51 protein-coding genes, 1 tRNA gene, 1 other RNA gene and 1 pseudogene (2 of these 54 only partly in view) are annotated in these 57,671 nt (G+C 42.3%); 20 read left to right on the top strand and 34 right to left on the bottom strand.

The window, feature by feature from the left end; genetic code table 11:
• The 8 genes from rseP to I2432_RS09345 form a co-directional block, all read right to left on the bottom strand.
• Nucleotides 1-45 carry the start of an RIP metalloprotease RseP gene (gene rseP, locus I2432_RS09310; protein ID WP_206158750.1) on the bottom strand. The gene continues 1,215 nt to the left of window position 1, outside the view, so only the first 45 of its 1,260 coding nucleotides appear in the window; the start codon lies at nt 43-45; its stop codon lies beyond the left edge, outside the window.
• Between the two features lie 31 nt (nt 46-76).
• Entirely contained in the window at nt 77-871 is a 795-nt protein-coding gene (locus tag I2432_RS09315; protein WP_043026658.1) for a phosphatidate cytidylyltransferase, read from the bottom strand.
• 9 nt (nt 872-880) lie between these two features.
• Complete coding sequence (uppS, locus tag I2432_RS09320) at nt 881-1,630, bottom strand: undecaprenyl pyrophosphate synthase (protein ID WP_206158751.1); 750 nt, start codon at nt 1,628-1,630, stop codon at nt 881-883.
• Between the two features lie 173 nt (nt 1,631-1,803).
• Nucleotides 1,804-2,163 carry a preprotein translocase subunit YajC gene (gene yajC, locus I2432_RS09325; protein ID WP_111678641.1) on the bottom strand — a complete coding sequence of 120 codons (360 nt, stop codon included), beginning with the start codon at nt 2,161-2,163 and terminating at the stop codon, nt 1,804-1,806.
• Between the two features lie 113 nt (nt 2,164-2,276).
• Nucleotides 2,277-2,639, bottom strand: a complete 363-nt coding sequence (locus tag I2432_RS09330; protein ID WP_014623564.1) for a DUF6568 family protein — start codon at nt 2,637-2,639, stop codon at nt 2,277-2,279.
• A gap of 108 nt (nt 2,640-2,747) precedes the next feature.
• Nucleotides 2,748-4,367 carry a glucan 1,6-alpha-glucosidase DexB gene (gene dexB / locus I2432_RS09335; RefSeq protein ID WP_206159091.1) on the bottom strand — a complete coding sequence of 540 codons (1,620 nt, stop codon included), beginning with the start codon at nt 4,365-4,367 and terminating at the stop codon, nt 2,748-2,750.
• Between the two features lie 181 nt (nt 4,368-4,548).
• Nucleotides 4,549-5,682, bottom strand: coding sequence for an ABC transporter ATP-binding protein (locus I2432_RS09340; protein ID WP_012516349.1), 1,134 nt, complete (start codon nt 5,680-5,682; stop codon nt 4,549-4,551).
• A 149-nt stretch (nt 5,683-5,831) separates the two neighbouring features.
• A complete protein-coding gene (locus I2432_RS09345) occupies nt 5,832-6,680 on the bottom strand; it encodes a helix-turn-helix domain-containing protein (protein ID WP_206158752.1) in 849 nt (282 codons plus the stop codon).
• A 754-nt stretch (nt 6,681-7,434) separates the two neighbouring features.
• On the opposite strand from I2432_RS09345, the gene I2432_RS09350 reads away from it, so the two are divergent.
• Nucleotides 7,435-8,700, top strand: coding sequence for a kinase (locus I2432_RS09350; protein ID WP_206158753.1), 1,266 nt, complete (start codon nt 7,435-7,437; stop codon nt 8,698-8,700).
• 145 nt (nt 8,701-8,845) lie between these two features.
• On the opposite strand, the gene dtd is transcribed toward I2432_RS09350, so the two are convergent.
• From dtd to I2432_RS09365, 3 genes are all read right to left on the bottom strand, one after another.
• Nucleotides 8,846-9,289 (bottom strand): D-aminoacyl-tRNA deacylase, encoded by a 444-nt coding sequence (gene dtd, locus I2432_RS09355; RefSeq protein ID WP_206158754.1) that lies wholly within the window; start codon nt 9,287-9,289, stop codon nt 8,846-8,848.
• 14 nt (nt 9,290-9,303) lie between these two features.
• The gene (locus I2432_RS09360) at nt 9,304-11,523 is read right to left on the bottom strand and encodes a RelA/SpoT family protein (protein WP_206158755.1); all 2,220 of its coding nucleotides are present in this window, start codon (nt 11,521-11,523) and stop codon (nt 9,304-9,306) included.
• 221 nt (nt 11,524-11,744) lie between these two features.
• Entirely contained in the window at nt 11,745-13,418 is a 1,674-nt protein-coding gene (locus tag I2432_RS09365; protein WP_206158756.1) for a YSIRK-type signal peptide-containing protein, read from the bottom strand.
• Nucleotides 13,419-13,667: 249 nt separating this feature from the next.
• On the opposite strand from I2432_RS09365, the gene sezV reads away from it, so the two are divergent.
• The 3 genes from sezV (at nt 13,668) to I2432_RS09380 (ending at nt 16,143) form a co-directional block, all read left to right on the top strand.
• On the top strand, nt 13,668-14,852 hold the full coding sequence (gene sezV, locus I2432_RS09370; RefSeq protein WP_206158757.1) for a YSIRK-targeted surface antigen transcriptional regulator: 1,185 nt from the start codon (nt 13,668-13,670) through the stop codon (nt 14,850-14,852).
• Between the two features lie 209 nt (nt 14,853-15,061).
• Nucleotides 15,062-15,520: a class Ib ribonucleoside-diphosphate reductase assembly flavoprotein NrdI gene (gene nrdI / locus I2432_RS09375; protein WP_043031512.1), complete on the top strand. Its 459-nt coding sequence runs from the start codon at nt 15,062-15,064 to the stop codon at nt 15,518-15,520.
• Between the two features lie 113 nt (nt 15,521-15,633).
• Complete coding sequence (locus I2432_RS09380) at nt 15,634-16,143, top strand: kinase (protein ID WP_206158758.1); 510 nt, start codon at nt 15,634-15,636, stop codon at nt 16,141-16,143.
• 395 nt (nt 16,144-16,538) lie between these two features.
• Here the strand turns inward: I2432_RS09380 and I2432_RS09385 are convergent, their stop codons facing one another.
• The 5 genes from I2432_RS09385 to prmA form a co-directional block, all read right to left on the bottom strand.
• Nucleotides 16,539-17,360, bottom strand: a complete 822-nt coding sequence (locus I2432_RS09385; protein WP_206158759.1) for an endonuclease/exonuclease/phosphatase family protein — start codon at nt 17,358-17,360, stop codon at nt 16,539-16,541.
• Nucleotides 17,361-17,436: 76 nt separating this feature from the next.
• The gene (locus I2432_RS09390; protein ID WP_206158760.1) at nt 17,437-19,614 is read right to left on the bottom strand and encodes a PTS transporter subunit IIBC; all 2,178 of its coding nucleotides are present in this window, start codon (nt 19,612-19,614) and stop codon (nt 17,437-17,439) included.
• Between the two features lie 296 nt (nt 19,615-19,910).
• On the bottom strand, nt 19,911-20,915 hold the full coding sequence (locus I2432_RS09395) for a LacI family DNA-binding transcriptional regulator (protein WP_206158761.1): 1,005 nt from the start codon (nt 20,913-20,915) through the stop codon (nt 19,911-19,913).
• Nucleotides 20,916-21,164: 249 nt separating this feature from the next.
• Complete coding sequence (locus tag I2432_RS09400; protein WP_206158762.1) at nt 21,165-21,911, bottom strand: 16S rRNA (uracil(1498)-N(3))-methyltransferase; 747 nt, start codon at nt 21,909-21,911, stop codon at nt 21,165-21,167.
• The gene (gene prmA, locus I2432_RS09405; RefSeq protein ID WP_206158763.1) at nt 21,911-22,864 is read right to left on the bottom strand and encodes a 50S ribosomal protein L11 methyltransferase; all 954 of its coding nucleotides are present in this window, start codon (nt 22,862-22,864) and stop codon (nt 21,911-21,913) included. The genes I2432_RS09400 and prmA overlap by 1 nt, the downstream gene beginning before the upstream one ends.
• Nucleotides 22,865-23,425: 561 nt before the next feature.
• Between prmA and I2432_RS09410 the strand changes: the two genes are divergently transcribed.
• Nucleotides 23,426-25,969 carry a pneumococcal-type histidine triad protein gene (locus I2432_RS09410; protein ID WP_206158764.1) on the top strand — a complete coding sequence of 848 codons (2,544 nt, stop codon included), beginning with the start codon at nt 23,426-23,428 and terminating at the stop codon, nt 25,967-25,969.
• A 197-nt stretch (nt 25,970-26,166) separates the two neighbouring features.
• On the opposite strand, the gene I2432_RS09415 is transcribed toward I2432_RS09410, so the two are convergent.
• The 3 genes from I2432_RS09415 to I2432_RS09425 are packed head-to-tail and all read right to left on the bottom strand — an operon-like array spanning nt 26,167 to nt 27,431.
• Nucleotides 26,167-26,595, bottom strand: coding sequence for an NUDIX hydrolase (locus I2432_RS09415; RefSeq protein ID WP_196819686.1), 429 nt, complete (start codon nt 26,593-26,595; stop codon nt 26,167-26,169).
• Between the two features lie 19 nt (nt 26,596-26,614).
• Nucleotides 26,615-26,959, bottom strand: a complete 345-nt coding sequence (locus tag I2432_RS09420) for an ASCH domain-containing protein (protein WP_196819687.1) — start codon at nt 26,957-26,959, stop codon at nt 26,615-26,617.
• Between the two features lies 1 nt (nt 26,960).
• Nucleotides 26,961-27,431: a DUF3013 family protein gene (locus I2432_RS09425; RefSeq protein ID WP_012516370.1), complete on the bottom strand. Its 471-nt coding sequence runs from the start codon at nt 27,429-27,431 to the stop codon at nt 26,961-26,963.
• A gap of 150 nt (nt 27,432-27,581) precedes the next feature.
• Here I2432_RS09425 and pabB point away from each other — a divergent pair, with 150 nt between their 5' ends.
• From pabB to I2432_RS09460, 7 genes and pseudogenes are all read left to right on the top strand, one after another.
• Nucleotides 27,582-29,318: an aminodeoxychorismate synthase component I gene (pabB, locus tag I2432_RS09430; RefSeq protein ID WP_196819688.1), complete on the top strand. Its 1,737-nt coding sequence runs from the start codon at nt 27,582-27,584 to the stop codon at nt 29,316-29,318.
• Nucleotides 29,319-29,358: 40 nt separating this feature from the next.
• Nucleotides 29,359-29,967 (top strand): aminodeoxychorismate/anthranilate synthase component II, encoded by a 609-nt coding sequence (locus I2432_RS09435; RefSeq protein ID WP_196819689.1) that lies wholly within the window; start codon nt 29,359-29,361, stop codon nt 29,965-29,967.
• Nucleotides 29,960-31,231 (top strand): replication-associated recombination protein A, encoded by a 1,272-nt coding sequence (locus I2432_RS09440; RefSeq protein ID WP_043039480.1) that lies wholly within the window; start codon nt 29,960-29,962, stop codon nt 31,229-31,231. The genes I2432_RS09435 and I2432_RS09440 overlap by 8 nt, the downstream gene beginning before the upstream one ends.
• A gap of 86 nt (nt 31,232-31,317) precedes the next feature.
• Nucleotides 31,318-31,511: non-coding RNA, 6S RNA (gene ssrS, locus I2432_RS09445), on the top strand.
• A 1-nt stretch (nt 31,512) separates the two neighbouring features.
• Nucleotides 31,513-31,585, top strand: a tRNA-Lys gene (locus tag I2432_RS09450).
• 224 nt (nt 31,586-31,809) lie between these two features.
• Nucleotides 31,810-32,379, top strand: a pseudogene (locus I2432_RS10480) (helix-turn-helix domain-containing protein).
• Nucleotides 32,380-32,487: 108 nt separating this feature from the next.
• Entirely contained in the window at nt 32,488-32,913 is a 426-nt protein-coding gene (locus I2432_RS09460) for a helix-turn-helix domain-containing protein (protein WP_229297461.1), read from the top strand.
• Between the two features lie 73 nt (nt 32,914-32,986).
• Here the strand turns inward: I2432_RS09460 and tnpA are convergent, their stop codons facing one another.
• Together tnpA and I2432_RS09470 are read right to left on the bottom strand one after the other, a co-directional pair.
• Entirely contained in the window at nt 32,987-33,451 is a 465-nt protein-coding gene (gene tnpA / locus I2432_RS09465; RefSeq protein WP_196819690.1) for an IS200/IS605 family transposase, read from the bottom strand.
• Between the two features lie 329 nt (nt 33,452-33,780).
• On the bottom strand, nt 33,781-35,013 hold the full coding sequence (locus I2432_RS09470) for a peptidoglycan bridge formation glycyltransferase FemA/FemB family protein (protein WP_043039483.1): 1,233 nt from the start codon (nt 35,011-35,013) through the stop codon (nt 33,781-33,783).
• 246 nt (nt 35,014-35,259) lie between these two features.
• On the opposite strand from I2432_RS09470, the gene I2432_RS09475 reads away from it, so the two are divergent.
• A complete protein-coding gene (locus tag I2432_RS09475) occupies nt 35,260-36,117 on the top strand; it encodes a lytic exoenzyme target recognition domain-containing protein (RefSeq protein ID WP_206158765.1) in 858 nt (285 codons plus the stop codon).
• An 87-nt stretch (nt 36,118-36,204) separates the two neighbouring features.
• Here I2432_RS09475 and I2432_RS09480 read toward each other — a convergent pair whose 3' ends face one another.
• Nucleotides 36,205-37,464, bottom strand: a complete 1,260-nt coding sequence (locus I2432_RS09480) for an ISL3-like element ISSeq1 family transposase (RefSeq protein WP_014622390.1) — start codon at nt 37,462-37,464, stop codon at nt 36,205-36,207.
• Nucleotides 37,465-37,639: 175 nt separating this feature from the next.
• Here I2432_RS09480 and I2432_RS09485 point away from each other — a divergent pair, with 175 nt between their 5' ends.
• The 4 genes from I2432_RS09485 to I2432_RS09500 all read left to right on the top strand — a co-directional run bounded on the left by I2432_RS09485 (nt 37,640) and on the right by I2432_RS09500 (nt 41,027).
• Nucleotides 37,640-38,155, top strand: coding sequence for a DNA topology modulation protein (locus tag I2432_RS09485; RefSeq protein ID WP_154804316.1), 516 nt, complete (start codon nt 37,640-37,642; stop codon nt 38,153-38,155).
• 396 nt (nt 38,156-38,551) lie between these two features.
• Complete coding sequence (locus tag I2432_RS09490) at nt 38,552-38,641, top strand: putative holin-like toxin (RefSeq protein ID WP_228294482.1); 90 nt, start codon at nt 38,552-38,554, stop codon at nt 38,639-38,641.
• 317 nt (nt 38,642-38,958) lie between these two features.
• On the top strand, nt 38,959-39,048 hold the full coding sequence (locus I2432_RS09495; protein ID WP_228269178.1) for a putative holin-like toxin: 90 nt from the start codon (nt 38,959-38,961) through the stop codon (nt 39,046-39,048).
• Nucleotides 39,049-39,680: 632 nt separating this feature from the next.
• Entirely contained in the window at nt 39,681-41,027 is a 1,347-nt protein-coding gene (locus I2432_RS09500) for an LPXTG cell wall anchor domain-containing protein (protein WP_196819692.1), read from the top strand.
• 233 nt (nt 41,028-41,260) lie between these two features.
• Here I2432_RS09500 and I2432_RS09505 read toward each other — a convergent pair whose 3' ends face one another.
• From I2432_RS09505 to I2432_RS09555, 11 genes are all read right to left on the bottom strand, one after another.
• Entirely contained in the window at nt 41,261-42,154 is an 894-nt protein-coding gene (locus I2432_RS09505) for an LPXTG cell wall anchor domain-containing protein (RefSeq protein WP_196819693.1), read from the bottom strand.
• 200 nt (nt 42,155-42,354) lie between these two features.
• Complete coding sequence (locus I2432_RS09510; RefSeq protein ID WP_138083084.1) at nt 42,355-42,933, bottom strand: histidine phosphatase family protein; 579 nt, start codon at nt 42,931-42,933, stop codon at nt 42,355-42,357.
• 28 nt (nt 42,934-42,961) lie between these two features.
• Nucleotides 42,962-44,014: a S66 family peptidase gene (locus I2432_RS09515; protein WP_043030210.1), complete on the bottom strand. Its 1,053-nt coding sequence runs from the start codon at nt 44,012-44,014 to the stop codon at nt 42,962-42,964.
• A 505-nt stretch (nt 44,015-44,519) separates the two neighbouring features.
• The gene (locus I2432_RS09520; protein ID WP_043041183.1) at nt 44,520-45,611 is read right to left on the bottom strand and encodes a glycerol dehydrogenase; all 1,092 of its coding nucleotides are present in this window, start codon (nt 45,609-45,611) and stop codon (nt 44,520-44,522) included.
• A gap of 124 nt (nt 45,612-45,735) precedes the next feature.
• Entirely contained in the window at nt 45,736-46,404 is a 669-nt protein-coding gene (locus tag I2432_RS09525; RefSeq protein WP_111690472.1) for a fructose-6-phosphate aldolase, read from the bottom strand.
• A 14-nt stretch (nt 46,405-46,418) separates the two neighbouring features.
• Nucleotides 46,419-48,836, bottom strand: coding sequence for a glycyl radical protein (locus I2432_RS09530; protein ID WP_196819694.1), 2,418 nt, complete (start codon nt 48,834-48,836; stop codon nt 46,419-46,421).
• Between the two features lie 280 nt (nt 48,837-49,116).
• Entirely contained in the window at nt 49,117-50,421 is a 1,305-nt protein-coding gene (locus tag I2432_RS09535; protein ID WP_196819695.1) for a PTS sugar transporter subunit IIC, read from the bottom strand.
• Nucleotides 50,422-50,431: 10 nt separating this feature from the next.
• Entirely contained in the window at nt 50,432-50,740 is a 309-nt protein-coding gene (locus tag I2432_RS09540) for a PTS sugar transporter subunit IIB (protein ID WP_014623600.1), read from the bottom strand.
• Between the two features lie 24 nt (nt 50,741-50,764).
• Complete coding sequence (locus I2432_RS09545; protein ID WP_012516388.1) at nt 50,765-51,085, bottom strand: PTS lactose/cellobiose transporter subunit IIA; 321 nt, start codon at nt 51,083-51,085, stop codon at nt 50,765-50,767.
• 238 nt (nt 51,086-51,323) lie between these two features.
• Nucleotides 51,324-52,304, bottom strand: coding sequence for a sugar-binding transcriptional regulator (locus I2432_RS09550; protein ID WP_196819696.1), 981 nt, complete (start codon nt 52,302-52,304; stop codon nt 51,324-51,326).
• 14 nt (nt 52,305-52,318) lie between these two features.
• Nucleotides 52,319-53,065, bottom strand: a complete 747-nt coding sequence (locus I2432_RS09555) for a DeoR/GlpR family DNA-binding transcription regulator (protein ID WP_012516391.1) — start codon at nt 53,063-53,065, stop codon at nt 52,319-52,321.
• A gap of 124 nt (nt 53,066-53,189) precedes the next feature.
• Here I2432_RS09555 and I2432_RS09560 point away from each other — a divergent pair, with 124 nt between their 5' ends.
• Nucleotides 53,190-53,963 carry a glycyl-radical enzyme activating protein gene (locus tag I2432_RS09560; RefSeq protein ID WP_206158766.1) on the top strand — a complete coding sequence of 258 codons (774 nt, stop codon included), beginning with the start codon at nt 53,190-53,192 and terminating at the stop codon, nt 53,961-53,963.
• Between the two features lie 112 nt (nt 53,964-54,075).
• On the opposite strand, the gene I2432_RS09565 is transcribed toward I2432_RS09560, so the two are convergent.
• Complete coding sequence (locus tag I2432_RS09565) at nt 54,076-55,368, bottom strand: adenylosuccinate synthase (RefSeq protein ID WP_042671390.1); 1,293 nt, start codon at nt 55,366-55,368, stop codon at nt 54,076-54,078.
• Between the two features lie 342 nt (nt 55,369-55,710).
• Between I2432_RS09565 and I2432_RS09570 the strand changes: the two genes are divergently transcribed.
• Together I2432_RS09570 and I2432_RS09575 are read left to right on the top strand one after the other, a co-directional pair.
• Nucleotides 55,711-56,568, top strand: a complete 858-nt coding sequence (locus tag I2432_RS09570; protein ID WP_206158767.1) for a hypothetical protein — start codon at nt 55,711-55,713, stop codon at nt 56,566-56,568.
• Between the two features lie 14 nt (nt 56,569-56,582).
• A protein-coding gene (locus I2432_RS09575; protein WP_111678696.1) for a toxic anion resistance protein crosses the window boundary here: on the top strand, nt 56,583-57,671 show its 5' portion. The gene runs 177 nt beyond the window's last position; 1,089 of the gene's 1,266 nt are visible here — the first part of the coding sequence; the start codon lies at nt 56,583-56,585; its stop codon lies beyond the right edge, outside the window.

Below are 57,671 nucleotides of genomic sequence, written 5' to 3' on the forward strand. Positions count from 1 at the left end.
CACAAGAATACCAAAAATAATAATAAAGGTAATTATTCCTAACATAGATTTCCTTTCAGTCTATTGATAACGAGCTTTAAAATAACCCAAATAGATGCATTATGGGAAAAACAAAGATCATCGAATCAAAACGATCTAAAACACCACCATGACCTGGAATCAATTTGCCTGAGTCCTTAACCCCAAAGTGCCTTTTGACAGCACTTTCAACCAAATCTCCAAACTGAGCAAAAATAGAAAAAAGAGCTACCAAAATCAACATTGTCCCAAAATGATGAGGAGCATAGACAGCCTTATCAAAGAGCATAAACACAAAAGAAACAAGCACTGCACTGACCATACCGCCAAGACTGCCTTCAATTGTTTTGTTTGGTGATATTTTTGGTAAAAGCTTTCGCTTACCAAATTGGCGCCCAATCAAATAAGCTCCAATATCAGTAGCCCAAACAATAAAAAGAGCTAGAAAAACCTTGTCTATCCCTGTCATGCGTGCATTAACCAGATTATGAAAGCCAATGCCAACGTATAAGCTTGCTGCAATCGGAAAGCTTGCGTCCTCAAAGCTATAGGAATCACTGCTAATCACTGTTCCTGCTAAGAGGAAAAACACCAACAGCCCATAACAAGCAAAGCTGGCGTCCATCGGCAAAAAGGTCAGGTAATGATCCATCGGCACTGTCAGAACAAAGGCTGCCAGCATGGCAAAAACACCCTCAAAGGAAAAGACCTCAAGTCTCTTCATCTTTAGCAGCTCTGACACACCAATCATAGCAAGCACACCTACAAACAATTGAAAGGGTAAGCTGCCAATGAGTAAAAAGGGTAGGAAAATAGCAGCTGCAACACCACCCCAAATGAAACGTTCTCTCATACTCTCTCCTTAAATAGCACCGAAACGGCGATGTCGATGATTATAATCCTCTATGGCCTTTAGCAGCTCAGCCCTCTTAAAATCAGGCCACAGCACTGGCGTAAAGTAAAGCTCACTATAGGCTGACTGCCAAGGCATAAAATTACTCAAGCGCAATTCACCACTCGTTCTGATAATGAGGTCAGGATCGCGATAGAGATAGGGCAAATGATCCGTCATCAAATAGTTGGCAATCAAGTCCTCGGTAATGTCTCCGGGATTTAGCTTAGCGTCTAGGACATCTTGGGCAATGAGACCAACAGCATTAGTGATTTCCGCACGCCCCCCATAATTAAGAGCAAAGTTTAGAATCAAGCCAGTATTTTGCCTTGTTTTGGCAATAGCTGCCTCTAAGGCCTTTAAAGTATCCTTTGGTAGGCGGTTGGTCTCACCAATCATCTGAACCTTGACATTATTTTTGTGCAGCTCAGGCACGTACTTATCAAAAAACTCAACAGGCAGGTTCATAATGAATCTCACCTCATCTTGTGGTCTTGACCAATTTTCTGTCGAAAAGGCATAAACCGTTAACACCTTAACCCCTAAGTCTGACGCTGCAATCGTTACCTCCTGCAAAGCGTCCATACCCGCCTTATGTCCAAAGACACGCGGCTTTAAGCGTTTTTTAGCCCAGCGTCCATTACCATCCATGATGATCCCAATGTGCTTTGGAATCTTATCCAAAACGATTTTTTTTGACTTCGCTTTTAATCCAAACATGTTTTTTCCTTATTTACAAGCATACTTACCTCATATTCTACCATATTTCATGCGGTTTGGCTCGCTTTTTCTCCTTGGAGACGATATTTCCATAGCACATGACAGTTCTGTCTGGCTACCTGCTATTATCACCTAAAAAAGTCTGAAACACTAATGCTTCAGACTTCACCTTCTTAATTTGTCTCAATAGCTGATTCAGCTTCATCTGAAGCCTCAACCGCTGTGTCTTCAACTACAGTCTCTGTCATATTCACATCAGCTGATGTAACTGCGCTTCCTTTTTCAACCACACGCTTGATCGCTGATAGCTCAAATGGCAGATAAACACCATCAACATCTAAGACAATTCGCTTTGCTGCTAGATCAACCTCATCGACCACTGCAAACATGCCACCAATCGTCACAATCTCATCGCCCTTTTCAATAGCATTGAGCTGATTTTGGCGCTCCTGCGCCTGCTTTTTTTGCTGACGCTGCATAAACCAAATCAAACCAATCATGACAACAAACATTAAAATTGTTGGTAAGCCCATAATATCTCCTTATTTCGTCTAAAAGTCATGTCCTACTATAGCAGATTTGGACTCACATAGCAAGACATGACTGATTACATTTCTATTACTTGCACCAGATAATTAGCTGTCTGTCACTGCTCTAGGAAAGCCAAAATGGCTTTTTCAGTCAAGCTAGAATCACAGACTGACTTGACCTTCTGATGACGACTAATGAGCAGGGCAGGCACAGTAGCAAGCCCATAGCGCTCACGAAAGGCCTGCAGATCTGCAAGCTCTGTTGAGTTTTCACTATCTATAAAGAAAATATCCTTGTGCTCCTGCCTTGCTACTCTTGCTAGCTTAGGTGCAAAGCGACGACAATAAGGACAGGTCGCTCTGCCTAAAAAGACGGTGATGTCCTCACCTGCTGCTAGCCGATTAATTACCTCACTAATCTCTACCTGTTTAAATGCTGCAATGCTTTTGGCAAAGGTCATGGTTTCTTCAACTGTCATCTCAGCCTCCCTTTTTACATCTAATACTATTACTAATCATACAACAGTTTGTCAAAATTCTCAAAGAATCGCTACGACTGCACCACAAAACAGCAGCAAATAATTAGCCTACAAGACCTCATCAAGCTTGACACAAAAGGCGTCCCAAGGCTCCAGCTGTTGACTTTCTACAACTGCCTGCACATCGGTATTGCTGATAACCACTTGAGCCTTATGAAGGCTTTCTTCAAAAAATTGCTCTTGATTAGATAGGTTGACAACGACAAGGTAAATCTCTCTACCAAGCTGACGCTTATAGGCGAAAACCTTATCTGATGTTTGCAGCAGCTGATAATCTGCTTCCACCAGCCAATCCTGTGTCTGACGCAGCTGAATAAGCTTTTGATAGGTGTAAAAAACAGAATCAGGATTAGCTAAGGCACTAGCCACATTAATCTCTTGGTGATTTGGGTTGACAGGCAACCAGGTCTGATCAGCAGTTGAAAAGCCGGCGTTCTTTTGGCTGCTCCACTGCATTGGTGTTCGTGCATTGTCTCGACCCACCCTACAAATACAATCAAGAACAGCCTCCTCTGACATGCCATTAGCCATAGCCTCCTTGGCATAATTCAGTGATTCAATATCATTCACATCACTCAAGCGCTCAAAGGGGTAATTGGTCATGCCAATCTCTTCACCCTGATAAATATAAGGTGTCCCACGCATTAAATGCAGCAAAATAGCCATAGCCTTGGCAGACTTCTCTCTATATACCGTATCATTTCCCCAAATGGAGACGACACGAGGCAAGTCATGATTGTTCCAAAAAAGGGAGTTCCAGCCTTCACCTAGCTTTAGCTCTGTCTGCCACTTGCTAAAAATCTCCTTGAGAGCCGGAACATTCAACTCAGCTGCGTAATCCCATTTAGAAGCATTTGGCTTATGCTGCAAGCCGATATGCTCAAATTGAAAGACCATTGACAGCTCCTTATTTTCAGGACGTGAATACTGACGAGCAATTTCTGGTGTAGCGCCCCATGTTTCGCCAACAGTCATCAGGTCATGATTGCCAAAGCTTGCCTGGTTCATTTCCTTGAGGTATTCATGCAGCCTTGGGCCATTGCCTGTAATTTCAGAATCCGGGATCTTACCAATCAGGTCAATGACGTCCATGCGAAAGCCACCAATCCCCTTATCAATCCAAAAGTTCATCATGTCATAAATACTTTGACGCAATTCAGCATTTTCCCAATTCAAGTCGGGCTGTTTTTTACTAAAGAGGTGCAGATAATACTGCCCAGAGGCATCATCATATTCCCAAGCAGAGCCAGAAAAGATCGACATGAGATTATTGGGCTGATCACGCCAAATGTAATAATCTCGTTTAGGACTGTCAGGATTTTCTCTTGCCTCAACAAACCAAGCGTGCTCATCAGAGGTGTGATTGACAACCAAATCCATGATGATTTTGATCCCCCGCTGCTTGGCCTCATCAAGCAGCTCATCCATATCAGCCATATCACCAAAAATATCTGCAATGGCCTGATAATCTGAAATATCATAGCCATTGTCGTCCATTGGTGATTGATAAACCGGAGACAGCCAAATAGCTGTAATCCCTAGCTTCTGTAGATAATCTAGCTTACCTGTGATTCCTTTTAAATCACCAATACCATTCCCGCTTGTATCCATAAAGGACCTTGGGTAAATTTGATAAATTGTCGCTTTATGCCACCAGTGTTTTTCCATCATATCTCCTTATTACTAAACAGTCTCCTGCTATTTATATCATCGTTGTGATCACCTAGCACTACGGAAAATCTGTTGTCTTTATGATAAATCCCTTTTCTTTTTGGCAACGCAATCGTTTGCACTTTCTTTTGTTAAAAAATCCTCAAGCAAGATGAGGATTTTATTCTAGGAGGTGTTATTAGCGAATAGCTTGCTCTGTTTCTAGATCAAAGAAATGCCCCTTAGCAACATTGAAGGTCAAGCTAACCTTTTCACCTGGATTGTGGAAGTCACGCGCATCAACTCGTGAAGCAAACTCTGTTTGACCAAGCTTAACATAAAGCATGGTTTCAGATCCAAGCAGTTCAGAAACCAAGACCTCTGCTGTGACATTGGCATTTGGATAGGTGTCATGCACGATTTGGTTGCTTGAAATATCCTCTGGACGGATACCAAAAATAACCTTCTTGCCCTTATAACCAGCTGCTTCAAGCATTTTAGCCTGACCTTCTGGAATAGCAATATCAAGCCCGTCCTCACTGATGATCTGACCGTCCTTCACAACCACCTCAAAGAAGTTCATCGCAGGGCTTCCGATAAAGCCTGCAACAAATTTGTTGGCCGGTAGGTTATACAGCTCCTGTGGTGAGCCAACCTGCTCAATCTTTCCGATTGTACCATTGCCTTGAGGGTTTTTAGTGGCACTCATGATAACGATACGGTCTGCCAAGGTCATCGCTTCGGTCTGGTCGTGTGTCACGTAGATTGTTGTTGAGCCGATACGGCGGTGAATTTTCGCAATTTCAGCACGCATTGACACCCGCAGCTTAGCGTCCAAGTTTGACAAAGGCTCGTCCATCAAGAATACCTTAGCGTCACGAACAATGGCACGCCCCATAGCCACACGCTGGCGCTGACCACCTGATAGATCAGCTGGCTTACGTTCTAAAAATTCTGTCAAGCCAAGGATTTCTGCGGCTTCCTTGACACGTCTATCAATATCATCTTTTTTGTATTTACGTAGCTTGAGACCAAAAGCCATGTTGTCATAAACGGTCATATGCGGGTAAAGGGCATAGTTTTGGAAAACCATAGCGATATCGCGGTCCTTTGGTGATTTGTCATTCACAACCTCACCGTCAATTTTCAATTCACCCTCTGAAATGTCCTCAAGGCCCGCAATCATGCGAAGGGTTGTTGACTTACCACAGCCTGAAGGCCCTACAAAAACGATAAATTCCTTGTCCTTAATGTCTAAATCGAAATCCTCAACAGCATAGTGTGTTGTATTGGGATATTTTTTGTAGATGTGCTTTAAGTTTAATTCAACCATGCGTTACTCCTAATGGGTCAGATAGGCTACTAGCTGACTGCAGTGCTAGCAGCCCTGACACTTTTTATTTGATGGTTTTATTATAGCAAAGACAGCGTTTTCATCATATAGACAAAGCGCCCAAATTTCTTTGGGCACCCTGCACAAATCTAATGCTTCAGTATAAATAGATAAGCAAAGGCTAAGTCATCTAGCCGCTTTAAATGGAGACCTGACTGTTGAGCAAACTTATCCAGCTTATATTGCAGCGAATTACGATGAATATACAAGCGCTGGGCTGTCTGTACCAGGTTGCCATGCTCCTGCCACATGGCAAGCACCAGATCCATGATCTCTTTATCAGCCAAAAGCAGCTGACTAAAATGCTTTGATAGTGCTGGCAAACCACTATTAGCTAAGAGTGACCAGAGCATGACCTCTGAAAAGGTCAGCAAGCGACCAGCAGAGTGCTCAGCAAGATAAGCTGTAAACACAGCATTTTCCTCTTTAAAATAGTCTCTCAAGGCATTTCCTGATACCTGATACCAGCCATTACCGATAAAAATCGTCAAGGCCAAAGCAAAATCGCTCTCAATCGTGGGCAATAAATCCGCCAAGAGCCGAAACAGGTCTGAACGGCTATGGTGACAGACCAAAAAGGCTGTCCTGGTCTGGCTAATGGGCAAAACAGCCTCAACTCCCTCTATGATCCCCTTTAGAAGCTCAATCAAATCACCTGCTAAAGGACTTTGATGGTTGATATAGATAAACTGACAGCCCTTAAGACCCTCCGGCTGCTCCCCTTGGCCCTGAATTAAATAGTGATACCAAGGAGATTCTTGGTCCTTGGATTGCTCTTTGTGCTGCCGCCCCAAGCCAAGCAAGAGCTGCTCCCTCTCTGACAAGCTGGATTTTGGAAAATGGAGGTACTGCTCCCCAACCTCAACGCTAATCCAATCTTGGTCAGCCAGAGGAAACGCACCCTCTTGCATATCAGGAAAATAGTCTTTTAATGCCATAAGCAGTCCTTTCAGGTTTCTTAGTCACATTATATCATAAAAACAAGCTTTCTTTTTTTAGCACAGATACAGCACAAAGCGGCCTATTTCCCCATACGACAACACTTCACACCTTGCTTTAATGCTAAGCAATAACTACAAGGCAGCACTTTCAAGTTTGAAAACGCTGTCACAAAAGTTTAAAAATTTTATTTTTTTAATGATATTAGCATTCATGTTATGAAGATGCAAGGGTATTTTTATACATTAGACTTCTATGAGCCTGTATTTACTTAAACATTTTGTTAAAAAACCTCAATTTGACTTCGTTCTTATCTGGTACAAGACCCAAGTCATTTTCGTAGAAATACCATAGCTAAAGCCCAAAGCCAGAGCTTCAAAGCCTTTAAGAACACTAGGTTTTCCGATAGCATGGTCACACTTATCATAGCTGACATAGCCTTTGAAGAGCAATAGGGAGATACGAGTCACTTATCAACAATACTATTAAGCTTCTCTAAAAATGGCTGTTAAACTAGTTGGATAGCTTATTCACCTGCTATTATACCATTTTAAGATGAGTAACTCTTATAGTGAAAAACGCTTCTGCTATTATGTAACTCTCATTGAAACCAGATGATCTAATCTCTATCTTCTTGTATCGGCACCAATCTTTTGTTACACTCATCTTGCCGGCATGAAACATTAATTCTTCTAACAATTCTCTGTATTTTTATAACTACAGAGACTAACAGGATTTAGGGAGGTTTGAAATATGTTGACTTCAAAAAGACTGTATCACCTAGGTAAAGCACCTTTAGAAATAGGATCTGTAGTCATTGGACTACTTGCCATGACCTTGGGAGCCCCTACCGTTAAAGCTAACCATTACAAAGTTGGGTGGGCATGGCCAAGCACTAGTAAAGTAGCAAATCACTATAAGTACGAAGACGCCACTAAGCCAATCCATGCAAAAGACTATCAAGAAACCACAGGACTGTACCTCATGGTTAATATCACTGGGGTAGATCACAATAAGCACACCATCGTATCTCCACATTATCAGGATATTAGACTAGAATATGGTAAAACCTACACCACAAATGATATGATAAATCTAGTTCAAGGCGTCATAGATCCTTCAGCAGAAAGCTTTAAGGTCATTAGCTTGAGTAATGCTAAATTAACCAAAGCCTCTACAAATCAAGGGCTTAGCACAGACCATTTTACAACACCAATCAAAGGACAATATCATCAAAAAGACCAAACGTACGCCTTGACGGGTCAGGTCCTTGTGGAAAAAGTTAACAAGGTAGCTCTCAAGGACATTAAGGTAATAGATAAGGCAGGAAATCCAATCCAAGATTCAGATGCCGTAGCTGTGACACAGTATGTCAAATTCCTCAAAAAAGACAATGGGCAGCTCGTTAATGTTGATGTAACTGACAGCCTTGGTAAAGAAGGACTTACCGGGTTAAGATACTATGGCAGCAGGGTCTCTTCTGAGGAGCTCTTTGAAGCTGCTAAAAAGGCTTTTGAAACCACTCAAGCCTTTAAAGACGGGTATCAGCTCATCAAGCGCATCAGTACAACAGTCACGCAGGATCTTAACATTGCTAATGGAGCTAGTGAACGTATGGTCTATCACGTTGATCACGATGAAGACTTTAACTATATCATAGACGCTAACAGAATAGCTCAAGCATATAATCCAAGCTATGATGTAACTGATCCGTTAACTTATGCTAGTCATCAAGACATAGTTACAGAAACCTATTTTATTTCTAAGGATATTAACGATGACTATAGCACAACCTATCGTCCAGTTACTATTTACCAACAGGACAAACAGCAGCAGCTTATTAATGAGTACACCTTTAAAACACACGAAGCGATTACCACTGAGACTATCGAAAAATACCTTAAAGGTTTGCCTAATACTTTCCAAGCTAAAAATGGTACTACCTACCAATTCACTGGCAGCTTAACCCCAATTTCTGAGACAGAATTCATCGCAGTCTACAAAAACCTGCAAAAATAAGACTAGTAGCCCTAGCTAGCTTCAACACAGCAGCATAGACGACAAAGACGAGTGATATGAGAACCACTCGTCTTTTACGATCTTTTGGTTGTATTGCCTATATTGCCGCATGATCCCCTAGGAAAACTGACCATCAGCTGCTTAGTTATCGATGTTTCGTATCTAGGATAATCGTGACTGGGCCATCATTGATCAGACTGACCTGCATGTCCGCACCAAAGACACCTCGCTGCACAGGCACTAGCTCCTCCAGATGATCATTAAAGCTGTTATAAAGCTGGCTAGCCTTATCAGGCTTAGCAGCTCCGGTGAAGGCAGGCCGGTTGCCCTTTTTGGTATCAGCGTATAGCGTAAACTGCGAGATAGACAAGACACTGCCCTCAATGTCCTGAATGGATCGGTTCATTTTGCCCTCGGGGTCTGAGAAAATCCGCATATGACTGATTTTACGCACTGCATAGTCTATATCCTCTGCCTGATCATCTGGACCTATGCCAACAAGCAGCAGCAAGCCCTGATCAATCGCGCCAGCTATTTTCCCATCAATCGACACTGAGGCCTCCTTAACACGCTGAATCACAATTTTCATGGTTGTCTCCCTTTTTATCCGTTGGTTCGTTTGACGCTGTAAACATCTGGAACTGCCTTGACCTTTTCAACAACAGCTGTCAGCTGAGCCAGATTAGGAATGCCAAAGCTCACATGAATATTGGCAAACTTCATGTCCTTGGTCGGCTGAGCATTGACAGTTGAAATGCTCTTGGTAGCGTTAGACAGAATTTGCAGCACATCATTAAGTAGGCCTATGCGATTGAGACCATAAATATCAATCTCAGCCTGATAGTCCTTGCTGGAATGCTCTAGATCCCACTCCACCTCAATGAGACGCTCCTGATAGCCGTCCTGACTCTTGATATTATGACAGTCCGCGCGGTGAATAGCGATACCGCGGCCCTTGGTAATATAGCCTTCAATCACATCTCCTGGTACGGGATTGCAGCATTTGGCGATACGCATGAGGAGTCCAGAAGCCCCTTGGATAATCACGCCATTTTCACTGCGAACCTTGAGAATCTCTTTGTTTTCATGCTTGACCTCACCGCCCTTAACCAGCTCCTCAGCTTCGGCCTTGGCCTTGGCACGCTCTTCCTCACGCCTTTCCTTTTCGGTTAACTTATTAAAGACACTGACTGGGCTAATATCGCCAAAGCCAACAGCGGCATAGAGAGACTCCTCACTTTTGACACTGACCTTTGGTAAAATCTCCTCAATACGCTTACGCTCAAGGTACTTGTTGGCAACATAGCCCTGCTCTTGAAAATAGCTAACCAGAAGCTCACGTCCTTTATTGATCGACAGCTCCTTGTCCTGATTTTTAAAGAATTGGCGAATCTTGTTGCGAGCCTTATTGGTTTTGACCAGCTTGATCCAGTCACGACTAGGACCAAAGGAATTCGGATTGGTGACAATTTCCACCACATCACCGGTTTTTAGCTTGGCTGTCAAGGGCACCATGCGGCCATTGACCTTGGCTCCTGTCGCCTTCTCACCGACCTGAGTGTGAATGGCATAGGCAAAGTCTATAGGGCCTGAATCCTTGGGCAATTCCTGCACTGCTCCTGTCGGTGTGAACACATAGATCCGCTCTGAGAAAATGTCCTCTTTGACCGAGTCAACAAAGCCTTTGGCATCGCCATTTGAGGCAGCTTGAAGCTCGACAAGCTCCTTAATCCAGTTCATGCCAACCTTTTGCTCGGCTTGATTGATCTTGCCACGAATACCTTTTTTGTAGGCCCAGTGGGCTGCCACCCCATACTCAGCGACCTGGTGCATTTCCTTGGTCCGAATTTGAATTTCAATCGGTCCTTTTGGTCCGTAAACAGTCGTGTGAATCGACTGATAGCCATTGGTCTTGGGCGCAGCGATGTAGTCCTTGAAGCGGCCAGGCATGGGACGCCAGAGCTCATGAATATAGCCGACCATCGCGTAAACATCACTTTGTGTCTCCATGACACAACGGATCGCAATCAAGTCAAATATCTGATCAAAGCGCTTTTTCTTGTCACGCATTTTCCGGTAAACCGAGTAGATGTGCTTGGGACGGCCATAGACATCACCATAAAGCCCTTGCTCGGTGGTGTAGGCGTTAATCTTAGTGACAATATCATCAACTAAGGCTTCGCGCTCCCGCCGTTTTTCTCTCATCATATGAGAGATTTTGTAGAATTCGATCTCATTGAGGTAGCGAAAGGCCAAGTCCTCCAGCTCCCACTTGATCCGACTGATCCCCAAGCGATGGGCCAGAGGCGCATAGATTTCCATGGTTTCTCGAGAGATCCGCTCCTGCTTGTCCTTACGTAGGTGCTTAAGGGTACGCATATTGTGCAGTCGATCCGCTAGCTTGACCAAAATCACACGAATGTCCTTTGACATGGCCATGAGCATTTTGCGGTGGTTTTCAGCCAGCTGCTCCTCGTGAGACTTGTATTCCACCTTACCAAGCTTTGTGACCCCATCTACAATGTCACGAACGTCCTTACCAAAGTCAAACTCAATGTCTTCTAGGGTAATATCAGTATCCTCTACCACATCATGCAAAAAGCCACAGGCAACTGTCACAGCGTCCAAATGCAGGTCTGCTAGGATTGCTGCTACCTGAATAGGGTGCACAATATAAGGCTCCCCCGACTTTCTAACCTGGTAAAAATGAGCAGCTGTCGCATAATCAAGCGCCTTTTGCACAAGCTCGACGTCACCGTCTATCATGTACTTGGCAGCAAGGGCAACAACTTCCTCTCCTGATAAATTGATTTCTTTAACCATTTACTTCCTCAATACTAGTTGTTTTTCCTATTTTAACACTTTCACTGTAAAAGCAAAAGAAGGAATCCTAAAAGCCGCAGATAAAGCGCAGAAAACCATTAGCCTAGACTGATGAGCCCTAATACCACAAAAAGCAACAGACAGGAGACTGTTGCTTTTGTGTTAGAACGATAGTCGCTCTATTATTTCGGCTATTGTCCATTGGGGAAAGAGGAAATAGCTTAGTTTTCTTTGCGTTTAGGAGACACCACAGCCATACCAGCACCAGCGATGACAGTAAGAGCTGCAATAGTGAAGAATGGGTTAGCAGACTCACCAGTAGATGGCAATTGACCTGCTTTGGCAGTTGTAGAGCCTGGGTTTGCTTGTGAAGCACGACCACCTTGTGACAATGATTTAATCCTGTCAGCTAGCTCTTGCTTCAAGCGGTTGATTTCTGCTTGAAGATCTGCATTCGCATGGTCTTTCTTCTCAAGCATTTCTTTAAGTTTTGAAAGTTCCTCAGCATGAGCTTTTTTGAGTTCTTCAATCTTAGCTTCAAGCGCTTCTTTTTCTTTCTTAACTGCTTCAAGCTCTTCTTCTTTCTTAGCTAGTTGTGCTTTAAGATCTGCTACCTCAGCTTTAGCAGCTGCAACTTCTTTTTCAAGCTCTGCTACTTTAGCATCTGATTCTGCTTTTTGTTTTTCAAGCTCTGCTACTTTAGCTTGTGATTCTTCAAGAGCTTTATCAGAAGCATCTTTTTGTTTTTGTAGCTCAGCAATTTCGCGTTTACCTGATTCAATCAAGCGCTCTGAAACAGCAAGCTCTGTCTTAACTTTTTCTAGCTCTGTTTGAAGTGATGCAATGGTGTCATTTGCAGCTGCAAGCTCTGCATCAGCCTTAGCCTTATCAGCAGTTAATTGATCAATTTCTGCTAATTTTTCAGCCATTTCACGTTTTGCAGACTCTACCAAGCGGTCTAGACTACCAACGTTTTCCATTAACTTTTCAGCTTCTGCTGTTTTAGCTGCCAATTTATCTGCTAATTCTTTTGATACTGCAAAAGCCTTATCACGACTTGCTTCAGCACTGCTTAGTTTATCTGCTAATTCTTTTGTGATCTGAATAGCACGATTTTTATCTTTTTCTGAAGCAGAAAGCTTATCAGCCAATTCCTTTGTCATCTTAGCTGACTTATCACGTTCCTTTTGAAGTTCAGCTTTTAATTTTGTATTTTCTTTCGCTGATCTTGATAAGGTTTTAGCAATTGATTTCGCAAGATTATTATTAGTTTCCTTAGCTTTAGCTAATTCCTCCTCTTTTACTTGAAGATTCATGGATACATCATTTAGCTTACCTTCAAGTCTTTCTTTAGCCTTTCTTTCTTCCCGTTCGCTATCTACAACCTGCTCTAGCTTAGCAACTTTTTCAGCCAATTCAGATTTTAGCTCAACTTCATTTGAAAGACGTTCTTTAACAGCCTCTAGCAGTAGAGAGGTAAAGGTATATCCAGTATGTGCATAATCACCATTATCAGGGGTAAAAGTTCCAAATTCTGTATTATAATAATTAAACAAACTGCTTAACCATGGCCCACTAGCATAACCAACGCGACCATTATCTAAACCATCTAATAATTTTAAAACGGTTTCTAAATCTGCTTCAGATAAAATTTGTCTCAATTCTTTGAGTACTGTTGGTCTATCTTTCCCAATACCTGATAATCCGTTCAATCTATCATACAGTTTTTTTTCACTCATTAGACGACTTAATCGACCTCTATCTTTATCTGTTATTTCCGGACTCTTTGTATCAGCTTGAACCCCTCCCAACACACTTACCGCAACTAATACTGATGCTGCACCGGCACTTAGTTTTCTGATGCTAAATTTTTGCTTGTTATTTCTCAAAAACATATGTCAATTCCTCTCTACCCGTTATGGGCACACTTTTTTGTTTTACCATACTATTATAATCTCATGGCACTTTTATTTTAATGACAGGAACTTCTTTATGCAGTACATTGTCATTTTTATTTAATAACTAATAATGTATATTATTGTTTTTTATGTCTATTTTTTCATTATAAGTGCATATCCTTGCTTTTCTTAAATTTTAAGATAGAATAAGATACCGCGAGGATTATGAAGGGGGTGACGCTTAGCATGGATACTATGTCGTTAGTAAAATCTCTACAAGCCTGCTTGAAGTTATCAATTACAGTATTTGATAAGGATCATCAAGTAATAGAAAGCTTTTGGAATGATGATACCTTTGAATTTTATTATCGTTTTCAAGTAGTGCTTAGGCAAATGGACAAGGAACAGGCGACCAATCTTTTCTTTCAGGGAAGCTATAATGAGCTTTTTTTAATATACCGTTATCAGGACCATTATATTTTAATCGGCCCTTGGCGCTGTAATGTTTTGGATAAGACCTTTTTTAAGGTGGCCGTTGCTGATAAGGATTTGACTAAGGAAGAAGAAGAGATTCTTTACCAGGCGCTAAAGCATTTACCTGTTTATCCCTTAAGTGCCATTCGTGACCTCTTGATTGTGGTCCATTACTTCTTTTCCGGCAAGATAGAGGATTTGTTATCACCTCCTTTACGTCACTATATTAGGGATTTTTCCGACAATATCGAGGTGCAAAAGGCCAATATGTTTGTCAAGAAGCAGGAATCTAAGGTTTGTCTCTACAATTATGAGAAAAACCTATCTAGCATTGTTCAAGAGGGTGATGTGCACAAGCTCAAGGAAATCATCTTCAGTCTACGAAATACCTTTATCCCTGTGGTGAGCGGCGATACGCTACGCTCTGAAAAAAATTATTCTATCATTGCCTTTGATCGACTAGCCCAGATTGCCATTCAATCTGGTATGGATATTGCTGATGCCTACCATTCACGTGAGGAATTCATGAGAGACAGCGAGCTTGCGACCTCAATGCCAGATGTGCTCAAAATTCGTGATGCCTCACTGGTCTTTTACACCCAAAAGGTGAGCGAGCTGCGTGACAACCGCTGGAAGCATGTCTCTCCTACGGTTAACGCCATTATCCAATATATCAGTGTCAACCTGCATAAGAGTGTCACAACCGCTGAGCTGGCACAGCATTTTAACATGAGCGAGTCCAAGTTGAGACAGATCTTTAAGCGTGATACAGGCTTGACCATCTATCAATACACCTCTAATATGAAAATTGAAGAGGCTAAGACACTGCTGCGCTCTGCCTATGCCATTAATCACATTTCAGACGTGCTGGGCTTCACTGATCCCTCACATTTTTCAAAATTTTTCAAAAAACATACCGGAGAAAGCCCAAAGGCCTATCAAAATCGCAAGCATTAGCGATGAAGGCCTCTTGATCCGACTAACAGCTACTACTAAGCTCTCTCCATAAAAAGACTTGATGATTTGGCGTTAAAGTCCTTGTCACCAAGCCTTTTTTTATGTGATGTGACTAGTGAGCTATCTGTCAAGACACTGTCATATGAGTTGTGTATTTAGGGGTATTGTGCTAAGCTGGTTAGGAAACTAATCTTCTAAAGGAGTCTTTTATGACAGACTTAACCCTTGTTTTTATCAGCCTTAGTGGTAATACCCTGAGCTTTGTTAGGCGCTTGTCGCAATATCTGGCAGAAAAGCACCACATACAGACTAAAACAATTAACATCAAGGAGCTTCATCACGAAACCTTTCCAGTCAAGGAGAGCTTTGTTGCTATTTTGCCGACCTATCTTGAGGGGGGAAATGGGATTGACTCAGGGGAGGTTGAAATCTTGACCAATCCACTGGGAGACTTTATCGCAGCGCATGATAATGTCAAGCATTGTCTAGGCATTATCGGCTCTGGCAACAAAAACTTTAATCACCAGTATTGTCTGACAGCCAAGCAGTATGCTAAGCGTTTTGGCTTTCCAATGCTGGGAGATTTTGAGCTACGTGGGACCAGTGCTGACATTGAGCGCTTGGCTCAGGTGATTGTGGCTAGACTGACCGCTGACCAACAATCGTAAGCTAGGGGATAGACAAAAGGGAGGCCTAGTGCTTCTGTTGAACAACCTAGTGCTTAGATGATGCTTAACCATGAGATTAATGGAGGCTTTTGAACAGTCGATAGGAGATTGGTATGACGACACTCATTATCATTCGAGGGAATGCCGCCTCTGGTAAAACAAGTCTGGCTAAGGCCCTACAAACAGCCCTAGGAGAGAAGACACTTTTGCTGTCTCAGGATCAGCTGCGCAGAGACATGCTCCATGCTCGTGACGGCTTTGACACACCTACGATTTCTCTCATTCTTAACCTACTAGACTATGGGCAGCAGCACTGTGACTATATCATTTTAGAGGGAATTCTTAGAGCCGACTGGTACCAGCCTGTTTGGGAAAAAATCACAGAGCTTTTCCCAGATCGCTACCATGCTTATTATTATGACTTACCCTTTGAGGAGACCTTATATCGCCATTCGACCAGAGCAAAGTCCAGTGAATTTGGTGAAGCTGAGCTAAGGCGCTGGTGGAACCACAAGGACTATCTCAGCCAACTGACAGAACAGACGATCACTGCTAACTTATCTCTAGAGGAGGCACTAGAGTACATCTTGACAGCCGTTAGCAAAAAAGCAGATCACCGCTAACATATCTTGCTTTCCTTTGATGGTAAGGCCAACAAACACTATTGAAGTGACATCAAAGTCCTAAGCATTTGAACTCAGAGCTTTGAGCACACTAATGGTGATAGAAAAGGTAACCACTCACACCCCAGCTGAGTCTAAAACAAGGAGTAGCTAGTAAGGATCAAAGCCAGCTACAAGGCACCACAGATCGTCACTATCTGATACAGACCAGACGAGGTAACTAGCCCACAGTCTGATTGGTGCGTCTGGCAGTTGTCTGTGGCTTTCTCATCTACTCATGGCACTTAAATGCAAAAAAAGCTCTTAGAAGCCTTGCGATAAGCTTACTTCTAAGAGCCAAAATAACAATCTGTTTCTTGCAATACCAGCAGCCGGTCAAGGCCTGCTGGCTTTTTTTATAGCTTCCAGTTGAGATCAACCTCTAGTCCATAATGATCGCTGACCACCGGTGCCTCACCACCATCAAAGGTCACCTTTGAGCTGTTAATGGTAAAGGCCTTACTGGTGAAGACATGGTCGACCTTAAAGGCCTCCTTGTTATCCTCCCAGCCATCAATAGCAGCAACAATACTATGATCTCCAAAGACATAGTCTGCAGCCTGATGACTATCCTGAAGGTCTAAGGGGCTTTTTAGAATCAGCTCATAGCCCTCTTGGCCACTTGGATTGTTAAAATCTCCCAGCAACAGCACAGGACAGGTCAGCTGCTGTAGAGCTGCCTCTAATCGTTGCCATTCTTCGACAAAGCCCTTGTCAAACCAAGACAAATGTAGGCTCACAACAGCTACCTCCCTGCCATCAATGGTTGTTTGGGCCAGCAAGGCCCGTCTGGTATGGTAATCATACTCATCAGCCACCGCTGAGACTAAAATATCTGAAACCTGGATCGGCTCCTTGGATAAGATCGCGACCCCCTCATGGTAAATATCATAGCCAATATGATTGTAGGCCCACGACCAGTAATAGCTCTGGCCACGCTTTTTTAGGTAATTAACAAGCAAGAGGGCAAAGTTGTCCTGATGAATGGCAGGTGTCCCTGCAATTGGTTGGTAGCCCGCTAATGATACTGCTGCTTCGCTGTCAATCAGCTGATTGATTTCTTGTAGGCAAACCACGTCATAGTTCTGAGCCAAAATATGCTCTGCCAAGTCGAACAACTTTTTTAAGGCATTAGCTTCCATCCAAGAATGTGTGTTAAGGGTTAAGAGCTTGGTCATATCTTCTCCTATACGACAAGAGAAGTGGCAGCCTGCAAGCCTACATGCTGCTATCTACCACTCTCTTTGATTATTCTTAAAGCTCTACCTGTGCAACGAGGGTCTTAGCCTTTTGTTGACCAGTCGCAACAAGGTTAACAGCTTTGATGCTTGTAGTATTGGTAAAGGCGACAACAACCGTTGTCTTGCGCCCTGCTGCTGTAATCGCAACCAAGTCAGCCTCAGCCAAGAGATCTCCTGCCGATACGCGCTGACCCTCACTAACCTTAACAGTAAAGGGCTCACCATTCAAGTCAACGGTATCAAGACCAATGTGGACCAGCACCTCTAGGCCGCTATCTGTCAGCAAGCCAAAGGCGTGCTTGGTTGGAAAGACATGCGTTACCAGACCTGTCACTGGCGCATAGATGGCGCCATTTGCAGGCTCAACAGCAAAGCCATCTCCCATCATTTTAGCTGCAAAGACCTGATCAGAAACTGCTGTGATTGGCAAGACTTCTCCATCTGCTACTGCCAAAACAGCCTCTGTTAGGTTTTTAAAGTCCGTCTGCTGTGATGATGAGGCAGCAGGCTTCAGCTCTGGAATGACTGCACCAGAGTCTAGCAGGTCTTGGATATCTGATTTTAAAATATCAGCCTTTGGCCCATAGACAGCCTGAACACCACTGCCCTTGATGATTAGCCCCATAGCACCTGCCTGCTTCCAATGCTCCTCGCTGCCAACCTTGCTTGGGTCATTGACTGTTACACGCAAGCGAGTCATACAAGCATCTACATCAGCAATATTCTCACGTCCACCCAGGAGATTAATGATTTGGACGACCTGTGAATGACCATCAATAGGCTGCTGTGACTCAGGCCTTGTATCATCGTTTTCTAGCATATCAGCATCGTAATTACCTAGGCGACCTGCTGTTGCTAGCTTCATTTTTTTAATCATAAAATCAGCAATAAGATACATGACCACAGCAAACAGAATAGACACCCAGACAAAATTAATCAGATCCATGCCAAGTCCAGCCTTAATCGCCATAGGCGTGCGAGTCAATAGCTCGATATTACCAAAGGAATGCACACGCAGGCTAACCAAATCAGCCATTGCAAATGAAGCTCCTTGAACAAGGGCATAAACCAGATATAATGGCATAGCAGCAAACATAAACATGTATTCCAGTGGCTCAGTAACCCCTGTCAAAAATACCGCGGCCGCTGCTGAGATAAACATCATCTTGTACTGATGCTTTTTGTCCGCATCAACATTGCGATACATCGCTAGGGCAACCCCCATAAGCGTTCCTGTTGCACCAATCATTTGTCCAACCTTAAAACGAGCCGGAACAACAGTATCCATCAAATGCTGATAGCTTGACACATTAGAGCCCTTGAGATTAACAAGGTCAGTAACCCAGGCTAGCCAAAGAGGATCTTGACCAAATACCTTAGTTCCAGCAGCTGCTCCTGTCATGACCTCATAGGTTCCCCCAAGAGCTGTATAGTTCATTGGAATCGTTAGCATATGGTGAAGGCCAAATGGCAGCAAGAGACGCTCCAATGTCCCATATAAGAACGGCGCAAGGATTGGAGCTGTGTCCTGAGATGAGGCAATCCACATGCCAAAGCCATTAATACCAGATTGGATCACTGGCCAAATCAAAGCCAACAATAGAGCCACAAGAGCCGAACGAAGGATAACCACAAAAGGAACAAAGCGTTTCCCATTAAAGAAAGCAAGGACATCAGGCAGCTTACGGTAATTGTAGTATTTGTTATAGGCTGTTGCACCCACAAAACCAGCAATAATCCCAACAAAGACACCTGTATTAAGGGCAGGCGACTCCAAGACACTTGTAAAGTAGTCTTTGACAATCATCTCAGTGCCTAAGAGACTTTTAATCTTGGCCTCTGGATCAGTCAGCATGGCTGAAGAAACGCCATAGATAGCTCCTGTAATACGGTTAATCAAAACAAAAGCAAGCCCTGAAGCAAAGGCACCACCGGCACGCTCCTTGGCCCAGCTGCCACCAATAGCAAGGGCAAAGAGCAAATGAAGATTACCAATAACTGCCCAACCAACCTGAGCAATAACATTGCCAAGCGTCGCTAAAAGCTGCGACTCCTGATTAAGCATGGGCAGAGAATTTCCAATACTCACCATTAAACCTGCTGCAGGCATAACAGCAATGACAACCATCAAGCATTTCCCGAATTTTTGCCAAAACTCGAAGCTAAAAAATTGTTTGAATGATGTTTTCATTCGACCTCTCCTTTTTTGGACTAAGAATTGAGAAAACATCTGCTACAAACCAGACTAGCTCCCAATTCCTCTTAAAATAAGCACACTTAACGCAAACGTTTGCGCTTTTGATAAGCTTATTTTACCAACCTTTTTTTGTTTTGTAAAGCGTTTTCTTAGAATATCTCACTGAAAATGCTAAAGTAAACATTGCTCCTCTTTAATACTATTAGCAGACAAAATAAATTCCTAAATAAAAAACCTTATTGCTAAGTAGAACACTAGTGGCTTACTTAGGCTAAGGCCTTAACGGTGAATCAAACAATAAAAGGCGTAGTCTCTCTTTCAATAATCTGATGAGGAACCAACACTGGCTGTGGTGATGGCGCTGCGCTGGATAAGACCAGCTCTGCAGCTTGCTCTCCCAGCCGATAAGGGAAAATGTCAATAGAGGTCAAGGCAGGACTGGCGAGCTCTGCTAGGACAGAATTATTGAAGCTAACGATTGCTAGCTGAGTGTCAGCTGCTGCTTGCTTGATGAGGCGCTGCAAATGGATAGCTAGCACATCATCACAGACTACAAAGGCCACTTTAGAGCGCTTGGCTAATTGGTCCAGCAGCTGCTTTTGGCTTTTCCTATCGTCCTTTAGCGTGATACACAGGGCTTGAGCTGTCAGAGCCTTTGAAGCCATCAACGCTGCATAGCCCTTATAACGCTCTGCCTGCACCAACTCGTCCATGTCAGTATAAGCATAGACAATAGCCTCATAGCCTTTTTGAAGGAGAAATACTGCTGCATCATAGCCGGCTTGATGGTTATTGTTGTTGACAAATTTGGCATTGCCAGGATCCTTTGTCGTTGATTGCCCAACGACAACACAATCCACCCTTTGCCTTTTGACAAAGTCAAAAACCTGATCATCTGTTTTGGAATAAAGAAAAATCAGCTTGCCAATATTGCCACTACGGATCATGTTTTGCACGTTTTTTAGCAATTCGGTCTCACTACGCCCAGTTGCAAGGGCTACCATGTAGCCCTGATCGGTACAAACAGCAGCAATCCCTTGGATAATCTGCATGAAAAAAGGGTTATTCCCCAGAGAATCCTGACCCTCACGCACCGGCAAAATGATCCCGACAGTATTGGACTTTCGCTTAACAAGGTTTTGCGCCGAATAATTAGGTGAATAGTCCAAGGCCTCCATAGCTTTTTTGACACGCTCTTTTGTCGCCTGACTAATCATATCACTGTCATTGATGGCACGTGAAGCTGTTGAGGGCGAAACCCCTGCTAGTCTTGCCACATCTTTTATCGTAACCATTTGTCTCTCCTCTACCAATCCATTTGACGAGTATCCTTATTTTGAGATGATTTGTTATATTTTTTTACAAATAAAGCTGCAAAGGCCCGACAGCTTTGCGCCTACGCGGGCTAGACTAGCCCTTTGATTTGCGGCAGTCTCCTTCTTAGCGATCCTTTTGTTAAGCGGTGCTTTATTAGCATAATCGCAGATGCTCCTCTTTTTTCTGTCAAGCACTGAGCCACAAGGTGCTGTCTCCTATTAACGCTATCAGCTAGACATTAGCTCCAGGGCATAGCTGACAGCACTCAGGGCATAGAGCGGCGCTGTTTCTGTCCGCATGATACGAGGACCCAGTCCCACAGTAATAGCACCTGCTTGCTTAAAGCTAGCCAGCTCTTTTGGAGAAATACCACCCTCTGGTCCAAAGATAAAGAGGACTTTTTGACCTGGGCTAAGATCTGCAAGCTCACGCGCCAATGTCGACCTTTCACCTGCCTTAGCTGCTTCCTCATAAGCGATAAAGCACTTATCAAACTGCTTAAGCTGCTTTAATAGCTCACCCTTTTGGTCAAATAGTTGAATCTCCGGTACGCGATTACGCTTGGATTGCTCTGCTGCTCCAAGAGCAATTTTAGCTAATTTTTCTTGCTTTTTAGCTAGCTTCTTGCTATCCCACTTGACCACCGACCAGTCTGCTGGAAAGCCCCAAATAGCTGCTGCCCCTAACTCAGTCGCCTTCTGAGTGATAACATCTAGCTTATCGCCCTTGGGAAAGCCTGAAGCAATAGTCACCTCAACGGGCATTTCAAGGTTTTCTTCCAGCTCTTTGATAAGCTCCACCTCATAGGCCGAGCTGTCTGACACCCTTGCCAAGCGTTTAATGCCATCATCAAAGACTAGCACCAGCTCTTCCTTATCCGTCAAGCGCATCACTTGAAACATATGCTTAATGGTATCCTTATCGGTCAGCTGAACGATTTTTTCTGCCCTGCCTTTAATAAAATACTGCTGCATTAGCCACCAATCACTCCTGATAAATCATCTGTTTTTTTGAAAATAAGAGCATTCCACTCGCCCTGAAGCATGTGAGTCTCTAGCAAAAAGCCCGCATTAAGAGCAGCCTGCTTCACCATATCCAGCTTTTCTGAAATAATCCCTGACATGATCAGATAGCCCTCAGCCTTGATAAGACGGTAAGCATCTGCTGTCACATGCACCAAAATATCTGCCAAGATATTGGCGACAATAACGTCTGCCTCTTGAGTAAGGCCTTTTAGCAGGTCTCCAGCTGCTACATGGATATTGTCAGTGGCTTGATTGAGGGCAATGTTGTCTTTGGCAACACGCACCGCCACATCATCTAAATCATAAGCAAAGACCTCTTTGGCGCCAAGCAGAGAGCTGGCAATTGATAGCACACCTGAGCCTGTCCCCACATCAATAACTGTCTCGCCGCCACGAAGCACCTGCTCCAAAGCAAACAAGCTTAGCTTAGTTGTTGGGTGTGTGCCTGTTCCAAATGCCATACCCGGATCAAGCCTAATGATCTTCTCACCTGCTGTGGCTTCATAATCTGTCCAGCTAGGGACTATTGTCAAATCATGCGTGATACGAGCAGGCTCATAATAGGCTTTCCAGTTGTCCGCCCAATCCTCTTCAGCTAATTCTTGATTAGTCAGAATTAGCTCGCCAAGCTCCACATCACACTGTTTTAGCCTGTTCAAGCCCTGATTGATGGTCTGTCTGATGTCATCAATATCAGCTGAGCTTGGATAATAGGCTGTAATAGTAACCATTTCTGACTGCTCAACAGCTGGATAAAGCTCCCCAAAACGGTCCTCTTGACCGATATAGTCTGCAGTGTCATTGATAGCAACTCCTTGACTGCCAGCCTCTATCAGCAGATTGGAAACAGCTTCTTCTGCCTCACGATGGACTGTAATTGTCAACTCTTGCCATGCCTTCATAACGATACCCTTGCTGCCATATCATCAGTGGTCATTTGCCCTTAGCCTAAAACCAGTGACCCTCTATCAGATCAAAGCAGCCTTTCCTTTCAAGCTTCTTTATTTATAGTAACATAAGCTAATGCTATCCTGTGTGCCAAATATTGCACTGCTGTCTCAGAGGTTTCATACTAAGGACAAACATAGCACCAAGGCCTATTGTCCCATAAGCCCAGCCCTTATCAAGGACGCATTGCCTAACAAATCTCAGCCAGTCTAAAGGTAGATAGGCTCTTGATAGACCCTATTTTACCATATTTTATACGAGCTACATCAAAAAAGAGCAGCTCTCTTGTAAATCTAGAAAAGCCAATAGCTTATTTACCTGCTGAAGCTCCAAGCCTTCATCAAGCCTTTGAAATAGCTGAAAGACCTCTCATTTTTCAGCCACCTTTTAGGCCATCAAATTAATCTCATTAAAAAATTTATAACATATATTGTATTCTTAGATGTCAAGTGATATACTTAACCAGTAATAGAGTTAACTGGTTAAGTATTTTTGAAAGGAGTTGATGATTAACCATGAAACAAGGAAAACATCTTTTACCCCTTGTAGGGCTACTGTTAACCTGCAGCCTTGCCCTAACAGCCTGCCAAACACATTCGCAAAAGGGGCATTCTCAGGAGCCTAAAAAGCACCAAAAGGCTACGAAAAAGAAAAGTAAAAAAAGCAGTAAAACTGCAAAAAAAAGAGAGCATAAAAAAATCCCGGGAATTGATGTCCCAACTGATGATGGCTTTTTATTGACCAGCGAATCACAAATTGAACGCAAAACAGATACGGGCATTATTGTGAAGCATGGCGATCACAAGCATTTCTTCTTCTATTCCGATTTGAAGGGGACAAAATGGGCTTACCTGATTCCTAAGGATTACAAGGAAGCACAGCCTGCTTCTAACCAAGCGGCAAGGTCTGGATCAGTAGTCTCAACTGGTCATGCTGGAGACGGCTATGTCTTTAATCCAGCTGACATTGTTGCTGAGGACGCCTATGGCTACACTGTTCGTCATGGGGACCATTACCACTATATCCTCAAATCAAGCCTACCATCAGCAACCATAAATCATATCGCATCAACCACACCTCACTTCCCATCAACACCGCCTAGCATTCATCAGCAGGGTGGTATCCCAGGAATTGACTTCAAAACTAGCGATGGCTTCTTATTTGATGGCACCAACATTAGCGGTGTCACTGACACTGGAATCCTGGTGAAGCATGGGAACCATTTGCACCCTATTAGCTTTGAGGACTTAAAGCGTAGCAAATGGGCTTATTTAGTGGAGCAATATAAGTCAGGTCAGACCAAAGCCCCACAGGGAAATTATCATACCCAGATAGCTTATCTAGCTGCGGGACTCAAAATAGACCCTTCACGTATCAAGCAAATCCTAGCTAATGACGGTCAGGTCGGCTTTGAATACCCTCATGAGGACCACACGCACGTCATCTGGCTAAAGGATATTGATCTTTCTAAGCCATTTAAAACTCCAGAAGAACAGATCCTCAAAAAGATAGACGGAGAAACCTTTGAACAGCGCAAAGAAAGACTCATCAAAGAATTTATGGATCGCTTCAAGGTTCGTCGTGAGGACATCTCAATTGAGGGCAACTACATGACCATTAGTCATGGGGACCATGCTCACATCTATAAGATTGACCCAGAATTGCCAGATGATCCTGAGCGCAATGTCAAGACAGAATCAACCAATCTAGAGGTCGAAACTCAGCTCGTTTATGGTCCTTTCTATACGGAAAATTCATCTGAAAATCTAACACGTGATGGGGTCTATAAAAAATATCACCCAGAGGGCATCAAAAACATCAAAAACTTTATCCATGTGTTGTTTAGTACAAATAGTGAATACGGCGACATTGAGGTTAATGGCATTAAAACTAAACGTGTGCACTATTTGGTTCGTAAGGATTTGGACTGGAAGGATTTGAACATTCAGCGTCCAGAGGCAATCAAGCATGAGGGGCGTATCTTTAAGGGCTGGAGTGCTGAGTTGCCAACAGCTGGCAAGATGGACAGAGAACATCAACGCTTCTATGTAGATTTTGATAAGGTTAGAAAGCAGCCTACCAAGGCTGTCTACGGGCCAGGTGATGATGTTTCAGACCTTGACTTAGAAAATTATGTTCCTGTCTGGTTCACCACAATCTTTAATGGGCGATTGAAGCTTAACGGCGTGACTCAAGGAGGCTTCTTCTACAATGTTCGTAGTGGTCTTACCTGGAAGGAAGCTAAGGAGCAAGGACTTGTTATCCCTGAGCCCGTCCCAGATCCAGGCTATGAATTTATTGAGTACCGAAGTAGCGTGAACCTTGCCAATAACTTTAATCTAACTGATTTTGCTAAGGGATTTTCTATCACACAAAATGAAAACGATAAGGTAGCCTTTACTGGCCTATTCTCAGCAGCCTTTGGAACTACTGCTCCTTATATTGGACCTTACATCGCTGTTAATCCTGACAAGCCAACTGATCTAGAGGATCCTAGCAGACACCCTAATTATTACTTCCACGATCCGAGACACTATGTAGCCGTTGCCTTTAAGGCAGGAGAGGGCGGACAGCTGATTAGCCGAGCTGGTAAGGGTAAGACTGCCGTTTACCTTGTTCGTAAGGGACACTCATTACATACAGCTGGTATCCTACCACCATCAGTACAGCCAGATGCCGGCTACAAGCGTGATTACAATAAGCCTATTATCTCAAATGAAGAGTACAGCAAGCCAGTCACTGAGGATATTGTTTATAACGTCAACTTTGATAAAGTAACCAACAACGATGTTACAGGTACAGGTAATGGTAATCACTCAGGGAATACCTGGCTACCAGGTGATCCACTACCTAAAGAACCACAAACTCCTAATCATACTGGCAACACTGGAAGCTGGTTGGAAGAATTTGTAGGACCTGGTTCTGACTCCGACGAGGACGACCTATTAGCACCTGACCCTGAGCTTGTTGGTAAGACGCCAGTAAGTGATAAGCCAGCCAGCTATTTTTTAGGTGAGTCAGAGACAGCTAGCAGCACATCAGTAGCTAGCAACAGCTAAGCCATAGCAGGACTGATTGATAATATCAACTGCTCAGCTGATCTGGCCTACCAGATTAAAGACTTAGCCACCCCAAAAACAAAGACGATTGATCCTAGCCACATGTGGGCAGAGGTCAATCGTCTTTTTGATTCTGGTCGTAGCTATCACATAGTAGTGGTGTTTGCTGATCTGTTTAGTGTACCAGCTAGATCTGCCTATTTTCTTAAATAATCAGCTAAGCGAGCCTTTAGCTGAGGAATGACCCGATCGTCTGCTAAAAAGTCATCAATAGCCATCAGCTGATAACCCTGCCCCTCATCACCAAAAGCAATATGATCTATCATGTCCTGATTCATAAGAGCCACCAGAAAGACAGATTGGCTGTCAGGATTAACAAGTCCCGGATAAACCCTTTCCCAAACGACAGCGTCCTTGGTCAGCGCTAGACCTAACTCCTCATAGCATTCACGTGACGCACAATCAAAGGGAGCTTCAGTATTCTCACGCCCACCTCCCGGTAAATCCCACATATTGGGGTAAGGGATTGTTGGTATCGCGTCACGCAAGATGGTCAAAATCTTACCGTTACTGACCAAGGCTAACTTTGCACCAGAAAAATTGACTGTTTTATCTAAAAGTTTCATGACTACGCCTCACCAGTCATCAAAGCAACCTTAGCTCAATGCCAACCACACCATACTTAGCCTGGCGGTCTTTACTGTAGTATAATTCCATATCCTCTGGTCTGGCTTGAGACAGCTCTTCTTGACGATAGCCACATTTTTCCAGCGACAGCTGCTGATAAAGCTGTCGAAAATCATCAAAATAATGCAGCCCTAAGACCTCTGCTTGCAGGATCTGGCTGTGATCCTCTGTACAATAAAAGCAAATCCAATCTCCTACCTTAATAGCCTGTCTTTTTTCATCATTCAGCCGTAGTTCAATAGTCTTCAGGCCCGCCTCAATCATAGCAAATGGTCTTGGTGTCAGCATCATCTCATGTTGCATCTTAATACCTCGGATAAGGGAAGCGCGCGCCCTCTTCTAGCCCTATTTGCCCTTCCTCAAAGGCTTCTGCATTCCATTCCAAGCTAAAATCAAGCTGACTGTCATCTGCTAAGAAATCCATCAAATCACTGTGCCCTTCAATGGCAACATCATTCAGAAACTGCGCGAAGTAGCCTAGGAATTCACGAGAAAAGCCCTTTTTAGGCTCAAATGGAATAGCCACCAGATAGTCTGCTGCTTGAAACTGTGATTTCTCCGGATTGTAAAATAAGACATAATCCTCAAAGACAATGTCTTCCTTGCTGAGCTGTCCTTGGTCATCAATGGTTTCAACTGCTGACTGATTTTGAGCCTCCAAAACAAGGGTGATTTCAACCGCATGATTTTTCTTGTCCCAATCCATAGCATAGTCATAATGAAAATGCTTGTCCATCTCTTCTTCTAATACTGATAAAAAGCCATATTTAGCCATGCTCTTGTTCCTTTTTCTAAATAATATCCGCTACTATTGTAGCATAAATCAAGAAGCCCTGCTCTCTCTTGTATTGTTGAGGTTTGCTGACAGGCTTCTTTTCAACCCTCCTAATCAGTCTGAAAAGCGCATTTATGATATAATCAAGCTATGCATATAAAGACGATTATTGATTTTAAGGAGCTGGGACAACGCTATATATTTCAAGCTCCTATCGTGGAATTAGTAGCTAAGCAGATTGATCAGGTGGGACAGGTCCTTGAGCAGGTCAACCAATTTCAAGATCTGGGCTACTATGTTGTGGGCTACCTTAGCTATGAAGCAGCAGCCTGTTTTGACAAAAAGCTAACAACACACAATAAAAGACTTGGTCAGGAATATTTTGCTTATTTTACAGTGCATGACAGCTGTCAGCTCGAGGACTTTCCGCTCTATCACGACAGCATGACGATTCCAAACAATTGGACAAGCGCTACACAAGAGGAAGCCTATCAAAAGGCTATTGCACAGATTCATCAGGAGATGAGGCAGGGCAATACCTATCAGGTCAACTATACCATTCAGCTCAGCCAAAGGCTAAACGCTAAGGACAGCTTGGCCATTTATCATCAATTGGTCATTGAACAGGCAGCTGGATACAATGCCTACATTGCCCACGATGACTTTGCTGTCATTTCAGCCAGTCCTGAGCTATTTTTCAAGCAAGAGAAAAACCAGATCACCACACGCCCCATGAAAGGCACAACCAAGCGTGGTTACAATTTAGAACTAGATCAACAAGAGCATGACTGGCTACAGGCCGATCCTAAGAACCGTTCAGAAAACATGATGATCGTTGATTTATTACGCAATGATATGAATAAGATCTGTCAAACTGGGAGTGTCACAGTCACACAGCTCTGCCAATTGGAGCAATATTCCACCGTTTGGCAGATGACCTCTACCATTGTCGGCACGCTGCAGGATCAGTGTCGTCTTTATGATATTTTACAGGCACTCTTTCCCTGTGGCTCCATCACAGGAGCTCCTAAGGTGTCTACAATGGCTATTATTAACCGATTAGAGCCTAAGCCAAGGGGTGTTTACTGTGGCAGCATTGGTATTTGCCTGCCTGATGGCAGACGTGTCTTCAATGTCGCTATTCGAACGATTCAGCTCAGCTACGATCAGGCAATCTACGGTGTAGGAGGCGGTATTACTTGGGAAAGTCGCTGGCAGGACGAATTTGAAGAAATCAAGCAAAAATCTTCCTTTCTGCACCGTCAAAGCATTGATTTCACCATCAAAACTACCGCCAAGGTTAAACAGCAAAGTCTAATCTATCTAGATCAGCACCTCAACAGGCTAAGGGAGGCTGCGCGTTATTTTGCCTATCCTTTTGACGAAGAGCTTCTGATAGATCGCTTGCAAGCCTATCTCAAGGGAAAGGACAGCAGACCCTACCGTCTCACCATTGCCGTTGCTAAGGACGGGCAGATTAGCCTTACAGACCAAAGATTGGAGCCACTTCAAAAAGACTTTTTAAAGGCACGATTAGTCCGCCAATCAAGCAATGTCAAAGAGCTTCCCTTTACCTATTTTAAAACCAGCCACCGACCACATCTGAGCATCAAGCCCTATGAGCAGGTCTTTGTAGCTGCTGATGGGACCTTACTTGAAACCTCTATTGGTAATCTTTTTGTGCAAATACAGCAGACCCTTTATACACCACCAGTATCAGCCGGTATTTTACCAGGCATTTACCGTCAAGAATTGCTAAGGCAGGGACTGGCTCAGGAAAAAGAGCTAAGGCTTTCAGACTTAGACAAGGCCGAAGCCATTTTTGGTGGCAATGCTGTTAGGGGACTCTATCCCCTAACGATTGAGGACACCACTCTGCCTCAATAGCACTAGGCTGATCCCTCAGCGCTACTAGATGAAGGACCTTATGATACTCTTAATTGATAACTACGATTCATTTACCTATAATCTGGCCCAATACCTCAGTGCCTTTGACCAAACGATTGTATTGACCAATCAGGATCCAAAACTATTTGACCTTGCGAAGCAGGCTGACGCCATAGTCCTCTCACCTGGTCCCGGCTGGCCCAAAGCCGCCAATCAGATGCCTAGCTTGATTAGGGCCTTTTATGACCAAAAGCCTATGCTTGGCGTTTGCCTTGGCCACCAAGCTATCGCTGAGGCTCTAGGTGGCAGGCTACGCCTTGCCAAGCGCGTCATGCATGGCAAGCAAAGTATACTTGAAAGACAAGCACTAGCTAAGCTCTTTCAACAGCTGCCAAAGCAATTAACCGTCATGCGCTACCATTCTATTGTTGTTGATGACCTGCCAGCTGACTTTGTAATTACCGCAAGAGACTGTGAGGACAATGAGATTATGGCCTTTGAACACCAACATCTGCCGCTGTTTGGCCTTCAATTTCACCCAGAAAGCATCGGAACAGCTGACGGCATGGCAATGATTGCAAACTTTATGGCTGTTGTTAAAAAGCACCACAGCCAACAAAACCAAGGAAAGGAGGAACACAATGCCTGATAATCTAGCCATCAGAATGCGCCCTAGAACCATTACAGAGGTCATCGGCCAGCAGCATTTGGTCGGGGAGGGGAAAATCATTGACCGCATGGTCAAGGCTAATAGACTATCCTCAATGATTCTTTACGGACCTCCCGGTATTGGAAAGACATCAATTGCTAGTGCTATTGCTGGAACAACCAAGTATGCCTTTAGAACCTTCAATGCTACCATAGACAATAAAAAACGCCTCCAAGAAATCGCTGAGGAAGCTAAGTTTTCAGGTGGACTAGTGCTGTTGCTTGATGAAATTCACCGATTGGATAAGAGTAAGCAGGACTTTTTACTACCACTTTTAGAGCATGGGCACATTATTATGATTGGTGCTACCACAGAGAATCCTTTTTTCTCGGTTACTCCAGCCATCAGAAGTCGAGTCCAGATTTTTGAGCTGGAGCCCCTATCACCTGAGGAGATCAAGCAGGCGCTTAAGCTTGCCATCACTGATAAGGAGAGAGGCTTTGCCTTTGATGTGACCCTAGATGAGGCTGCTTTTGACTTTATTGCGACAGCGACAAATGGAGATCTCCGAGCTGCCTACCAATCCCTTGATCTAGCTGTCATGTCGACCCAGCCAGATACCGAGGGTATCCGCCATATCAGCTTGAATACTGTTGAAAATTCTTTGCAGCGCAGCTACATCACAATGGACAAAGATGGCGACGGACATTATGACATACTATCTGCCTTGCAAAAATCAATCCGAGGATCTGATGTTAATGCTAGCTTGCACTATGCTGCAAGGCTTATTGAGGCAGGCGATCTTCCGAGTCTTGCTAGACGCTTGACCATTATCGCCTATGAGGACATAGGTCTTGCCAATCCAGAAGCTCAAATCCATACCGTCACTGCACTTGAGGCCGCCCAGAAGATTGGCTTTCCAGAGGCGCGTATCCTCATTGCCAATGTTGTGATTGATCTAGCACTGTCACCAAAGTCCAATTCCGCCTATATGGCTATGGACGCTGCTCTCGCTGATTTACGTCAACATGGCCATCTTCCCATTCCTAGACATCTACGTGATGGGCATTATGCCGGCAGCAAGGAGCTAGGCAATGCTCAGCACTACCTTTACCCTCATGCATATCCAGAAAAATGGGTCAAGCAGCAATATCTCCCTGATCACTTGGTTAAGAAAAATTACTTCAACCCAAATGAAACAGGAAAATATGAAAGAGCCTTAGCCGCCAATAAAGCGCGAATTGATAAGCTTTCTAGCAGCTAGCCTAAAGAAAAAAACAAGAAATACGATCTTTTTTTCATTTTAGGGCTTGAAAAATTTTCAAAAAGTGGTATCATAAGAGCATAGAGTTATTGCTGTGGCATACGAATTCACATCTAAGTGTTGACCGACTATTTTTTTGTATTTTAGGGAAACAAAGTCTATCTCTAGTATGCAAGCCGTTTCACGCGGAAGCAATCTGAAGAGAAGTATGTTGCCCACCTGCTTATATCGTGCGGGTTCAATACAAAACGTGAATCACCGGTGCCAATACAGCTTTCCTTACCTCCTTAGCTCAGTTGGTAGAGCAGTAGACTCTTAATCTATGGGTCACAGGTTCGAGCCCTGTAGGGGGTATCATACTATACATAAAAAAGCCTTTAAATAAAGGCTTTTTTGCTTGTCTAAAGAGGATTTGTTCCACCATTTGTCCCCGAAACAATTTTTTATGATATGATGTTAAATAAAGAATTTATTACTTTTTAAAAAGAGAGCTAACACATGACAATAATATAATTAACACAAGGTGATACAATCGGAGTATTTTCACCTCCATCACCTGCGACGGAATTTGGAAAAAAATGGCTTTTTTTGATTATTCGCAGCTTTAAAAGTTGGACAAATAGATATTAAAAATGCTCGCCTAAAAGCTGGAAAAACACAAAAAGAACTCGCTAAATTAATAGGAGTTACTAAGCAAACAATTATTAATTACGAAAAGGGGACTACTGAACCTTCATGGGATAGGCTTCAAGAGATTGCTACAGCCTTAAATGTTGATATTGATACCTTATTTCCCTACAATATGCTAGGAGAAAAAAAGAGACTTTAAGTAGATGGAGCACCTAGAGAGACTCGAAAATAATTGGCTTTATAGCCGTATGGCCGAGGAAGAAGTATTACTTCAAAAAATTCTAGATTTTGCAATATTTCAAAATAAATTAGATAAAGACACTCTAACAACTAAAGAGCTTAATAATGAACTTAATCTTGAAGACAACAACACTATGTCCAAAGAAGATAAAATTTCACTCATTATATTGAAATATGAAAAAGAAATTCAAGAAAAAACTCAAAAACTTATTGATTTATATAAAGATCAATCAAGCAATGAATTAGATACAATAAGATTTGAATCGACTAATATATAATTCATATACAGAGAACGGAAGAAAAATATTTTAAAAAAGTAGGTCATTGCTTAAATACTTGTAAACAATAATATTAATAAGAATAAGTTAAATTAGCAGGAGAGGTATATGCTAAATAAAATGGGAGAATCATTTAAAATTATGAGAAAATCAAGGGGAATAACTTTGAGTGAAGCAACTGGAGAAGAATTTTCAGAATCTATGCTTTCCCGTTTTGAAAATGGCCAATCCGAGATGTCTGCTCAAAAACTTTTCGCTTGTTTAGATAATATTTATTTGGATATAGAAGAATATAACCTATTAGTTCGAGAATACGAACCTACAGACTTTTCTACACTACAAAAAAACATTCATCACTTCTACAATCCATACAATGAGATTGAGTTAGAAAAATTAGCGAAAAAGGAACTAGATAAAATTAAAATTGATGGTCGAGAACAATATCATAGACTAAATAATATATTAATCATGACCACCCGTCAAACGGGTGGTTTGAACAAAGGCTATAAGCCCACATCACCAGCCAGCGCCTAAAGACGCTGGCTTTCACTTTGTTCAAGCCTCACCGCTTTTGACTCGTCACCAGCCTCTTAAAGAGGCGTTCGTACTACTTACCATTATCCCTAAAGGGATCTTCATACTCTTTTACACTCAATTTATCAAGTGCTATATCATGTTTTTCCTGTTCTTGGATATATTTCTTAATTGTGGCTTCATTAGGTCCAACAGTACTCACATAATAGCCCTCTGCCCAAAAATGGCGATTGCCAAATTTGTATTTGAGATTAGGGCGTTTGTCAAACATCATCAAAGCGCTCTTTCCTTTCAAATATCCCATGAAACTTGACACACTTAATCTCGGAGGAACGCTGACTAACATGTGAACATGGTCTGGCATCAGATGACCTTCGATAATTTCAACACCTTTATAACGACACAAGCGTCGGAATATTTCTCCCAAACTACTTCGATATTGATTAGAGATGCTTTTTCGTCTATACTTAGGTGTAAAGACAATATGGTACTTGCACAACCACTTTGTATGTGATAAACTATGTGCCTTTTGTGCCATACTTTTCTCCTTTCACTATACAATAGGCTTGAACACCTTTATTGTATCGCGTTTGGAGTTTTTTTGGGTATAACCTTCGTCGCGCACCCGCATAGCGGGTGGTTTATTTGTCTCGCACCTTACGGAGCGTGACGGACTTAAAGTCACATAATTAAGATAATTTCCTTTTATATATTTCAGAAAAATATAAAAGGAAATTGATCCTACTCTTGAACTAATTAAGTTAAATAATCCCATTAAAAAAGGTATATGCTGTTCTGATAACATAGAAGTATTTATGCCTTATTTTTTAATTTTAATAGACATATGAGCTTATAGTTAAATCCCATCTACCTTCTCAAAATGCTTTTAATTAGTTGTATAACTTTTAATTTTCTAGGGTTTGGGTAGTAAATAAAATTTGAAAACTTACGAACTATATACCCCTTAAAGTTCTGTTTAAAACATAGAACACCATCTGAATTATCAAATTTCCCAGTAATACCTAACATATTATAAAATTTTATTCCTTTTTTTAATGCATTTAACATAGCATATTCTTGTAAAAGTGCTGGAGCATAAAACTTGTTAAACTCCACATATGAGCCTGAATAAAGATATACTAATTCTTGCTGAGTATATACAAAAAGGCTTCCCGCAAGAACGACATCCTCATCACCATACTTCTTAACAAAAGATTTCGCTTCTTCTTCTCTAATTAAAAATGTTTCTCGTTGACTATTTAACTCTCTAAGTTGATTTTTTATTTTTTCAGAGTTTGGATTTTTATCTAACCTAGTGCCTAAAATTGAAATTTTATTCTCAAGCCTATGTCGACCATCCAATATATTGCCTAAATACTCACGGAAATTCAAAGTTGCAATAGTAAATTCTGACTTATCTTTAAATGCATCGAAAAATTTTTCATAATACTCAAGTCCTTTGTCATTATAACCTCGACGAGTGGCTGTATCATTTGTTATATTTGCAAATATTTGAAGTTCATCTTTATTAAGCTTTCTAACTTTTATTCCAAAAGTATTAGATTTTTTTACTAACGGACGTCCTTTTTTTGAAAATGAATTTAGTAGATTTTCTGATGTAAGATTAGTTAAATCTTTAACATAATGCCAAGTTACTTGCTCACTATTAAAACCAACTTCATCCCCCTGATATGTAAAACCAGCTTTTTCAAAAATATCTCTTAATTCAATATTACCATCTTGAATTAACCTACCTTCATCATCATAATATTGATAATCATCATATGGAAAAATATCAAGTTCTAATACATTATTTTTTTTCGTATATTTTTTTAATTCAATCAAAAAATGTGCAAGATATCTTTCTTCACTAAAAATAGGTCCATAATAAATACCCATATTCAAGCCACCAAATATTTTTTGGGTATATGTAAGTGCGACAACCTTTATTTCCTCCAAATGAAAAAGAGCAAAATATTTAACATCAAAATTTCGACTCTTTCTTAAATTTCCCATTTCAATGGTTTGCTCAAAAGAACGTCTTTTCTGAGTATTTGCAAATTTTTCAAAAGTAAGTGCATCGATTTCTTGAAATTTCATATTTTATTTCCTATATTTCTTCCTAGTAAAATAATAACAACAAATTATAAAACGAATAAATTATAAAAAATTTTAAGTTTCTTTTCGATTTTGTTACAATAAGTTACATTTTAAAAACCTTAAAACTAAAAGTTGAAAATTCTATATTAATAGTTTATCATAATATTCGAGAAGGCGCTTTCTTTTTAAAGATTTATAATACTGTAATTTACTTTAGTAAAGTTCTTTTTATATGGAGGATAAAATATGAAACGTATATTTTTTGCTTTCTTAAGTTTATGCTTATTTATATTCGGAACACAAACGGTATCTGCAGCTACTTATACTCGGCCATTAGATACGGGAAATATCACTACAGGGTTTAACGGATACCCTGGTCATGTTGGAGTCGATTATGCAGTACCCGTTGGAACTCCGGTTAGAGCAGTTGCAAATGGTACAGTCAAATTTGCAGGTAATGGGGCTAATCACCCATGGATGCTTTGGATGGCTGGAAACTGTGTTCTAATTCAACATGCTGACGGGATGCATACTGGATATGCACACTTATCAAAAATTTCAGTTAGCACAGATAGTACAGTTAAACAAGGACAAATCATAGGTTATACTGGTGCCACCGGCCAAGTTACCGGTCCACATTTGCATTTTGAAATTTTGCCAGCAAATCCTAACTGGCAAAATGGTTTTTCTGGAAGAATAGATCCAACCGGATACATCGCTAATGCCCCTGTATTTAATGGAACAACACCTACAGAACCTACTACTCCTACAACAAATTTAAAAATCTATAAAGTTGATGATTTACAAAAAATTAATGGTATTTGGCAAGTAAGAAATAACATACTTGTACCAACTGATTTCACATGGGTTGATAATGGAATTGCAGCAGATGATGTAATTGAAGTAACTAGCAATGGAACAAGAACCTCTGACCAAGTTCTTCAAAAAGGTGGTTATTTTGTCATCAATCCTAATAATGTTAAAAGTGTTGGAACTCCGATGAAAGGTAGTGGTGGTCTATCTTGGGCTCAAGTAAACTTTACAACAGGTGGAAATGTCTGGTTAAATACTACTAGCAAAGACAACTTACTTTACGGAAAATAATTATTAAAATTTATAGAAATATTTAATATAGACTATTAGACGTTCCTTTTTTTGGCTCTTTGTCAACTGTAGTAGGTAGTTGACAAGCTAACATCTGGAGAGGACCAAATTGGTCTTCTCTTTTTTCATATTGATAGCGATCAAAATCCGTCTTTTAAAGTTTTCAAAGTTCCGAAATCCAAAAGCATTGCGCTTGATGACTTTGATGAGATTATTGGTAGCCTCCAGTTTAGCGTTAGAATAAGGCAAATCCAGTGCGTTCTCAATCTTGTCTCTGTCCTTCAAAAAGGTCTTGAAAACGGTCTGAAAGAGAGGATTGCTGCTGTCTATCTGCTCCTCAATCAGGCCGAAAAAGTGGTCAGCTTGCTTTTCCTGGAAGTGAAAAAGCAGAAGCTGATAAAGGTCATAATGCTTTCTAAGCTCGTCAGAGTAGCTCAAAAGACGCTCGACCACCTCCTTGTTTGTCAAATGCATGCGAAAAGTCGGGCGGTAAAAACGCTTGTCACTGAGTTTGCTGCTATCTTGTTGAATCAGCTTCCAGTAACGTTTCAAAGCCTTGTATTCGTGGGATTTTCGATCAAAAGAGTTCATGATTTGAGTACGGATACGGTTCATGGCACGTCCCAAATGTTGCACAATGTGGAAACGATCAAGGACAATCTGAGCGTTTGGGAAAAGCATCTTAGCCAGGTTGTAATAGGGGGTAAACATATCCATGGTGATGAGTTTAACGTCGTTTCTGACCTGCCGAGGATATCTCAGGAAGTGGTTGCGAATGACAGCTTTCGTCCGTCCATCCAAAATAGCGATGATGTTGTTGGTGTCAAAGTCCTGAGCAATAAAGCTCATCTTGCCCTTCTTAAAGGCATATTCATCCCAGGACATATGTTCGGGTAAATAAGTCAAATGAGACTTGAACGTGAACTCGTTGAGCTTTCGCATGACGGTTGAGGTGGAGATGGATAGTCTATCAGCGATAGCGGTCATGGAGACTTTCTCGATGAGAAGCTGGGCCACCTTCTGTTTGACGATGGTTGGTATTTGATGGTTTTTAGGGACTAGAGAAGTCTCAGCGACAGTAATTTTTCCGCAAAACTGACATTTGAAACGGCGCTTTTTGAGGCGAATCAAAGTCTTGTAGCCTGCGCAATCGAGAAAAGGGACCTTGGATTCCCGTTGGAAGTCGTACTTGCCCATCTGACTTTGGCAGTTAGGGCAAGGTGGGGCATCGTAGTCAAGGACAGCTTTCAATTCCTTATGAGTTTTCATGTCGTGTATTTCTTTGGAGAATGTGATATGAGGGTCTTTAATTCCCAGTAGTTGTGTGATAACATGTGATTGTTCCATATGAGTCTTTCTAAATGATAGTTTAGTCGCTTTTCATTATAGGTCATATGGGACTTTTTTGATACTCATAAAGCCCTATAACCCCTGCAGTGGACTTACCCACTACGGAAATTATACATATATTCTTTATGCTATAATATAAGTCAAAGTACAGCATTGACAAAGGAGACAAAGATTGAAAATTGTAATAATTGGCTATAGTGGTTCTGGAAAGTCGACTTTAGCAAATGTTTTAGGTCAACACTACAATTGTGCTGTACTTCATTTAGACAAAATTCATTTTGCATCAAACTGGCAAGAGCGAACAGTTAGTCAAATGGTCTCTGATATATCAACATTTATGTCACAAAAACATTGGATTATTGAAGGTAATTATTCAAGCTGTCTTTATGAAGAGCGTATGAGAGAGGCTGATCACATTATATATTTTAACTTTAATAGATTTAATTGTTTTTACCGAGCTTTTAAGCGATATTTAAAATATAGGGGACAAACACGTCCTGATATGGCTGAAAACTGTAATGAAAAATTTGATGTTGAATTTATGAAATGGATTCTGTTAGACGGACGCTCAAAAAATAATTTAAATAACTATAAAACAGTTATTAAAACATATCCTCATAAAATAATCGTTTTAAAAAATCAAAAGCAGTTAAATCATTATATGAATTCTATCCAACACAACAGCTAGTATACTAAATTTTAATACATGAAAAAAGCCTTGATTATCATCTAATGCCTTCAGTATTACTTCTGTTTGCTTTAAAGAGCCTTCTGTCTGAAAAGTAACGCTTTGGAAATGATACCTCATACAGTAAGCGGTAAAACTATATTATTAATATGCTTACTTAGAGCATTAATATCATTTTTTTAAATCATTTGGAGACTTTAAAAAAGGCAACAAAACAGTTGTATCCAAATAACATTCCCTCCTTCTTAAGCTAGTCAATCAGAGATACGGTATGCTATAATAAAAAGGCAGAAAGGTTAAGACGGTGGCTCTTATTTCTGAAAGGTAGGTGAGGCCTATGGGCAGTTCATCAAAATCTAACAGAAAGGAGGAGTCAAAACATTGACAGCTTTTGAAGTGGTACAAACCCTTTTAGGCTTTAGTAGCTTTACTATTGCACTTATCAGCTTGTGCTATAAAATCTTCAAAGATGACAATAAAAAATAACCGTCTTTAACTTTGGCCAGTTAACGGTTATTTTTTTAATAATCTCAAACATGCCACCGTCTTAAACGGTTCTGCATTGGGTAGTTGTTGCAAGCAACTACCTTTTTCTATTTTCATTATAACCCTTATCCCAAAATTAAGCAACTATTACACTTCTTTAGACGGGTCTGAATAGTCAACCTTAATAACAATATGCTATAATGATAAAGCAGAAAGGTTAAGGCGGTGGCTCTTATTTCTGAAAGGTAGGTGAGGCCTATGGGCAGTTCATCAAAATCTAACAGAAAGGAGGAGCCAAAGCATTGACAGCTTTTGAAGTGGTACAAACCCTTTTAGGCTTTAGTAGCTTTACTATTGCACTTATCAGTTTGTGCTATAAAATCTTCAAAAATGACAATAAAAAATAACCGTCTTTAACTTTGGAAGGTTAACGGTTATTTTTTAACTATAAAACCAGCCACCGTCTTAAACGGTTCTGCATTGGGTAGTTGTTTTGAGCAACTACCTTTTTCTATTTTCATTATAACCCTTATCCCAAAATTAAGCAACTATTTGTTCAACCCATTCATTACACGTCTCATCTAGGAGACGTCTATATATTTCTTAATATGGAAGTCCTTCTCCCTTGCACTGATGAGCCTAGTCGTTGTAAACATAACAATAAAAAAAATAACCGCTCTACAAATCAACCTCCAACGGTTAAATCTTTGGTCTAACTTTTGAGGTAGTTCAGTTAACAGTTATTTTCTGTCACCGTCTTTAACGATTCTACATTGGGTAGTTGTTGCAAGCAACTGCCCTTTTTCTATTCCTATTAGAATGCTTGCGACAAAAATAGGTGAATATTGAGTTACTTCACGACACCTCTTTTATAACTGATCTATTTCAGCTAAAATAGGCGTCTTTTTTCAATAAATGATTTTCTTCATGCGTCTGTCGTGTTAAATAACTTTAAAAGGTTGACATACTATATTTTTTTTGATAGATTGATATAGTTAACTGGTTAATTAAAATAAATAATAGTTATAAGGAGTTATTAATGAAAAAGAATCAAGTTACCCGATACTCTTTACTTATCCCAGCTGCTTTAATGACTGCTAGTTTAGCGATGTCAACTAACTCGCTAGTAGCATTTGCTGATGAATCATCAGCAGTGGATAATCACACTGTAGTCCAACCGAAGTTAGGTGGGGATAGCGATACTGCAGATACAGCTAATCAACAGTTATCTGACAGCGCTGAGGTGATGGCTGATAAACCGATTACAAAAGCATCAGAGGCCGCAAATCCTGTAGCAGCAGCTGACAAATTACCGCTAGACACTAATCAATCAGCTGAAGATATTATTGCCGTAAAAAAAGCTTATATCGCCCAAAACACAGGCTTACCATTAGACAAGATTCAATTATTGGATACTTCAGAAGGTAAGGCCTTGATGTACCCACATGGCGATCATCACCATGTTATTTTATTGGATAAGATTGATGTTTCTAAGCCTTTTGACGATGGGCACAGTAGCCATCACAGTGATCATGCACACCACCATAATGATCATGTTATTGAAGGTAGCTTTGCTTTTACAGCAACAGTTATAGACCCTGAGGGTAAAGTATTATCTGGAAAAGAAGTCCAAGTGGTAGATATAACAAGTGGCAGAAAAGCACTTGCGACTGTGAAAACAGATGAAAAAGGACAAGCTGTTTTTGACAAGCTTCCTTTAGGAAGAAGCTTATCCATTTTTGTGAACGGCGTTCCTCAAGGCTATACTGTACGAACAGGTGTTGATGGCGACAAGCATTCAGCTAGCTTTACTGTTGACGGAAAAGGAACAGTTGAGCCAGAATACAGTAAAACACCTCTGGTTGTTATCGTTCGTAATGAAGATGCTGAACCTTTATCAGGACAAGAAGTCACTCTAAAGCATAGAGTAGGTCGTGTGATAGAGAAAGTAACAACAGGAGCTGATGGCAAGGCTGTATTTTCTAAGGGACTTCTAGATGGCACTTTCTATGAGATTTTTGTCAACGGCAAGAAGCTTTCTCAAGCTACAACAGGTGAGGAAAGAAGCGTTGCTCTAGATGCTAAAGATATTAAAAAATCAAGTCCACATTCAAAACCACAAGACGACGCACCTAAAGTTCCTGAAACCAAACCAGAAACTAAGCCAGAGGCTAAACCACTCAGTCCTGAAAAAACTGATCAAGCAGGTAAAGTAGTAGCGCCAGCTCACACAGCTACTAAAGCAGCGGCAGCTAAAGGTGAGATGAAGAAAACGACTAATCAATTGCCAGCAACAGGTGAGGCTGTGAACCCATTCTTCACCGCAGCTGCACTTGCAGTGATGGCTACAGCTGGTGTAGCAGCTATAAAACGTAAGGAAAACTAACAACATTCAAACTGAAGTCAAAGGCCCTAGAAATAAAGCTCTTCTCTACCATTTATCAAGGGGATCAAGGCTTTAGGTAAAAATGATTTTTGAGACAGTAGTCAAACTTAGACTACTGTCTTTTTGAGGTAAGCATGTGCTCAGTGTATATAAAAGAGAGGTCAGAAAAGACCTCTCTGGTGTTTGTGATTAGCTGTTAGCTAGTGTCATAGGGGAAAGATACAATAACTAGCTTAGTCTTTTTTTCCTTTTAGAGTTAGGACGCCTGCACTAGCGATGACACTAAGAGCTGCAAGGGTGAAGAATGGGTGATTTGTCTCCCCTGTAGCTGGTAGCGTTGCCTTTTGACCTGTTGGAGCCGCTGATTTGTTTGGTGCTGACTTAGGCGCTGGTGCCTTAGGACTAGCTGACTGCTGCTCTGAAGCCTTTGGAGTTTTTGGTGCAGGAGTCTTTTCAGGTGCTTTTGGAGCTGATGGTTTGGTATCTTTTCCTTGGTCACCCTTTTGGCCTTGCTCGCCTTTTTCACCGCGTTGGCCTTGCTCACCTTTTTCGCCGCGTTGGCCTTGCTCACCTTTTTCGCCACGTTGGCCTTGCTCACCCTTTTCGCCGCGTTGGCCTTGCTCACCTTTTTCGCCACGTGGTCCTTGAGGTCCAGTAGGACCTTGCTTGCCCGGTTCTCCTTTATCACCCTTTGGACCAGCTTCACCTGGTGCTCCTGCAGGACCAGCGGGACCCTGTTCGCCTCTTTGACCTTCGGGACCTTGTGGGCCAGGAACTCCAGGGTCTCCTTTGTCTCCCTTAGGTCCTGGTTCGCCACGCTCTCCTCTAGGACCAGCGGGGCCTTCAGGTCCTTGAGGCCCACCTTTTTTAGCTTGTTGTTCTAAGCCTTTTAAGTAAGATTCAAAAAACGATTTTAGTGTATGAAGATATTTTCGTGCTTCGTAATCTTGAAATCCATTATTGGCCTTAATTTCTTTCCTTGGATCTGGATACTTCGCTAAGCCTAAATCTTCTTCAGCTTGGGCATTTCCAGCTACTCCTAGGCTTGCTAGAGCTGTTAGGGCAACGACTGCCGAGCAAATACCGTACCTGCGCATTAATTTTGTACGCTTTGTTTTGTTTGTCATCTTTCTCTCCTTTGATGATATAATAATTATGGTTGTCTAATATCTCCAAAGAAGATTTTAACATGTTGATTACTCATGAGAAATAGCTGCTGGCTAGTTTGTCTCCGAGGTTTCGTTTTTTTTTTTTTTTTAATGAAAGGGTTAATTATCTGATTTCGTTGCCGTCATCACCTATAATAGCTGGATCAAGGCTAGACTTGTCAGACTAGAAACTCATTAAGCCCAAGCAGCTTGTCACCATCAAAGCTAGCTCTGACTATCCAAGGAAAGACATGCTTATATCGGTCGAAATCCTCAAAACCAAAGTCTGGTTGATAGTAGTTGATAAGGGTTGACAGTGCTGTGCCATGTGTGCCAATGACTACTGTCTTGCCTTTTGCTTCTTTTAAAATACGGTTAAGAGCTGCTATATTTCTGTCTTGTACCTCTTGCAGGCTTTCGCCTGTCGGTAATTTAAAGGTGAAATCAGCCCACTGCTTTTTGGCTGCGTCGACAAAGTCTTCTATCCAAGCATCAGCTAGCTTACGCTCTCTCAAATCGTCAATCAGCTTAATTTCCATTGCCCTACTAGCTGCTAGTGGGGCAATGGTGTCAATAGAGCGTTTATAGGGACTGGAATAAAAGGCGTCAATCGACACCTCTGCTAGTTGCCTAACCAGGTCTTGGCTCGCCTTAACCCCATGCTCGGAGAGCTCTCTAGTCACGTCGTTGTGGTTTTGATAGTTAGGCTCTGCGTGGCGAATAAAATAAACCTGCGTTATAGTGTCAACCTTTAGCATAGACTCTCTCACTTTCTATTTTGATTTGTTAGACGTCATTTTGGTCTGTATGCTCATCAGGGACAAATCGAATGACCTGCTCTTTGGCATCAACCACAGCCATGACACCAAAGGGAACAATGGCTCTTGGGGTAGCATGGCCAACATTGACATTGTAAAGAATGGGGATATCATTATCAACAACAACTAGCAGTTGCTGCTTATAGTCGTCATAGTAGCTGTTGTCTATCGGCTTTCCAACCAATAATCCAGAGATCACCGAAAAAATCCCTGTTGCTTTGAGAGTTTCAAGCATTCGACGGTATTGAGCTGGATCTGACTTGTCTTCACTGGTTTCTAGAAGCAAGAGCCTGCCTGCCCAGTCAGACAGATCTGGAAAGAGCTGGTATTGCTCACAGAGCTTGGCACTATCTGAATACCTTGAGGAATCCAATAGTTCATAAAGTGACTCTAAACACCCACCTAGTATCTCTCCCTTGAATAAGGACGGACCTTTTAATAATTCAAAGCCTTGATTACGATGAGCTATTCGCTGCGTCCCAAGGCTGTTTGCGCTAAAATCAGTCCGCTCCTCATACCACTGCTCACTGGGTCTGATCTCAGCGATCGTTCCTGTCTCAAGAAGCTCTTTAAAATAAGCCAGCGAGTAAGGAAGCATGTCATCAGCCAGCTCACAAATATCGGCAAGAAAGGACTGACCATAAAAGGTTTTGATGCCAAGCTTGTGAAGCATCAGATGATTGACCGTGGTGTCAGAAAACCCAAGAAAAACCTTTTGATTGACAACATCTTGTAGCTGATGTTCGCTAAACAGATAGGGCAAGAGGCGATAGGTATCCACCCCACCAATGGCACACAAAATCATGTCAATAGACGGATCTGCAAAGGCCTGAATCATATCTGCTGCCCTTGCTTCAGGGTGCTGATCAAGGTAGTCTATGCCCTTTAAAGCATTTGGGAGTATCGTTACCTCTAAGCCTAGCTTTTTTAAACGGGCTAAGCCTAAATCCAATTCGTGCTTGACATTAACCTCTCCAAGTATACCGCTAGACAAGCTGACAATACCAATCTTCTGAATCATAGCTGACCTCCTTAAAAAGTTGTTGTATCATTATACCACAATAATGACTAAGCTGATAGCCTCTAATACATACTGTTAATAGCGATACCAAAAAAACTAGCCCTTACTTTGATTAGCTTTTTCTATTACTGTAGCGGTTGAATTAAGAGCTAATAGATGAGGAAGCATTTGCTCTGTCAGCTATAAAGCTAAGCTACTGTAATGACAGGAAATAGGTAGCACAGCAAAGCTGCTGACTGGTATGTTCTCATAAATCAGATATAGAATAATGACTACCAGTAGCCTATACTGATAGCCATTATTGATTAGATTTACGACTTTTTAAATGATTTGGAGGGGCCAGCTTGCCCTGAGAGTGAGCCTTTAGCAGTAAAGAACCTCTCTTACCACAGCAAGAGGAACACCTCTAACAGTTGAATTAAGGCTAAGGTAGGTACAATCCTTTGGTCAAGAGCTACCAGCAATAGGCTCCTGATAAGGCTAAGAGAACTTTAGCAGGTCTGCATTATGTTCTGCTGCAAACGTAAGCATCTACAGCAACAAGCGCTGCGGCAACGTCCTCTGCTGTGATGGTAAATGGCATTTGGTGAATGGTTTCTCCTGCCATGGTTGCTTGACGCCCTATTTTTAAGAAATCCTCTTCGGTGGCGGTGTCTAAATGCATTTCTTTTAGGGTTGTCGGCATTCCGATAGCCTGGTAAAAGTCAACGTAGCGGTCAATTTCTTCTCTTGATTTATTTTCGAGGAAAAGCTGTGTTAGGGTGCCATAGGCCACCTTTTCACCATGAGTGAGGTGATGAATGTCACCTGTCAAAGCTGTAAAGCCATTGTGAATGGCATGAGCAGCAGCAAGTCCTGCGCTTTCAAAGCCAAGGCCACTTAAAAGGGTATTGGCCTCAATCACATTTTCCAAGGCTGGAGTAACGACCTTTTTCTCACAGCTAGCCATTGCCTTGAGACCGTCAGCAAATAGGGTACGCTCGCAGGCCTCAGCAATAGCAAGTCCTGCCAAGGTTTGGTTGCCGCCTGCCATCGTGTCACCATTTTTTTGCATAACAGCACGCGCCTCTACCCAAGTAGCTAAGCCATCGGCAATACCTGAAGCCAGCAAGCGCTTTGGTGCTTGACAGATAACCTGGGTATCAACCAAGACAAGCTCAGGGTTTTTAGAATAGAAAATGTATTTTTCAAAGGCGCCCTCATCTGTGTAAATAACCGATAAGGCTGATGTCGGAGCATCAGTGGAGGCAATGGTTGGAGCAATAATCACTGGTACCTCCAAGATATCAGCAATTGCCTTGGCACTGTCAATGGTCTTGCCTCCGCCAAGTCCGATAATGACATCATTATCATTTTCTCTAGCAATGGCAACGACACGATTGATCTCATTATCAGAAGCTTCGCCATTAAAGGCTACATGAACAGGTGGTAGACCATGCTCACTTAGATAGCCCTCAAAACGTTCTCCGACAATGCTGTAAACAATATCATCACAGAGCAATACCGGCTTTTGCCCTAGCTTTTTGATGATGTCACTATTGGTAAATAAGGCATTTTTCCCTTGAATATAGCGTGATGGACTTGCAAATACTTTCATGATGTTCCTCTTTCTAAATCAGATTTTTGACGCTTCTCACCATCTAAGACTGAGCAAGACTAGTCTAGCTATGCTGATAGAAGCGTCCCTGCTCTTGCTCATATAACGATGGGTTAGATGGCTTTTAAATAGTTTGACGATGATGAATGGCCTCCCAATCCTTGCCAAAATCATCTACAGCCTTTTGGATAGATGGCATCGCAAAGCCTGCCTCAAAGACATCTGGACCAGCAGTGATGGCCTGAGCACCCAGGGCAAAGGCTTGGTTGACCTGAGCTACATTTTTGAAGCTCGCTGCCAAGATTTTACTGTCAGAGCATTCACGATCAATGGCCTCTGCCAGCTGGCCAATCACAGCCTCCGGATCAATATTGAGGTTTTCCATGCGATTGTAATAAGGCGCCAGATAATCAGCACCTGCTTCAATAGCAAGCAAGCCTTGGAAGGTAGTATAGATAGCTGTCGCTGTGATGTGATAGCCCTCTGCCTTTAGGGTTTTGATTGCTGCGAGGCCCTCTGTTGTCACAGGAACCTTTACATAAATACTATCACCACATTGCTGACGAATAGCCGCAGCGTCCTTTAAAATACCTTCATAATCCTGTGCCACGACCTGCACATGAATAGAGGTCTTATCTCCAATGATCGCACGAACCTCTCTAATGCGTTCAAAAAAATCAATATCTCCCTCTTTTTTAGCAATTGAAGGGTTTGAGGTTACCCCTGCAAGGGGTAAAATGCGATTCCACTTTTTAATAGCCTCTAGATTTAGAGTATCTAGCATGTATTCCATAAGTAACTGTTCTCCTATAGTGTGTGTTCGGTACGTTCGATAATGTCGTCCTGAGTAGCTTTTGATAAAACATTAAAGAAGGCTGAATACCCTGCCACACGCACAATCAAATCGCGGTGCTTTTCAGGATTCTTTTGAGCATCAATAAGCGTTTCACGTGAGACGACGTTGTATTGAATATGATAGCCATGCAGCCTGTTAAAGAAGGTCCGAAGCAGAGCCATCAGCTTCATCTTGTCTTCTTCTTTTGCTAGTGTCTGAGGATTAACCTTTTGGTTGAGCAAGACCCCACCTACAATTTCATCTGTTGGCAATTTGGCAACGGATTTCAAAACAGAGGTTGGTCCTTTTTTATCCATGCTGTGCTCTGGTGAGCAGCCCTCAGCAAGCGGTGTTCCTGCATGACGTCCATCTGGGGTAGCTAAGGTTCCCTTACCTTGGCCGACATTAGCTGAAATAGATGAAGTGCCTGAGTAGCGAATACCACCAATCGGACCACGTCCGTAGCGCGTATTAGGGTATTTAGCAATTTCATCAATGTAGGTATCATAGGCTTCAACCACTAAGCTATCAGCATAGTCATCATCATTACCATATTTTGGTGCATCGTTAATCAGCATTTGGCGGATCTCTTCACCACGCTCACCTGCAAAGTCTGTTTCTAGAGCATGCCAGAGCTCATCAGTGGTTAGGCGCCCCTCCTCAAACACCAATTTTTTCAGTGCGGCTAGGGAATCAGACAGGTTAGCAATCCCCACCTGCAAGCCTGAGATGTAGTCATAGACTGCTCCACCTTCTTTGAGCGTCTTGCCTCGGCCGATACAATCATCAGTCAATGCAGAGCAAAGAATGTCTGGCACCTCTCGTTCAAGCCCAAGGTCAATGGCATTTTCTACGATGACACTCATGCGAGTGATTTCACGCAGAGTCGCGTCCCAAGCTGCCTTTAGCTCGTCATAAGAGGTCATATCCTTGAAGTGACCATGTCCTGTTGCAAAGCGCTTACCCGAAGCTGGGTCAATACCATCATTCATGGTGATAAGCAAAATCTTCGGGAAGTTAATATAGCTCATACCAGTACAGCGATAGCCCCATTTACCTGGAACAGCTGTCTCAACGCAGCCAATTGCTGAATAATCGTAGGCGTCTTCTTCAAGGACACCCTTTTTGATAAAGGACGGAATGATGATTTCATCGTTGTTCATAGCTGGCATACCAAAGCCAAGCTTCATGACCTCAATGCATTCATTCATAAAGCGATTATCCAAGCCCTTGTGATATCGAACGGTTAGGTTTGGTTGTGGTAATTTGGTTTGAGCCACACTGCGAAGCACTAGGTAGGATAGAGGATTTACAGCGTCCTGCTTATCTCTGGTTTGCCCACCAATGGTGACATTTTGATACAGCGGACTACCTGCTGATGAGAAGGTATGAGCCTGACTACGTACCTTATTGATGGTCAGAGTCTTTATCCAAAGGTTAGTCAAGCGCTCAACGATAGAATCCTCTGTTTCACGACCAGCCTCCAAATCAGCCTTGGCATATGGATACATGTATTGATCAAATCGGCCATAAGAAAGAGAATGCCCATTTGACTCAATCTGAAGAATACACTGGATAAACCAAACTGATTGGACCGCTTCAGCAAAGGTTTCCGCCGGCTGGTAAGGCACCTTGTCACAGATACGCGCGATTTCAAGCAATTCTGTCTGACGCTCTGGATCAGCTGTTTTGGCCAGCTCACGCGCCAATTTGGCATAACGCTCTGCATAAGCCTTAACCGCAGCAATCACAATCAGAACAGAATCATAAAAATGGTACTTATCGATGCTTTCAGGAATGGTCAAATCAAGCGCAGCCTTAGCTGCACGAGTCCGTTCCTCAAAGCCCTTCAAGCCAACCTCTAATAGCTTTTGGTAATTGACAGCTAAATGGGCATCTCCTGAATTCATCTTGCCCTCCATACCAAAAAAGCCAGTTTCCATATAAACCTGAACCTCTTCTGGTAGTAGGACACCACAGCGGGCCCGCAAATTGTTATTTTCCCAGAAGGGTGCAAGCTCGCGGAGCTGCTGCTTGGTTTCTTCAGTGATGTAAAACACATCGCCATCACGCTTTTCAAAAAGGTCAAGCTCATTTAGGACAAATTCAAGAGTGTACTCTGGAAAGATCGGTGCGTCCTTATTAGAAGATGCCTGATTACCAGCAATCAAGCTTTCGTCCTCAATGTAGATGGTCATGTTTTCCAAAATATTTTGCAGCATGTAAGCGCGTTTTAGATTAGATGGCTTGTTTTGGTGTTTTTTGTAAGCCTCTGTTGCTAAAATAGCACGCTCAGCATCAATATAAGGCTTTTTGTCTAGAACTGCCTCACGATAGCGGTGCATTCTTTCTGTTAATGTCCCAAAATAGGGATTCTTTACTTCAGTCATATTAGGCCTCCTTTGTTTCTTACGAAATTAAAATACTTTCTTTCGTAATCATTTTACCATATTTAAAGCATTTTGCCTATCATATCCATAGCATTCAGCTATTCATTTAACGTTGCACTATCGTGCAAAAATAGACTTATCTAAAAGTCTCTTTCAAAAAAACCACCTCATTGAGATGGTTACTTGAAGAAATCCTCCTTCTCTAAGCCCTTCTCTAGGAATGCTATAGCCAGTGACTAAAGACTGTTTTTAAGCCATGATGATTGATATCAGCATACTGCTAAGCTTTTTCAGCTGCCAGCTCATTTTGATAAGCCATATTATCCTGAACCTTAAAGAATGGGAAGTAAATAAGGGTTGACAAGACAAGAATCAAAGCCTGAACAAGAGCTCCCTGCCAGCCACCAACCATAAAGCCGGAGATAATCGCCGGTGTAGACCAAGGCAGCGTTACGCCTGCAAATGGCTGCATAAACCCAATAGCGATAGAGCCATAAACTACTAATGCCGCAACAACTGGCACCAAAATAAAGGGCAGAAACATCACTGGGTTCATCACAATTGGAAAGCCAAAGACCACCGGTTCATTCACATTAAAGAGGGCCGGAAAGGCTGCTACCTTGCCTAGTGCCTTATATTGCTTTGATTTGGCTGCAAAAATCATGGCCATCACTAAGCCAAAGGTAATACCTGAGCCTGATAAAATTAAGAAAGAATCCAAAAATTGCTGCGTCACAATATGAGCACCCTTAGCCAAAGACAAATCACCTGCTGCTAACAAAGCCTTGTTAGCATCTAGATTTGACAAGAGCAGCGCTGTCACGATACCATTGACCACTGATTGACCATGCACACCAAACCACCATAAGAAGGAGATGAAAAAGGCAATACCAATCGCACCGTAAAGAGAGCCGGTCAATCCCTGTAGGGGCACCTGAATCACAGCATAAATCATTTCAATAAAGGTACCGCCACCTGTCACTAGCTTTGCGATGATATAAACAAGCATTGACAGGATAAAGATCGCAAAGGCTGGAATCATCGCTTCAAATTGCTTGGCAATGGCCTGTGGCACCTGCTCTGGCATTTTGATCACGATATGACGACGAATAAAGGCTGTATAAATCGCGCCAACCACTAAACCAATAATGATGGCACCGATAATCCCTTGACCACCAAACCAAGCCTTACTAATGGCATCACCAATAGCCTCACCTTCTTTTGGCACATAAGAGGACCTTAGCAGGATAAAGAAGGCTGACAGAGACAGCACACCTGCTGGCAGTGGCTCAACACCCGAATTCTTAGCGTAGGAATAGCCTATCGAAAAGCAGGAAATCAAGCCCATAATAGCAAAGGTACCCTGATAAACCTGCATAAATGGCTCTGTCCAGTCTGCCCCAAGGACGCCTGCTATGGCATCATTGACCCCCTGAAAAGGAATCTGACCTGCAATAAGAAAAAGACTTCCGACAACTGTCAAAGGCAAAATCGCCAGCATACCGTCCTTTAGAGCGATAATGCCACGCATATTCACAAACCGCATAATCGGTGCAATGATTTTTTGAGCATTCATATTAGCCATGACCAAGCTCCTATTCCTTTATCAAGCTAAGCGCTAAATCAAGCACCTTATCACCGTCCAGCATGCCATAATCAGCCATTGGGATAACAGCTATTGGAATGCCGTTTTCCTTACAGATAACCTCTGACTTATCCAAGGTATAAGCCACCTGTGGACCTAAGAGGGCAACATCAATAGCTGGTGCATAGTCTGCCAGCTTTCCTTGTGAGTAGGCTTCAATCTCACAAGCAATGCCCTTTTTCTCAGCAGCCACCTTCATGTTGTTCACAAGCATGCCTGTTGAAAAGCCTGCTGCACAAAATAAGCCAATTTTAATCATAACGTCCTCCTTTTGATATGATCTTTAGTTTTCTGCTAATTCCTTACGAAGCTCAATGATTTCTTTGATCAAATTGATTTCTGTAATAGTTGTCATCAAGTGATCCTGAGAATGGACAAACAAGGCTGTAATGTCTGCCTTTGCCCCGCTAGCCTCCTGAGCCAAAAATTGTGTCTGCAAATTATGCGCCTCTAATAAAGCATCATCAGCTAAGGCTAACTCCTTGTCACTAGCCTCATAGTCTTTAGCCTTAGCCAGCTTTAGGGCTTGATAGATATGCTGCTTTGCATCTCCTGCATTTAGGATTAACCCCATGATGATTTGGTCTGGTACAATTAATTCCATTTGTTTCTCCTTTGTGACGTGCTCATGTAAGGATTACCCTTGCTTTTTTCGTAAAAAAACAGCTTGCGTTTGTAATCGTTTACATTTCTTTGATAAGTTCATTTTATCATTTTTACTTCCTTCGTCAATATATTGTGTGCTGTATTTATTTTTTAGCACTATTGTGCAAAAGTGATGCTTTGCAAGATTTTTGGTCACAAAAAAATCAGAAAACAATCGTCTTCTGATTAAGCTATTGCTATGAGAGATAGGTGTCAGCTGTCTGATCCTGATCCAAAGCCAAGACAGCCATGATAGTAGCCTTATCTGTGATGAGGTAATTGATAAATTTAGCCTTTAAAGCCGCTAAAATAGCCTTGGCCTTAGCTTGACCAACAGCAACAGCTATTGTCTTAGGCACACGCGCGAGCTGTTCCAGTGAAATGCCTATCGTTCTGTCTTGCAATTCCTGATGAACACCATGCCCCTCCTGATCAAAAAAGCGACAGCAGACCTCACCAACAGCTTTGTCATCTGCCAGCTGCTTATAGTCCTTATCAGTCAACAAATCACGCCACTGACTGGTCTGATGACCATTTGGCTCTCCTCCAATACCGACCAGAGCAAGGTCAAGATGGTTCCAATAGGTCAGGGTTTCTTCAAAATACTTGGACTGCAAAATCCCTCTGGTTAGCTGCTTGTCCTCCTGAACCACCATAGCATTGATAAAGGAGCTATTGCCATGAAAGATCCTTGCTAAGCGATAAACCAGAGTATTCACATGAAACTTGGCATTGATATGACTAGGACCACCAGCCAAGGGACACACCATAATATCCTTCATTACTTTAGGATCCAGCTCGTCAATCAGACTTGACAGCGTTGCCCCCCACGATAAGCCAATCTTATCACCATCCTTAACTGTATTGCGCAAAACCTCAGCTGCTGTTTTGGCCACCTTTACCAAGGTATCACTAGGGCTATCTTCCATTTGATTGGATACAATATCAAGCTTTTCTAAGCCATATTTTTGACGAACATACTCCTCCAGGGCAAACAAATTAGCATCATAATCAGCTATCTCGATACGCACAATGCCTTCAGCCCTAGCCTTGGCAAGCATGCGACAGACCGTTGTTCGGTAAATATTCATTTCCTTTGAAATAGCGGTTTGGCTTTTGCCCTGCACATAATGCAGGTAGGCAACCTTGGCAAGCAGGCGTTTACGTTCTTCTTTCATTTGAGTTCCCTACGCTACGATATAAAGTCAATGGCAATACCATGCTCTTGCAGGAGCTTATAGGTGCTTGCCTCCAATTGCTCATCTGTGATCATACGGTCAACAGCCTCAAGCGATAGCTGATGAACCAGACTGGGTTTGCTAAGCTTGCTAGAATCTGTCAGGATAATAAGCTCCTCAGAAGCCTCTGCCATGTAACGGACGCCCTCTGAGCGCATCATGTCCTTGCCCATAAAGCCAATTGCCGGATCAAAGCCATCTGTCCCAACAAAAACACGATCCACATGAAAAAGCGAAATCATTTCCTTTAAAAGTGGGCCGACGGTCACCTCAGAATTAGGCTGATAGTAGCCCCCCAGCAGGATAAGCTGACAGCTACTATACTGACGAATATAGCTTGCAATAAAGCAGGAGTTGGTGATGATTTTGATGTTTTGTTTGGTTTGACAGAGCACCTCTGCCAACAGGGCACAGGTCGATCCTGACTCAATCATGATGGTATCGTTGTCCTGCACCAGCTCGGCAGCCTTTTCAGCAATCCGCCTTTTGATGTTATAATTATAGGACAGGCGCACATTCAAATCATCACCACTATTGAGCACCGCATAGCCATGCACACGACGCAGCAGCCCCTTACTTTCAAGCTTGTCTAAATCCTTACGAATGGTTACCTTGGAGACCTGTAGCTGCTCAGATAAAGTATTAACATCTATTTTTTTCTTTTGAAATACTAATTGGATAATTTTTTCTAAACGATTCATAATTTACCTCCTTTTCATTGTAACAATTATGGCGGTAAATGAAAAGCAAAAATAACTTTCGTTCGTAATTGATTTATTTACGTTTATCTGTTATGATAGTCCTAGAACGAAAGGAAGTCTCGCTATGACGACAAAAGGCATTGTATTTAATATCCAGCATTTTAGCATACACGATGGACCAGGCATTCGCACAACTGTATTTCTCAAGGGGTGTCCCTTACGCTGTCCCTGGTGTGCCAATCCCGAATCACAAAAAACGTTACCCGAAAAAATGCTAAGCACAGATGGACTAAAGACAGAAATCGTTGGTCAGGAAAAGACGGTTGAAGAGATTATTGCTGAGGTTTTAAAGGATCTTGATTTTTACGAGGAATCTGGCGGTGGTATGACCTTGTCTGGCGGTGAAATCTTTGCTCAATTTGACTTTGCCTTAGCGCTTCTAAAGGCTGCTAAGGCAGAAGGGCTACACACAGCTATCGAAACGACAGCCTTTGCTAAGCACGAGCAATTTGCTGAGCTGATCAACTATGTAGACTTTATTTATACCGACTTGAAGCACTATAATCGCTTAAAGCACACCAAGGTTACTGGAGTGCGCAATGACCTGATCATTAAAAATATCCACTACGCCTTTGAGATGGGCAAGGAAATCGTCCTGCGTATCCCTGTCATTCCGGATTTCAACGATTCTTTGGAGGACGCCAAGGCCTTCTCTGAGCTCTTCAATCAGCTAAACATTAATCAGGTGCAGCTGCTTCCCTTCCACCAATTTGGTGAAAACAAATACAGGCTGCTAGGTAGAAGCTATGAAATGGCTGATGTGCTAGCCTATCACCCAGAGGATTTGGTGGATTATCAGCAAATCTTTCTCAATCATCATATCCATTGCTATTTTTAAACTTAAAAGCCTTATACCAAAAAACACGAGCAGCTCCTTGGGATAGCCTTCCTTAGGATTGCTCGTGTTTTAGTTAATATTCAGCTAAGCCTGTGTCATCACAATAGCCAGCTTAGATATTTGCCCAGACAGACTCAAGGATATTGGTTTGTTCACGTCCTGGACCTACTGAGAAGGTCGAGATACGAACACCAACCAATTCGCCAACACGACGAACATAGTTGCGAGCATTTTCTGGGAGATCCTCAAGGCTGCGAACACCGGTAATATCCTCTGACCAGCCTGGAAGCTCTTCGTAAATCGGTTTGCAGCGTTTTAGCTGCTCAAGGCTTGCTGGGTAATGATCAATGCGCTTGCCATCAAGGTCATAAGCGACACAGATTTTTACGGTCTCAAGGCCTGATAGCACATCAATAGAGTTGAGTGATAGATTGGTAATGCCTGACACACGACGACTATGACGCATCACAACAGAATCAAACCAGCCAACGCGACGTGGACGACCAGTGGTTGTTCCATACTCATGACCAATCTCACGAATGCGCTCACCAACCTCGTCAAATAACTCGGTAGGGAATGGTCCATCACCAACGCGACTAGTATAGGCCTTACATACTCCAACAACCTTGTTGATTTTGCTTGGTCCGACGCCTGAGCCAATGGTCACACCGCCAGCAACTGGATTAGATGAGGTGACAAATGGATAGGTTCCCTGATCAATATCAAGCATAACCCCTTGAGCTCCCTCAAAAAGGACACGCTTGCCCGCATCAAGAGCGTCGTTCAAAATAACAGATGTGTCTGTCACATATTTTTTGATCTCTTGACCATAAGCATAGTATTCTTCAAAAATCTCGTCAAATGCAATCGGTGCGCTGTCATACATTTTCTCAAAAAGACGATTTTTCTCAGCCAGATTCGTCTTTAAGCGCTCAGCAAAAATATCCCTGTCTAAAAGGTCTGCAATACGGATACCAACACGTGCTGCCTTATCCATATAGGCTGGGCCGATACCCTTGATGGTGGTACCGATTTTATTGTCACCCTTTGCTTCCTCCTGAAGCTGGTCAAGCTTGATGTGATAAGGTAAGATGACATGAGCACGATCAGAAATGCGCAAATTGTCTGTGGTCACACCCTCCTCATGCAGGTAAGCAAGCTCCTTAACCAAGGATTTTGGATTGACAACCACGCCATTACCAATCACAGAAATCTTTTCTGGGAAGAAAATACCTGATGGAATCAGGTGCAGCTTAAATTTCTTGTTATCAATAACAATGGTATGCCCCGCATTATCACCACCTTGGTAACGTGCAATCACCTCTGCGTCTGAGGATAAAAAGTCAGTGATCTTACCTTTACCTTCGTCACCCCACTGGGTACCAACTACTACTACTGATGTCATATCTTCGATATAGGCCCACCTCAAAAACGAAAACGAGCCCTCACCTTTCTTGATAAATGTGGCAGGACTCTCACCTGCAAGTGTCTTTTACACCTCATTATAGCAAAAAATGTGGTTTTCTGCTATCTTTCCTTGGCATTATTAAGGAAAAATATCAAATGGCAAATGGTTTTTTCTGAAAACAGGCAGAAAGCGAACATTTCACTAAAAAGCAAGCAAGACCAGTCTTTGAAGGAAAATAATGCTAAATCTGCTAATCTTTCCTTTAAGAAATCACATTTTTAAGGTAAAATAGAACTAACTGATTGTTTACTGTGATAAAAAGTACAAAGGAAGTTTTACATGTCACGAAAATATTACCAAGTATCTCGACGAAGAAAGGGCTTTAGCTGGTTTGGCTGGCTGATAGGCTTCGCGATTTTAGTAGGAGTTGTAGAAAATATTGACAAAGCTGTTCTGATTTTTGCAGCGCTGGGTGTTGGTTATGCTGCTTATCGCTATTCGAACCGTCAGGCTCGCTTAAAAACGGCAACACTTGAGAAACGCTTGGAGGATTTAAAGGCAACTATTCAGCTTGCCGACCGAAAGGTTAAGCTCCTTGATCATTATCTGGCTAAGGAAGATTTTACACAGTATGCCATTTTAGCCAAGCAGCTACTGCCACAGCTGAGTGAGATCAAAAAAGAAACCGGTCATCTCAAGGAGCACATGGATATTAGCATTTACCGTCGTGTGACCAAAAAGGCTAACGACGTGGAAAGCGACGTGCAGCTACAGCTCGAAAAGATTCAAATCGCAGCAAATCTTAAGGCTGAAAGCCTAAAGGAGCAGGCAGCTGATCCCATTTATAAGGCGCCAGAGCTACGTCACTATTATGACAATATTCAGGCCGACCACCACTCGATTTTAGAAAAAATCAAGGGAGCTGATAATCACGAGGAGCTCTTAGCACTTCATGAGGCTAATATGCGCAGGTTTCAAGATATTTTACAGGGCTACCTAAAAATCAAAGAAACACCCAAAAATTATTACAATGCTGATGAGCGCTTACAGCAGGCACTCGAGGCAATCCAACAGTTTGATCTGGACCTTGATGAGACCCTAAGGAAGTTAAACGAGAGTGAGCTTAAGGATTTTGATGTTAGTCTACGTATGATGAAGGGCTCTGCCCAGACCGACGAGACTAACACTACCAACTGATAAAGGAGCTATTTATGGCAGAATTTCATTTTGATATTGACCAGATTGCTAATAATGCTATTACAAAGACAGATAAAACCACTGACATTATCACTAAGCTACCAACCAATACTACTGGACAAATTTCTTTCTACGAAAAGCTGAGTCCTGAGCAGCAGCAGGCTATCACTGCAAAGGCACCAGCACTTGTTGATACCTTTATGGAGGACCAAAATGCCTTACTTGATTTTGGTCAAGCAGCCGTTGAAGGAGTCAATGCTACTGTTAATCATATTCTAGCTGAGCAAAAGAAATTACAGATTCCGCAGGTTGATGAGCTCCTCAAAAACACCAATCGTGAGCTCAATGGTTTTATTGCCAAATATAAGGAAGCGACTGCAGCTGAGCTTGAAAAAAAGCCAACGCTTTTGCAAAAGCTATTCAAACAAAGCAAGAACACGCTTCAGGAATTTTACTTTGATTCTCAGACCATTGAGCAAAAAATGGACGGCATGGCAGCAGCTGTTGTCAAGCAAGAAGACACGCTTGCTCGTAATATTGTGGCTGCAGAACTCTTGATCGAGGATAATACCAAGTCGATTGAAAATCTGGTTGGGGTGATTGCCTTTCTTGAAGCTAGTCAAAAGGAAACCTCTAGCCGCGCCCTTACTTTGCAGCAGGAGCTTGCAGCACTTGACACGACAACACCAGAGTATCAGGTGCAATCTGATCTATTGGCTAGGACAACAGAGGTTCTCAATACCCTTGAGCAGCAGCATACCGAATACCTTAGTCGGCTCTATGTGGCTTGGGCAACAACACCGCAAATGCGTAACCTCGTCAAGGTGTCCTCTGACATGCGGCAAAAACTGGGCATGCTGCGCCGCAACACCATTCCAACCATGAAATTATCTATTGCTCAGCTGGGGATCATGCAGCAGTCTGTCAAGTCTGGAATGACCGCAGACGCCATTGTCAATGCCAACAACGCTGCCCTACAAATGCTAGCTGAGACAAGTAAGGAAGCGATTTCAAATCTTGAGCGGACAGCTCAAAGCCCAACCCTTTCTATCACCTCAGTGACTGCTCTAGCAGAAAGTCTGGTTGCACAAAATAACGGCATT

Source organism: Streptococcus equi subsp. zooepidemicus (genome assembly GCF_015689395.1).
Taxonomy (GTDB): Bacteria; Bacillota; Bacilli; order Lactobacillales; family Streptococcaceae; genus Streptococcus; species Streptococcus equi.

Bases quoted from the DNA above. Each gene is read 5' to 3' on its own strand.
- I2432_RS09315 (WP_043026658.1), bottom strand. From the start codon at position 871: ATGAGAGAACGTTTCATTTGGGGTGGTGTTGCAGCTGCTATTTTCCTA.
- uppS (WP_206158751.1), bottom strand. From the start codon at position 1,630: ATGTTTGGATTAAAAGCGAAGTCAAAAAAAATCGTTTTGGATAAGATT.
- yajC (WP_111678641.1), bottom strand. From the start codon at position 2,163: ATGGGCTTACCAACAATTTTAATGTTTGTTGTCATGATTGGTTTGATT.
- I2432_RS09330 (WP_014623564.1), bottom strand. From the start codon at position 2,639: ATGACAGTTGAAGAAACCATGACCTTTGCCAAAAGCATTGCAGCATTT.
- dexB (WP_206159091.1), bottom strand. From the start codon at position 4,367: ATGGAAAAACACTGGTGGCATAAAGCGACAATTTATCAAATTTACCCA.
- I2432_RS09340 (WP_012516349.1), bottom strand. From the start codon at position 5,682: ATGGTTGAATTAAACTTAAAGCACATCTACAAAAAATATCCCAATACA.
- I2432_RS09345 (WP_206158752.1), bottom strand. From the start codon at position 6,680: ATGGCATTAAAAGACTATTTTCCTGATATGCAAGAGGGTGCGTTTCCT.
- I2432_RS09350 (WP_206158753.1), top strand. From the start codon at position 7,435: ATGTTGACTTCAAAAAGACTGTATCACCTAGGTAAAGCACCTTTAGAA.
- dtd (WP_206158754.1), bottom strand. From the start codon at position 9,289: ATGAAAATTGTGATTCAGCGTGTTAAGGAGGCCTCAGTGTCGATTGAT.
- I2432_RS09360 (WP_206158755.1), bottom strand. From the start codon at position 11,523: ATGGTTAAAGAAATCAATTTATCAGGAGAGGAAGTTGTTGCCCTTGCT.
- I2432_RS09365 (WP_206158756.1), bottom strand. From the start codon at position 13,418: ATGTTTTTGAGAAATAACAAGCAAAAATTTAGCATCAGAAAACTAAGT.
- sezV (WP_206158757.1), top strand. From the start codon at position 13,668: ATGGATACTATGTCGTTAGTAAAATCTCTACAAGCCTGCTTGAAGTTA.
- nrdI (WP_043031512.1), top strand. From the start codon at position 15,062: ATGACAGACTTAACCCTTGTTTTTATCAGCCTTAGTGGTAATACCCTG.
- I2432_RS09380 (WP_206158758.1), top strand. From the start codon at position 15,634: ATGACGACACTCATTATCATTCGAGGGAATGCCGCCTCTGGTAAAACA.
- I2432_RS09385 (WP_206158759.1), bottom strand. From the start codon at position 17,360: ATGACCAAGCTCTTAACCCTTAACACACATTCTTGGATGGAAGCTAAT.
- I2432_RS09390 (WP_206158760.1), bottom strand. From the start codon at position 19,614: ATGAAAACATCATTCAAACAATTTTTTAGCTTCGAGTTTTGGCAAAAA.
- I2432_RS09395 (WP_206158761.1), bottom strand. From the start codon at position 20,915: ATGGTTACGATAAAAGATGTGGCAAGACTAGCAGGGGTTTCGCCCTCA.
- I2432_RS09400 (WP_206158762.1), bottom strand. From the start codon at position 21,911: ATGCAGCAGTATTTTATTAAAGGCAGGGCAGAAAAAATCGTTCAGCTG.
- prmA (WP_206158763.1), bottom strand. From the start codon at position 22,864: ATGAAGGCATGGCAAGAGTTGACAATTACAGTCCATCGTGAGGCAGAA.
- I2432_RS09410 (WP_206158764.1), top strand. From the start codon at position 23,426: ATGAAACAAGGAAAACATCTTTTACCCCTTGTAGGGCTACTGTTAACC.
- I2432_RS09415 (WP_196819686.1), bottom strand. From the start codon at position 26,595: ATGAAACTTTTAGATAAAACAGTCAATTTTTCTGGTGCAAAGTTAGCC.
- I2432_RS09420 (WP_196819687.1), bottom strand. From the start codon at position 26,959: ATGCAACATGAGATGATGCTGACACCAAGACCATTTGCTATGATTGAG.
- I2432_RS09425 (WP_012516370.1), bottom strand. From the start codon at position 27,431: ATGGCTAAATATGGCTTTTTATCAGTATTAGAAGAAGAGATGGACAAG.
- pabB (WP_196819688.1), top strand. From the start codon at position 27,582: ATGCATATAAAGACGATTATTGATTTTAAGGAGCTGGGACAACGCTAT.
- I2432_RS09435 (WP_196819689.1), top strand. From the start codon at position 29,359: ATGATACTCTTAATTGATAACTACGATTCATTTACCTATAATCTGGCC.
- I2432_RS09440 (WP_043039480.1), top strand. From the start codon at position 29,960: ATGCCTGATAATCTAGCCATCAGAATGCGCCCTAGAACCATTACAGAG.
- I2432_RS09460 (WP_229297461.1), top strand. From the start codon at position 32,488: ATGCTAAATAAAATGGGAGAATCATTTAAAATTATGAGAAAATCAAGG.
- tnpA (WP_196819690.1), bottom strand. From the start codon at position 33,451: ATGGCACAAAAGGCACATAGTTTATCACATACAAAGTGGTTGTGCAAG.
- I2432_RS09470 (WP_043039483.1), bottom strand. From the start codon at position 35,013: ATGAAATTTCAAGAAATCGATGCACTTACTTTTGAAAAATTTGCAAAT.
- I2432_RS09475 (WP_206158765.1), top strand. From the start codon at position 35,260: ATGAAACGTATATTTTTTGCTTTCTTAAGTTTATGCTTATTTATATTC.
- I2432_RS09480 (WP_014622390.1), bottom strand. From the start codon at position 37,464: ATGGAACAATCACATGTTATCACACAACTACTGGGAATTAAAGACCCT.
- I2432_RS09500 (WP_196819692.1), top strand. From the start codon at position 39,681: ATGAAAAAGAATCAAGTTACCCGATACTCTTTACTTATCCCAGCTGCT.
- I2432_RS09505 (WP_196819693.1), bottom strand. From the start codon at position 42,154: ATGACAAACAAAACAAAGCGTACAAAATTAATGCGCAGGTACGGTATT.
- I2432_RS09510 (WP_138083084.1), bottom strand. From the start codon at position 42,933: ATGCTAAAGGTTGACACTATAACGCAGGTTTATTTTATTCGCCACGCA.
- I2432_RS09515 (WP_043030210.1), bottom strand. From the start codon at position 44,014: ATGATTCAGAAGATTGGTATTGTCAGCTTGTCTAGCGGTATACTTGGA.
- I2432_RS09520 (WP_043041183.1), bottom strand. From the start codon at position 45,611: ATGAAAGTATTTGCAAGTCCATCACGCTATATTCAAGGGAAAAATGCC.
- I2432_RS09525 (WP_111690472.1), bottom strand. From the start codon at position 46,404: ATGGAATACATGCTAGATACTCTAAATCTAGAGGCTATTAAAAAGTGG.
- I2432_RS09530 (WP_196819694.1), bottom strand. From the start codon at position 48,836: ATGACTGAAGTAAAGAATCCCTATTTTGGGACATTAACAGAAAGAATG.
- I2432_RS09535 (WP_196819695.1), bottom strand. From the start codon at position 50,421: ATGGCTAATATGAATGCTCAAAAAATCATTGCACCGATTATGCGGTTT.
- I2432_RS09540 (WP_014623600.1), bottom strand. From the start codon at position 50,740: ATGATTAAAATTGGCTTATTTTGTGCAGCAGGCTTTTCAACAGGCATG.
- I2432_RS09545 (WP_012516388.1), bottom strand. From the start codon at position 51,085: ATGGAATTAATTGTACCAGACCAAATCATCATGGGGTTAATCCTAAAT.
- I2432_RS09550 (WP_196819696.1), bottom strand. From the start codon at position 52,304: ATGAAAGAAGAACGTAAACGCCTGCTTGCCAAGGTTGCCTACCTGCAT.
- I2432_RS09555 (WP_012516391.1), bottom strand. From the start codon at position 53,065: ATGAATCGTTTAGAAAAAATTATCCAATTAGTATTTCAAAAGAAAAAA.
- I2432_RS09560 (WP_206158766.1), top strand. From the start codon at position 53,190: ATGACGACAAAAGGCATTGTATTTAATATCCAGCATTTTAGCATACAC.
- I2432_RS09565 (WP_042671390.1), bottom strand. From the start codon at position 55,368: ATGACATCAGTAGTAGTAGTTGGTACCCAGTGGGGTGACGAAGGTAAA.
- I2432_RS09570 (WP_206158767.1), top strand. From the start codon at position 55,711: ATGTCACGAAAATATTACCAAGTATCTCGACGAAGAAAGGGCTTTAGC.